General features: G+C 65.6%; 60 protein-coding genes, 1 other RNA gene and 1 pseudogene (1 of these 62 cut by a window edge). 32 read left to right on the top strand and 30 right to left on the bottom strand.

All coding sequences use genetic code 11. The features are described 5' to 3' along the window. Together ACJ8FR_RS12180 and ACJ8FR_RS12175 are read left to right on the top strand one after the other, a co-directional pair. Window positions 1–674: the 3' portion of a 3-deoxy-manno-octulosonate cytidylyltransferase gene (locus tag ACJ8FR_RS12180; protein WP_407828905.1), read on the top strand. It extends 124 nt beyond the left edge of the window; the window shows 674 of its 798 coding nt (coding positions 125–798); its start codon lies off the left edge, out of view; the stop codon is at window positions 672–674. Continuing rightward, entirely contained in the window at window positions 671–1474 is an 804-nt protein-coding gene (locus ACJ8FR_RS12175) for a TIGR01459 family HAD-type hydrolase (RefSeq protein ID WP_407828904.1), read from the top strand. The genes ACJ8FR_RS12180 and ACJ8FR_RS12175 overlap by 4 nt, the downstream gene beginning before the upstream one ends. Here ACJ8FR_RS12175 and ACJ8FR_RS12170 read toward each other — a convergent pair. Next, on the bottom strand, window positions 1471–2532 hold the full coding sequence (locus ACJ8FR_RS12170) for an ELM1/GtrOC1 family putative glycosyltransferase (RefSeq protein WP_407828903.1): 1062 nt from the start codon (window positions 2530–2532) through the stop codon (window positions 1471–1473). The genes ACJ8FR_RS12175 and ACJ8FR_RS12170 overlap by 4 nt on opposite strands. Window positions 2533–2657: 125 nt before the next feature. On the opposite strand from ACJ8FR_RS12170, the gene kdsA reads away from it, so the two are divergent. Beyond that, entirely contained in the window at window positions 2658–3509 is an 852-nt protein-coding gene (gene kdsA / locus ACJ8FR_RS12165) for a 3-deoxy-8-phosphooctulonate synthase (RefSeq protein WP_407828902.1), read from the top strand. Window position 3510: 1 nt separating this feature from the next. Here the strand turns inward: kdsA and ACJ8FR_RS12160 are convergent, their stop codons facing one another. Beyond that, complete coding sequence (locus ACJ8FR_RS12160) at window positions 3511–5538, bottom strand: elongation factor G (protein ID WP_407828901.1); 2028 nt, start codon at window positions 5536–5538, stop codon at window positions 3511–3513. Between the two features lie 173 nt (window positions 5539–5711). On the opposite strand from ACJ8FR_RS12160, the gene ACJ8FR_RS12155 reads away from it, so the two are divergent. After that, entirely contained in the window at window positions 5712–6743 is a 1032-nt protein-coding gene (locus tag ACJ8FR_RS12155; RefSeq protein WP_407828900.1) for a YihY/virulence factor BrkB family protein, read from the top strand. Here the strand turns inward: ACJ8FR_RS12155 and rpoH are convergent. Beyond that, window positions 6740–7648, bottom strand: coding sequence for an RNA polymerase sigma factor RpoH (gene rpoH / locus ACJ8FR_RS12150; protein WP_407828899.1), 909 nt, complete (start codon window positions 7646–7648; stop codon window positions 6740–6742). The genes ACJ8FR_RS12155 and rpoH overlap by 4 nt on opposite strands. Window positions 7649–7709: 61 nt before the next feature. Further along, window positions 7710–8660, bottom strand: a complete 951-nt coding sequence (locus ACJ8FR_RS12145) for an RluA family pseudouridine synthase (protein ID WP_407828898.1) — start codon at window positions 8658–8660, stop codon at window positions 7710–7712. A gap of 89 nt (window positions 8661–8749) precedes the next feature. Between ACJ8FR_RS12145 and ACJ8FR_RS12140 the strand changes: the two genes are divergently transcribed. From ACJ8FR_RS12140 to ACJ8FR_RS12110, 7 genes are all read left to right on the top strand, one after another. Continuing rightward, entirely contained in the window at window positions 8750–9385 is a 636-nt protein-coding gene (locus tag ACJ8FR_RS12140) for a histidine phosphotransferase family protein (RefSeq protein WP_407828897.1), read from the top strand. A 79-nt stretch (window positions 9386–9464) separates the two neighbouring features. After that, on the top strand, window positions 9465–11801 hold the full coding sequence (locus tag ACJ8FR_RS12135; RefSeq protein WP_407828896.1) for a chemotaxis protein CheA: 2337 nt from the start codon (window positions 9465–9467) through the stop codon (window positions 11799–11801). A gap of 28 nt (window positions 11802–11829) precedes the next feature. After that, window positions 11830–12270 (top strand): chemotaxis protein CheW, encoded by a 441-nt coding sequence (locus ACJ8FR_RS12130; RefSeq protein WP_407828895.1) that lies wholly within the window; start codon window positions 11830–11832, stop codon window positions 12268–12270. A gap of 69 nt (window positions 12271–12339) precedes the next feature. Further along, window positions 12340–12705, top strand: a complete 366-nt coding sequence (locus tag ACJ8FR_RS12125; RefSeq protein WP_407828894.1) for a response regulator — start codon at window positions 12340–12342, stop codon at window positions 12703–12705. 83 nt (window positions 12706–12788) lie between these two features. Further along, window positions 12789–13826, top strand: a complete 1038-nt coding sequence (gene cheB / locus ACJ8FR_RS12120) for a chemotaxis-specific protein-glutamate methyltransferase CheB (protein ID WP_407828893.1) — start codon at window positions 12789–12791, stop codon at window positions 13824–13826. Then, on the top strand, window positions 13817–14707 hold the full coding sequence (locus ACJ8FR_RS12115; RefSeq protein ID WP_407828892.1) for a CheR family methyltransferase: 891 nt from the start codon (window positions 13817–13819) through the stop codon (window positions 14705–14707). The genes cheB and ACJ8FR_RS12115 overlap by 10 nt, the downstream gene beginning before the upstream one ends. Before the next feature lie 18 nt (window positions 14708–14725). Next, window positions 14726–15412: an N-acetylmuramoyl-L-alanine amidase gene (locus tag ACJ8FR_RS12110; RefSeq protein WP_407828891.1), complete on the top strand. Its 687-nt coding sequence runs from the start codon at window positions 14726–14728 to the stop codon at window positions 15410–15412. Between the two features lie 122 nt (window positions 15413–15534). Here the strand turns inward: ACJ8FR_RS12110 and ACJ8FR_RS12105 are convergent, their stop codons facing one another. Further along, complete coding sequence (locus ACJ8FR_RS12105) at window positions 15535–16389, bottom strand: hypothetical protein (RefSeq protein ID WP_407828890.1); 855 nt, start codon at window positions 16387–16389, stop codon at window positions 15535–15537. A 259-nt stretch (window positions 16390–16648) separates the two neighbouring features. Between ACJ8FR_RS12105 and rnpB the strand changes: the two genes are divergently transcribed. Further along, an RNA gene (gene rnpB / locus ACJ8FR_RS12100) (RNase P RNA component class A) lies at window positions 16649–17046 on the top strand. 56 nt (window positions 17047–17102) lie between these two features. Next, the gene (locus tag ACJ8FR_RS12095; RefSeq protein WP_407828889.1) at window positions 17103–17642 is read left to right on the top strand and encodes a J domain-containing protein; all 540 of its coding nucleotides are present in this window, start codon (window positions 17103–17105) and stop codon (window positions 17640–17642) included. Here the strand turns inward: ACJ8FR_RS12095 and ACJ8FR_RS12090 are convergent. From ACJ8FR_RS12090 to pspA, 9 genes are all read right to left on the bottom strand, one after another. Next, window positions 17639–18052: a hypothetical protein gene (locus ACJ8FR_RS12090; RefSeq protein ID WP_407828888.1), complete on the bottom strand. Its 414-nt coding sequence runs from the start codon at window positions 18050–18052 to the stop codon at window positions 17639–17641. The genes ACJ8FR_RS12095 and ACJ8FR_RS12090 overlap by 4 nt on opposite strands. A 96-nt stretch (window positions 18053–18148) precedes the next feature. Then, entirely contained in the window at window positions 18149–18568 is a 420-nt protein-coding gene (locus tag ACJ8FR_RS12085) for a SufE family protein (protein ID WP_407828887.1), read from the bottom strand. A gap of 17 nt (window positions 18569–18585) precedes the next feature. Continuing rightward, a complete protein-coding gene (locus ACJ8FR_RS12080) occupies window positions 18586–18840 on the bottom strand; it encodes a hypothetical protein (RefSeq protein ID WP_407828886.1) in 255 nt (84 codons plus the stop codon). After that, window positions 18837–19118, bottom strand: coding sequence for a hypothetical protein (locus ACJ8FR_RS12075; RefSeq protein ID WP_407828885.1), 282 nt, complete (start codon window positions 19116–19118; stop codon window positions 18837–18839). Before ACJ8FR_RS12075 ends, ACJ8FR_RS12080 begins: the two co-directional genes overlap by 4 nt. Then, window positions 19115–19393, bottom strand: coding sequence for a hypothetical protein (locus ACJ8FR_RS12070; protein ID WP_407828884.1), 279 nt, complete (start codon window positions 19391–19393; stop codon window positions 19115–19117). The genes ACJ8FR_RS12075 and ACJ8FR_RS12070 overlap by 4 nt, the downstream gene beginning before the upstream one ends. A gap of 51 nt (window positions 19394–19444) precedes the next feature. Next, window positions 19445–19729: a hypothetical protein gene (locus ACJ8FR_RS12065; RefSeq protein ID WP_407828883.1), complete on the bottom strand. Its 285-nt coding sequence runs from the start codon at window positions 19727–19729 to the stop codon at window positions 19445–19447. A 17-nt stretch (window positions 19730–19746) separates the two neighbouring features. Further along, a complete protein-coding gene (gene pspC, locus ACJ8FR_RS12060) occupies window positions 19747–20202 on the bottom strand; it encodes an envelope stress response membrane protein PspC (RefSeq protein ID WP_407829115.1) in 456 nt (151 codons plus the stop codon). 49 nt (window positions 20203–20251) lie between these two features. Next, window positions 20252–20533, bottom strand: a complete 282-nt coding sequence (gene pspB / locus ACJ8FR_RS12055) for an envelope stress response membrane protein PspB (protein ID WP_407828882.1) — start codon at window positions 20531–20533, stop codon at window positions 20252–20254. Between the two features lie 6 nt (window positions 20534–20539). After that, on the bottom strand, window positions 20540–21208 hold the full coding sequence (pspA, locus tag ACJ8FR_RS12050; RefSeq protein ID WP_407828881.1) for a phage shock protein PspA: 669 nt from the start codon (window positions 21206–21208) through the stop codon (window positions 20540–20542). A 189-nt stretch (window positions 21209–21397) separates the two neighbouring features. Between pspA and pspF the strand changes: the two genes are divergently transcribed. Both pspF and ACJ8FR_RS12040 read left to right on the top strand, forming a co-directional pair. Continuing rightward, window positions 21398–22432: a phage shock protein operon transcriptional activator gene (gene pspF / locus ACJ8FR_RS12045; RefSeq protein ID WP_407829114.1), complete on the top strand. Its 1035-nt coding sequence runs from the start codon at window positions 21398–21400 to the stop codon at window positions 22430–22432. 77 nt (window positions 22433–22509) lie between these two features. Next, on the top strand, window positions 22510–23064 hold the full coding sequence (locus ACJ8FR_RS12040) for a tetratricopeptide repeat protein (protein ID WP_407828880.1): 555 nt from the start codon (window positions 22510–22512) through the stop codon (window positions 23062–23064). Between the two features lie 37 nt (window positions 23065–23101). On the opposite strand, the gene ACJ8FR_RS12035 is transcribed toward ACJ8FR_RS12040, so the two are convergent. Beyond that, complete coding sequence (locus ACJ8FR_RS12035; protein WP_407828879.1) at window positions 23102–23674, bottom strand: urate hydroxylase PuuD; 573 nt, start codon at window positions 23672–23674, stop codon at window positions 23102–23104. A gap of 169 nt (window positions 23675–23843) precedes the next feature. On the opposite strand from ACJ8FR_RS12035, the gene ACJ8FR_RS12030 reads away from it, so the two are divergent. Further along, window positions 23844–24500, top strand: coding sequence for a superoxide dismutase (locus tag ACJ8FR_RS12030; RefSeq protein ID WP_407828878.1), 657 nt, complete (start codon window positions 23844–23846; stop codon window positions 24498–24500). Window positions 24501–24503: 3 nt separating this feature from the next. On the opposite strand, the gene ACJ8FR_RS12025 is transcribed toward ACJ8FR_RS12030, so the two are convergent. Genes ACJ8FR_RS12025 through ACJ8FR_RS11990 form a run of 8 tightly spaced genes read right to left on the bottom strand, consistent with a single transcriptional unit; the run spans window position 24504 to window position 31702 of the window. Beyond that, window positions 24504–25265, bottom strand: a complete 762-nt coding sequence (locus ACJ8FR_RS12025; protein WP_407828877.1) for an ABC transporter permease — start codon at window positions 25263–25265, stop codon at window positions 24504–24506. Continuing rightward, the gene (locus tag ACJ8FR_RS12020; protein WP_407828876.1) at window positions 25262–26212 is read right to left on the bottom strand and encodes an ABC transporter ATP-binding protein; all 951 of its coding nucleotides are present in this window, start codon (window positions 26210–26212) and stop codon (window positions 25262–25264) included. Before ACJ8FR_RS12020 ends, ACJ8FR_RS12025 begins: the two co-directional genes overlap by 4 nt. Then, window positions 26209–26823, bottom strand: a complete 615-nt coding sequence (locus ACJ8FR_RS12015; RefSeq protein ID WP_407828875.1) for a septation protein A — start codon at window positions 26821–26823, stop codon at window positions 26209–26211. The genes ACJ8FR_RS12020 and ACJ8FR_RS12015 overlap by 4 nt, the downstream gene beginning before the upstream one ends. Continuing rightward, on the bottom strand, window positions 26820–27737 hold the full coding sequence (gene ftsY / locus ACJ8FR_RS12010) for a signal recognition particle-docking protein FtsY (protein WP_407828874.1): 918 nt from the start codon (window positions 27735–27737) through the stop codon (window positions 26820–26822). Before ftsY ends, ACJ8FR_RS12015 begins: the two co-directional genes overlap by 4 nt. Next, entirely contained in the window at window positions 27734–28894 is a 1161-nt protein-coding gene (locus tag ACJ8FR_RS12005; protein WP_407828873.1) for a MiaB/RimO family radical SAM methylthiotransferase, read from the bottom strand. Before ACJ8FR_RS12005 ends, ftsY begins: the two co-directional genes overlap by 4 nt. After that, the gene (dapF, locus tag ACJ8FR_RS12000; RefSeq protein WP_407828872.1) at window positions 28891–29691 is read right to left on the bottom strand and encodes a diaminopimelate epimerase; all 801 of its coding nucleotides are present in this window, start codon (window positions 29689–29691) and stop codon (window positions 28891–28893) included. Before dapF ends, ACJ8FR_RS12005 begins: the two co-directional genes overlap by 4 nt. A gap of 5 nt (window positions 29692–29696) precedes the next feature. Next, window positions 29697–30764 carry an LLM class flavin-dependent oxidoreductase gene (locus tag ACJ8FR_RS11995; RefSeq protein ID WP_407828871.1) on the bottom strand — a complete coding sequence of 356 codons (1068 nt, stop codon included), beginning with the start codon at window positions 30762–30764 and terminating at the stop codon, window positions 29697–29699. Continuing rightward, complete coding sequence (locus tag ACJ8FR_RS11990; RefSeq protein ID WP_407828870.1) at window positions 30761–31702, bottom strand: RimK family alpha-L-glutamate ligase; 942 nt, start codon at window positions 31700–31702, stop codon at window positions 30761–30763. The genes ACJ8FR_RS11995 and ACJ8FR_RS11990 overlap by 4 nt, the downstream gene beginning before the upstream one ends. 60 nt (window positions 31703–31762) lie before the next feature. Between ACJ8FR_RS11990 and ACJ8FR_RS11985 the strand changes: the two genes are divergently transcribed. From ACJ8FR_RS11985 to rimM, 4 genes and pseudogenes are all read left to right on the top strand, one after another. After that, entirely contained in the window at window positions 31763–32158 is a 396-nt protein-coding gene (locus ACJ8FR_RS11985; protein WP_407828869.1) for a hypothetical protein, read from the top strand. A gap of 145 nt (window positions 32159–32303) precedes the next feature. Continuing rightward, a complete protein-coding gene (ffh, locus tag ACJ8FR_RS11980) occupies window positions 32304–33794 on the top strand; it encodes a signal recognition particle protein (RefSeq protein WP_407828868.1) in 1491 nt (496 codons plus the stop codon). Between the two features lie 24 nt (window positions 33795–33818). Then, window positions 33819–34274: pseudogene (gene rpsP / locus ACJ8FR_RS11975) on the top strand (30S ribosomal protein S16); the annotation flags it as partial. A gap of 399 nt (window positions 34275–34673) precedes the next feature. Then, complete coding sequence (gene rimM, locus ACJ8FR_RS11970) at window positions 34674–35177, top strand: ribosome maturation factor RimM (protein ID WP_407828867.1); 504 nt, start codon at window positions 34674–34676, stop codon at window positions 35175–35177. Here the strand turns inward: rimM and ACJ8FR_RS11965 are convergent. Further along, window positions 35174–36136: an NAD(P)/FAD-dependent oxidoreductase gene (locus tag ACJ8FR_RS11965; protein WP_407828866.1), complete on the bottom strand. Its 963-nt coding sequence runs from the start codon at window positions 36134–36136 to the stop codon at window positions 35174–35176. The genes rimM and ACJ8FR_RS11965 overlap by 4 nt on opposite strands. Before the next feature lie 37 nt (window positions 36137–36173). Between ACJ8FR_RS11965 and trmD the strand changes: the two genes are divergently transcribed. The 3 genes from trmD (at window position 36174) to ACJ8FR_RS11950 (ending at window position 39632) form a co-directional block, all read left to right on the top strand. Next, the gene (trmD, locus tag ACJ8FR_RS11960) at window positions 36174–36914 is read left to right on the top strand and encodes a tRNA (guanosine(37)-N1)-methyltransferase TrmD (protein ID WP_407829113.1); all 741 of its coding nucleotides are present in this window, start codon (window positions 36174–36176) and stop codon (window positions 36912–36914) included. Continuing rightward, a complete protein-coding gene (gene rplS / locus ACJ8FR_RS11955) occupies window positions 36911–37342 on the top strand; it encodes a 50S ribosomal protein L19 (protein WP_407828865.1) in 432 nt (143 codons plus the stop codon). Before trmD ends, rplS begins: the two co-directional genes overlap by 4 nt. An 82-nt stretch (window positions 37343–37424) precedes the next feature. Continuing rightward, entirely contained in the window at window positions 37425–39632 is a 2208-nt protein-coding gene (locus ACJ8FR_RS11950) for an alpha/beta fold hydrolase (RefSeq protein ID WP_407828864.1), read from the top strand. Here the strand turns inward: ACJ8FR_RS11950 and ACJ8FR_RS11945 are convergent. Next, window positions 39629–40444, bottom strand: coding sequence for a DUF2189 domain-containing protein (locus tag ACJ8FR_RS11945; protein WP_407828863.1), 816 nt, complete (start codon window positions 40442–40444; stop codon window positions 39629–39631). The genes ACJ8FR_RS11950 and ACJ8FR_RS11945 overlap by 4 nt on opposite strands. An 81-nt stretch (window positions 40445–40525) precedes the next feature. Next, complete coding sequence (locus tag ACJ8FR_RS11940) at window positions 40526–42736, bottom strand: M20/M25/M40 family metallo-hydrolase (protein WP_407828862.1); 2211 nt, start codon at window positions 42734–42736, stop codon at window positions 40526–40528. Between the two features lie 120 nt (window positions 42737–42856). On the opposite strand from ACJ8FR_RS11940, the gene ACJ8FR_RS11935 reads away from it, so the two are divergent. Both ACJ8FR_RS11935 and ACJ8FR_RS11930 read left to right on the top strand, forming a co-directional pair. Next, on the top strand, window positions 42857–43885 hold the full coding sequence (locus ACJ8FR_RS11935; protein WP_407828861.1) for an aspartate-semialdehyde dehydrogenase: 1029 nt from the start codon (window positions 42857–42859) through the stop codon (window positions 43883–43885). Then, the gene (locus ACJ8FR_RS11930) at window positions 43882–44310 is read left to right on the top strand and encodes a GNAT family N-acetyltransferase (protein ID WP_407828860.1); all 429 of its coding nucleotides are present in this window, start codon (window positions 43882–43884) and stop codon (window positions 44308–44310) included. The genes ACJ8FR_RS11935 and ACJ8FR_RS11930 overlap by 4 nt, the downstream gene beginning before the upstream one ends. Window positions 44311–44323: 13 nt before the next feature. Here the strand turns inward: ACJ8FR_RS11930 and ACJ8FR_RS11925 are convergent, their stop codons facing one another. Together ACJ8FR_RS11925 and ACJ8FR_RS11920 are read right to left on the bottom strand one after the other, a co-directional pair. After that, complete coding sequence (locus ACJ8FR_RS11925; RefSeq protein WP_407828859.1) at window positions 44324–44986, bottom strand: Fe2+-dependent dioxygenase; 663 nt, start codon at window positions 44984–44986, stop codon at window positions 44324–44326. A gap of 7 nt (window positions 44987–44993) precedes the next feature. Further along, window positions 44994–46001 (bottom strand): hypothetical protein, encoded by a 1008-nt coding sequence (locus ACJ8FR_RS11920; RefSeq protein WP_407828858.1) that lies wholly within the window; start codon window positions 45999–46001, stop codon window positions 44994–44996. 47 nt (window positions 46002–46048) lie between these two features. Here ACJ8FR_RS11920 and ACJ8FR_RS11915 point away from each other — a divergent pair, with 47 nt between their 5' ends. Further along, the gene (locus tag ACJ8FR_RS11915) at window positions 46049–46495 is read left to right on the top strand and encodes a GFA family protein (RefSeq protein ID WP_407828857.1); all 447 of its coding nucleotides are present in this window, start codon (window positions 46049–46051) and stop codon (window positions 46493–46495) included. Continuing rightward, window positions 46492–47247, top strand: a complete 756-nt coding sequence (locus tag ACJ8FR_RS11910) for an alpha/beta fold hydrolase (RefSeq protein WP_407828856.1) — start codon at window positions 46492–46494, stop codon at window positions 47245–47247. The genes ACJ8FR_RS11915 and ACJ8FR_RS11910 overlap by 4 nt, the downstream gene beginning before the upstream one ends. A 43-nt stretch (window positions 47248–47290) precedes the next feature. Here the strand turns inward: ACJ8FR_RS11910 and ACJ8FR_RS11905 are convergent, their stop codons facing one another. Continuing rightward, window positions 47291–47710, bottom strand: a complete 420-nt coding sequence (locus ACJ8FR_RS11905) for a hypothetical protein (protein WP_407828855.1) — start codon at window positions 47708–47710, stop codon at window positions 47291–47293. A 117-nt stretch (window positions 47711–47827) separates the two neighbouring features. After that, complete coding sequence (locus ACJ8FR_RS11900) at window positions 47828–48316, bottom strand: peroxiredoxin (RefSeq protein ID WP_407828854.1); 489 nt, start codon at window positions 48314–48316, stop codon at window positions 47828–47830. A 104-nt stretch (window positions 48317–48420) separates the two neighbouring features. Here ACJ8FR_RS11900 and ACJ8FR_RS11895 point away from each other — a divergent pair, with 104 nt between their 5' ends. The 5 genes from ACJ8FR_RS11895 to ACJ8FR_RS11875 all read left to right on the top strand — a co-directional run. Further along, on the top strand, window positions 48421–48993 hold the full coding sequence (locus ACJ8FR_RS11895) for a YqgE/AlgH family protein (protein WP_407829112.1): 573 nt from the start codon (window positions 48421–48423) through the stop codon (window positions 48991–48993). A gap of 638 nt (window positions 48994–49631) precedes the next feature. Then, entirely contained in the window at window positions 49632–49967 is a 336-nt protein-coding gene (locus ACJ8FR_RS11890) for a hypothetical protein (RefSeq protein ID WP_407828853.1), read from the top strand. A gap of 99 nt (window positions 49968–50066) precedes the next feature. Next, on the top strand, window positions 50067–50384 hold the full coding sequence (locus ACJ8FR_RS11885; protein WP_407828852.1) for a hypothetical protein: 318 nt from the start codon (window positions 50067–50069) through the stop codon (window positions 50382–50384). 123 nt (window positions 50385–50507) lie between these two features. After that, entirely contained in the window at window positions 50508–52007 is a 1500-nt protein-coding gene (locus ACJ8FR_RS11880; protein WP_407828851.1) for a winged helix-turn-helix domain-containing protein, read from the top strand. 112 nt (window positions 52008–52119) lie between these two features. After that, window positions 52120–53047: adenosylhomocysteinase (locus ACJ8FR_RS11875; protein ID WP_407828850.1), on the top strand; the 928-nt coding region annotated here is incomplete at its 3' end.

Below are 53047 nucleotides of genomic sequence, written 5' to 3'. Positions count from 1 at the left end.
CGCGGAGAGTAGCCGGAGTATCCGGCGTCTTCGTGACAACCGACGACGAGCGCATTGCGGATGCGTGCAAGGCTTCCAAGGTTGGCGTGATCATGACGTCGAGCGAGTGCCGCAACGGCACCGAGCGCTGTGCGGAGGCGCTGGGGCAGCTGCACGATGTCGACCTGGTGATCAACTTCCAGGGTGATGCGCTGCTGACGCCGCCGGGCTTCGTCGAGGTTCTGATCGATCGCATGGCGCAAGATGCGGACGCGCAGGTCGCAACCCCCGCCTTGCGCCTGCGCAGCGATGAGGTGCGCGCGCTACGGGCCGAAGAAGCCGCGGGGAGGGTTGGGGGAACCACAGTCGTCACGGATTCGAATGGGCGCGCGCTCTATTTCTCCAAGCGGCTCATTCCGCATTTGCCTGCGGGCGCGTTGGAGGACGAGATGTCGCCGATGCGGCTTCATGTCGGAGTCTATGCGTACCGCCCAGCCGCGCTTGAGCTTTACGCAAAGACGCCGCCGAGCGAGCTCGAGACGCTCGAAGGGCTCGAGCAGCTCCGCTTTCTCGACGCCGGCGTTCCGGTCGCGGTTGTGGAGGTGACGCCGCCGTCCTTCGCCTTGCGCGAACTCAACAATCCGGAGGACGTCGCGCCGATCGAGCAGGCGCTTGCACAAGCGGGCCTCGAATGAGCCCATTGGACGCGCTCGACCCCAAGTACCGGCTGATCCTGTGCGACGTCTGGGGGGTCGTGCATGACGGCGTGACGCTCTATCCCGGCACGGCAGAGCGGCTGTGCCAATGGCGCGACCAGGGCCGGTGCGTGATCCTGATCACCAACGCGCCGCGCACCGCCGAGGCGGTCAGCGGGCAGCTTGAGCGAATGGGCCTGCCGCGCATCTGCTGGGACGCGATCGCGACCAGCGGCGAGGCGGGGATCGAGGCGCTCAATGCGCTCGGTCGTCCGGTGGGTTTCCTCGGCACGCGCGGCGACTGGGCGATCCTCGAAGGGCGCGGCGTCCGGCTGGCCAAAGGCGACGACTTCACCGACCTCGCCTGCACCGGCATCACCGAGGAGCGACCGAACCCCGAGGACTATCGTCCAGACCTCGAGCGCTGGGCCGACCGCGATGTTCACATGCACTGCCTCAACCCCGACCGGATGGTGGTGCGGGGTGGCCTCATCGAAGCCTGCGCTGGCGCGATCGCGGACATCTACCAAGGGCTTGGCGGCCGCGTGACCTGGTACGGCAAGCCGTACGACACGATCTATCGCCATGCGCTGCACCTCGCCGGCGATCCGCCGGCGGACGAAGTGCTGGCGGTCGGCGACGGGCTTCAGACCGACATCCTCGGCGCGGCGCGGATGGGCTTCGACGCGGTCTTCGTCAGCGGCGGGATCAACGAGGGTGCCCCGTTTCCGGCCGATTTCGCGGAACGCTATGGGCTCGGTGAGTGGCGGCCAGTGGCGGCGATCGAGGGGCTCGCCTAGCCCGCCGCCGGTTGCGGGGCGCGTCGGCCGGCGGGAACCCTGACTCGCACGACCGTTTCGGGAAGGCGGCCTTCGAGCGCGGCCTGAACCGCGGCGCAGGCGGTCTCGAGCGGATCGGCGTCGAGCTTGCCGCAGCGTGGGTCCTCGATCGTTCCCACGAGTCCGCGCGCGCCGAGGTCGTCCCAAAATTTCCTCAGGTCGCGGATTCGAAACCGCCGCCCACGAAGCTCTTCGATCACCTGTAACAACTGCCCGATCGGGTTCAGGTCGAGGGGGATCAGGCCGACCGGCTTGCCCGCTGCCACCGCTTCGGAAAGCATCGACACGCTGTCGCCGGTGACGTGAATCTCGTCCGCCGCGCTGAGCAGCGCATTGTAGCGGGGGAAGCTGCCCTCGACGACGGCCAGCGGTCCGAGCTCGGCGCGCGCGGCGGCGGCGAGCCTCGAAGACGTGCGCGGGCTAGTGACCGCGATCACCGAGCCGCCATCGCGTTCCGCCATGGTCCGCAAGGTGCGGGCTGCCTCGGCGATGGCCGAAGGCTTGAGCTGCCAAAGCGACGTCGCGCCGCCAACGGCGATCAGCCGCCGGGGACGCGGGAACGCCGCCAGCCAATGCTCTTCGGCAGCATCGGGCGCGGTCGGCGGATTGGTGATCGTGACCGGAAGCCGGATCACGTTTTCGGCCTCGCGTACCGCATATTGCGTGGTGGTGATGACGAGATCGAATAGCCGCGGCGACACCATCGGATCGCCGAGCCGCACGATCGTCGTGCGGCCGCCGGACGCCTGCTTGATGAAGCGCGCGACCGGTGCGCTGCGCTGGCCGATGCCGAGGAGGAGCGACGGCCACGGCGGGGCGATCTCGGCGCGCGCTTCGGGCAGGAGCTGCGAAATTGCGACGCTGCGGAGCGCCGCCGGCACGTGAGCGAACCAGCGGTAGCGCATCTGGATCGGACGGAACGGGACGCCGAGGCCCTCGGCAAGCGCCAGCACCTGGTGGTTGTCCCCACGGTGCGGACCCAGGAGCACCCATACGTCCGCACGCTTGGTCGCCGGCATATAACTTTCGATTACAGCCAATGTCCGCGCGCGTCCATGCCGTCGATCACCTTGCGGCCCGGCTCAACTCGCCCAGCTTTCTGCTCACGGTGGCGGCGGCGGGCGTCGTCGGCTAACGCGGCGCGATGAAGCTGCTTGGACAAGACATCGGGCTCGATCAGCCCCTGTTCCTGATCGCCGGGCCATGCGTGGTCGAAAGCGAGGATTTGCAGCTGCGCACCGCCGAGCGGCTGAAGGGCATCACCGACCGGATCGGGGTCCAGTTCATCTTCAAATCGAGCTTCGACAAGGCCAACCGCAGTAGTGACAAGAGCTATCGCGGACCCGGCATGGAGGAGGGATTGCGGATCCTCGAAAAGGTTCGCGATGCGGTCGGCGTGCCGGTGCTGACCGACGTCCACGACATCGCCCAGATCGGGCCCGTGACCGAGGTCGTGGACGTCCTCCAGACGCCGGCTTTCCTCGCCCGGCAGACCGATTTCATCCATGCCGTCGCCGCCTCGGGCAAGCCGGTCAACATCAAGAAGGCGCAGTTCATGGCGCCAAACGACATGAAGAATGTCGTCGACAAGGCGCGCGGCGCCGCTCGGGCCGCCGGGGTCGACGACGACACGATCATGGTGTGCGAGCGCGGGGCTTCGTTCGGCTACAACAATCTGGTCAGCGACATGCGCAGCCTGGCGATCATGCGCGACACCGGCTGCCCGGTGGTGTTCGACGCGACCCACAGTGTGCAGCTTCCAGGCGGGCAGGGGACCAGCTCGGGCGGCCAGCGCGAGTTCGTGCCGGTGCTGGCGCGCGCCGCGGTCGCGGTCGGCATCGCCGGACTGTTCATGGAGACGCATCCCGACCCGGCGAACGCCAGGTCCGACGGGCCCAATGCGTGGCCGCTCAACCGCATGGAAAGCCTGCTCGCGACCCTGGTCGAGCTCGACCGCCTCGTAAAGCTGCGCGGCTTCGAGGAAGTGACTCTCTAGCTTAGGCCGGTTCCGGCACCCGTTGCTGGATCACCTTCTCGGCGAGCGGCCCGTTGAGCTCGGCCAGATGGTCGAACTGGGCCTCATAGGTGGCGAGCCCCTGGCTTTGCGACCTCAGCTCAGCTTCCAGGCCGGATAGCTCGGCTTCGGGGATCAGCGCGTCGATGCGGTCCCAGCCGGTCCACCCATCGCGGGGCCCCATGCCGAGCATCTGGCCGCGGCGGCCAGCGACCGCCGAGGTGATCCGGCTGGTTGCGCTCGACGGGCAGACGACCGTCAGCTTGTGCATCGGCTCGAGGAGATGCGGCTGCGCGGCGGCGAGCGCCTCGTGCATCGCGATCCGCCCCGCAAGCCTGAACGCCAGCTCGGAACTATCGACGCTGTGGTAGCTGCCGTCGACTAGGGAGACCGCGCAATCGACCACTTCGAAGCCCAAGGGTCCCTTGCGCATCGCTTCGCGAACGCCGTCCTCGACAGCCGGGATCCATTGCTTGGGTACCGAGCCGCCGTGGATCTTCTCCTCGAACACGAAGCCGGAGCCGCGGGGCAGGGGTTTCACTTCGATGATCACGTCACCGAACTGGCCGTGGCCGCCCGACTGCTTCTTGTGGCGACCCTTCTGGGTCACTGGCTTGCGGATCGATTCGCGGTAGCCGACGGTCGGCGTGTGGCTCTTCACCTCGACGCCGTAGCGGCGCTTGAGGCGCGCGATGACCGCGTTGAGATGCTCGTCGTTAACCCCGCGCAGGCGGATCTCGTGATTGGCGTCGTCATGCTCGACGACCAGCGCGGCGTCCTCTTCGCTGAGGCGCTGGAGAGCGCCCGACAGCTTGACGTCGTCCTTGCGGTCAGCAGGCTCGATCGCGATCGCGCAGTTGCGCGCGGGATAATCGATTTCGATCGGCGGCGGCAGCTTGCCCGCGCCCAGCCAGTGACCGGCCTTGGCCGTGTCGACCTTGGCCACGGCGACCACGTCGCCGTCGCGCGCTTCGCCAACCTTGACGGTCTTTTCGCCCTGGACCCTGAACAGCGATCCGACGCGCGCGTGACCGCCGTCTTCGAGCTTGAGGTCCGAGCCTTCGGCGATCCGCCCGCCGAGCGCGCGCGACAAGGCGAGCCGGCCGATCGAGCCGTGAATGACCTTGAAGACGTACAGCGCCGGGTCCGTGATGCCGAGGCGGCTGACGGTCGACGGTGCAGCGGGCGCCTCGTGGCGAATGGCCTTGAGCAGCCGGCGGACGCCCCATGAGCTGATCGCCGATCCGAACAGCACCGACACGCCAAGATTGTCGCTGGTTTCGCGGGCGAGGTCCTGAAGGACTTTCTCGCGCGCCGGCGCCTCATCCATCAGCAATTGTTCGAGCAACTCGTCGTCATGGTCGGCAAGTTGTTCGAGCATTTGCGTGCGGGCTTCGATCTCGCGATCGTGGAGCTCGGCCGGAATCTCGATGCGCTCGGATTCCTTCCCGGCTCGATATTTGAACGCATATTCGAGCGCCAGGTCGATGAAGCCGCCGATCTTCTCGCCGTCCCAGATCGGAATCTGCCGGGCAATCAAGGGCGACACGCTCATTGGCTGGAGCGCGGTCAGGAGGTCGCGGATGCGTCCGTGCGCCTGGTCGATGCGGTTGACGAACACGAGGTGCGGGATGCCGAGTTCGTCCAGCGCGCGCAGCGCGGGGGCAGCGAGAGGCGCCCGCGCCGGGTCGGGATCGACGACCACGATCGCCACGTCTGCAATCGCCAGCGCCTTGGCGCCGTCAGCGGAGAAGCCAACCGAGCCCGGCACATCGAGGATGGCGAACTCGTCGCCGAGATACTGGAAATTGTAGAGGTTCAGCTCGGTCGAGCCGCCGCGTTGACGGCTTTCAGGGCTGGAGTCGCCGATGCTGGAGCCGTTGGCCGTCGACCCCAATCGGTCGCTGGCGCCGGCTGCGAACAGCATCGCTTCGGCAAGGCTGGTCTTTCCTGCGCCGGCGGGTCCCACCAGCGCGATCACTCGAGTGCCTTTTGTAGATTCTCCGGCCATGCGACTCTCCCTTCGTGCCGTTACCGACGCCGCGAGCCGCTCTCGAGAGAGGCGCTTCGGCGCCTGCCTGGAAAGCGCTACCGTCCGCCTGTTTTTGGCGCTTGGCAAGAGGGGTCGTAAGAGCCGACGGCGCGCGGCCGGAAGAGGCTTCGCCTGGCCGAGGTATTTGAAGCATGGTCGATCAAAAGGGTCATCGCGCGAAATCGCCGGCCGAGATGCCGGCGCCCGCATGGAAGGACATCGTCGCCCGTACCTACAAGAGGATCTGGGACGACAATGTCGGCCTGGTCGCCGCGGGCGTGGCCTTTTACGGTTTCTTCGCGCTGCTCTCGCTGCTCGGCCTGATCGTCCTCGCCTACGGTTTCGCCGCCGACCCGTTCACCGTCGTCGAGCATATGCGCGCGCTCACCGCGGTACTGCCGACCGACGTCGCCTTCGTAATCGGCGACCAGCTGATGACGGCGGTCCGGGCATCGCAAAAAACCAAGGGTCTCGGCATTCTGCTCGCGTTCCTGGTCGCCACTTATGGCGGGACCAACGGCGCGGCGTCGGTGATCACAGCGCTCAACATCGCCTATGAGGAGAAGGAGAAGCGCAGCCTCGTGCGCTTCTACCTCCTCGCCGTCGGCATGACGCTGATTGCGCTGGTGGTTGCGCTCGCCGCGCTCGCGGCGACGGCCGCGCTCGCCTTCCTCCAGCATCTGCTTCCAAATACGCCAAAGCCGCTGATCCTGGCGGGCAAGGTGCTTGGCTATGTGGTGCTGACGTTCGCTGCAGCAGGGATCGCCTCCACGCTGTATCGGTTCGGCCCGGCGCGCGAGGACGCGCGATGGAAGTGGATTACGCCAGGATCGACATTTGCAGCGATCACCTGGCTGCTGCTCACCTGGGCGTTCGGCATCTACGTCAGCCGCTTCACAAACTATCGCGCGACCTATGGTTCGTTGGGCGCTGTCGTCGCGCTGCTGAGCTGGATGTACCTGTCGGCCTATGCCTTCGTCGTCGGGGCGGAGCTCAACAGCGAGATCGAGCACCAGACGGCGATGGACAGTACCACCGGCTCATCGCGGCCATTGGGCGAGCGCGGCGCCTGGGCAGCCGACAATGTCGCGACCGACGACCAGGTCCAGGACCGGCCTGAGGAGCAAAGGGAAGGGGAGCGGCTGACTCAGGCCGCGCCGAAGGTCGCCGAGGAGAAGGGCTAGGCCGCCGGAAGCAGCCGCTGCTCGCCCGCAAGCCGCAACAGCGCGGCCTGGAGCTTCTCGAACGCGCGCACCTCGATCTGACGGATGCGCTCGCGGCTGACGCCATAGACCTGGCTTAGCTCCTCGAGCGTCTTCGGCTCGTCCGCGAGGCGACGTTCCATCAGAATATGCTTTTCGCGGTCGTTCAAGCTCTCGAGCGCGGTCACCAGCAGGTCATGGCGGACGCGGCTTTCCTGATCCTCGGCGATTTGCTCGTCCTGGAGCGGGCCCGAATCGACCAGAAAGTCCTGCCACTGGCTTTCGCCGCCTTCGTCGCCCTTGAGCGAAACGTTGAGGCTGGTGTCGCCGCCCATGGCCATGCGGCGGTTCATCGACACGACTTCGTCCTCGGTGACGCCAAGATCGGTCGCGATCTTGGTCACGTCGGCCGGCTTGAGGTCGCCTTCCTCGAACGCGTCGATCTGGTTCTTCATCCGCCGCAGGTTGAAGAACAATTTCTTTTGCGCCGCGGTGGTGCCGATTTTGACCAGGCTCCACGAGCGCAGGATGAATTCCTGGATCGAGGCGCGGATCCACCACATCGCATAAGTGGCGAGACGGAAGCCGCGGTCGGGCTCGAATTTCTTCACGCCCTGCATCAGCCCGATATTGCCCTCGCTGATCAGCTCGCTGACCGGAAGGCCGTAGCCGCGGTAGCCCATCGCGATCTTGGACACGAGCCGCAGATGCGAGTTGACCAGCTTGGCCGCGGCCTCGGTGTCGCCATGCTCGCGCCAGCGCTTGGCGAGCATATATTCTTCCTCCGGGCTGAGGATCGGGAATTTCTTGATCTCCGAGAGATAACGGTTGAGTCCGGCCTCCCCGCCGGACGCGGGGAGCGAGACGATCCGTTTTTGCGTAGCCATGTTGTTCGTCTTCTCCGTTATTGCGCGGGCCCGCTTCCGTGGCGCCCTAGCCAGTTACAACCTATACACCAAGTGCGTTGAACAGTTCCTGCATGTCCGGCGGCATGGGACTTGAGAACGACAGCCCGTTCTTTGTTACCGGATGGGTGAACCCGAGTTCCGCCGCATGCAGGGCCTGGCGATGAAAACCAAGCTCCTTCAGTAGCTTGCCATGTGTCTTTCCCGAACGACCGTAGACGGGGTCTCCGACCAGAGGGTGGCCGATCGAGGCCATGTGGACGCGGACCTGGTGGGTGCGGCCGGTTTCGAGCCGGCATTCGACCAACGCCGCTTCCCTGAGGCTTTTCAGCCGTTTCCAATGCGTCACCGCCCGCCTGCCGCGGCCGGCCCCGACCACCGCGATCTTCTTGCGGTTGGCCGACGAGCGGGCAAGTGGCGCATCCACCGTGCCCTGCGCCGCTTTCGGCACGCCGGAGACGATCGCGAGATAGCGGCGGTCGATCGAATGGGCGGCGAACTGCTTTGCCAGCCCCTCATGCGCGACATCGGTCTTAGCTACGACGAGCAGGCCGGAGGTGTCCTTGTCGATGCGGTGGACGATTCCTGGACGCGCGACGCCGCCGATCCCCGACAGCGACCCTTGGCAATGGTGGAGCAGGGCGTTGACCAAGGTGCCGTCGAGGTTGCCCGCGGCGGGATGGACGACGAGGCCGGCGGGCTTGTCGACGACCAGCAGATGCTCGTCCTCAAACACGACCTTGACCGGAATGTCCTGCGGCGCGTTATGAGCCTGCTTTGGCTCGGGGACCGCCACTCGAAACGATTCCTCGCCGCGGACCTTCGTTGCCGGGTCGCGCACGGCCCTTCCTTGGGCCTCGACAGCGCCGCCGCGGATCAATGCTTTCAGCCGCTCGCGCGACAATGTCGGCACCGCATCAGCGAGCGCGCGGTCAAGGCGCCATCCGGCGTGGGCGGGCGCCAGGCGCACGTCGATCGTCTGAATTCCCCCCATCTTCGCAAGGGAATATGGGTTTTCGGCGAATAGGCTTCAATAGCGCGGAACTTGCGCCCGATTAAACTCTGCCCCATCAAGCCGGAGCGATGAAATCCGTCGATCTCGCCAGTTTGCTTTGCTCCCGGCTCTGCCATGACCTCATGTCGCCGGTTGGCGCGCTCAACAACGGCATCGAGCTGCTTGCCGACGAGACAGACCCCGAAATGCGCGAGAAATGCCTCGAGCTGCTGGCCGAAAGCGCCCGGGCCTCGGCCAACAAGCTCAAGTTCTTCCGGCTTGCGTTCGGCGCCGCCGGTGGGTTCGGCGAGGAGGTCGACACCCATGAGGCACAGGCGGCGGTCGAAGGCCTGTTCGGGCCCGAGCGGCGGATCGAGCTCGGCTGGGCTGTGAGCGACGACAAATTGCCCAAAGGCGCAGTGAAGGTTCTGCTCAACCTCGCATTGCTGGCCGGCGATGCCCTGGTCCGCGGCGGCAGGCTTGACGTTGGCGCGGAGCGCAACGGCGGTGACGTCGAGCTGGCGGTGCGGGCCGAGGGCCCGCGCATCCTGCTCGATCCGGTCCTGCGCGAGACGCTCGCCGACGGCGCCGTGGACATGGTCGAACCCCGCGCCGCCGCGGCGTGGCTGGCACATAATCTCATCACCGACGCCGGGGGCTCGATCCAGTTGTCGGATGCATCCAGCGGCGCGCTGACCATCGGCGCGCGCCTTCCCCGGAGCTGAGCCGATTTCACGGATAACGCGGCATTAACTCCTGCCCGGCATAAGGACCCGAAGCCAGCGCTAAGGGGCGATTTCGCCGATGGACGACCTGATTGCCGATTTCGTAGCCGAATGCCGCGAAATGCTCGAAGCGCTGGGCGGGGAAATCGTCGCCTGGGAGGCGCAGCCCGACGACCGCGCGCGGCTCGACAGCATTTTCCGCTTTGTCCACACGGTGAAGGGCAATTGCGGCTTCTTCGAATTCCCGCGGCTCGAATCCCTGAGCCACGCCGCCGAGGACGCACTGGCCGACGTCCGCGCCGGCCGCCGCCATCCGGACGGCGCGCTGGTCAGCGCGGTGCTCGCGGTGATCGACCGCATCGCCGAGATGGTCGCCTGCATCGAAGCCGGCGATGACATGCCCACCGGCGACGATAATCATTTGATTGATGCGCTTGCGCCGGGCGCGGAAGGCGCAGCGACGCCGGTATTTGCCGCCGCTGACGCAGGCACCAGGGCGTCGGCAGCGCCACGCACAATCCGCTTGTCGGTTGAGCTGCTCGACCGTGTGATGAGCACCGTGTCCGACATGGTCCTCGCGCGAAACGAGCTCGCCCGTCGGCTGCGCGAATCGGCCAACGACGTGCCGGTCGACGGCGCGTTCGAACGCCTGTCCTCGATCATCGCCGAGATGCGCGACGCGATCACCCGCACGCGCATGCAGCGGATCGAGAATCTCTTCGTCGGCCTGCCGCGGATGGTCCGCGACCTCTCGGCCGAGCTTGGCAAGCAGGTTCTGGTCGATGTCGAGGGCGGCGACGTCGAACTCGATCGCGAAATGATCGAGATGATCCGCGATCCCTTGACGCATATTATCCGCAACGCGGTCGATCATGGCATCGAGAAGCCGGCCGAACGGCTGAAGACCGGGAAGCGCGAGATCGGCGTCCTCGCCGTATGCGCGCGCCAGTCGGGCAACCAGATCCTGATCGACATCCACGACGACGGGCGCGGCATCGACGGCAAGAAGCTCGTCGAGAAGGCCGTCAGCAACGGGGCCCTCAGCAAGGAGGACGCGGCGCAGCTCAGCCCGCGCGACCAGCTTGCGCTGATCTTCGAGGCCGGACTGTCGACGGCGAAGGAGGTCACCGCGATCTCCGGCCGCGGGGTCGGCATGGACGTTGTCCGCTCGAACGTCGAGCGGATCGGCGGCATCGTCGAGGTCGACAGCAGGCCTGGCGAAGGCACGCGCATGACCCTGCGCGTGCCGCTCACCCTGACCATCATCCCAGCGCTCACGGTGTCCATCGCCGGCCAGCATTTCGCCATCCCCCGCTCGGCCATCGAGGAGATTGTGCGCTCGAATGGCGAGAGTGTCGTGCTCGAGCATCTCGGCGGCGCCGGCGTGGCCACCATTCGCGGCCGCCGCGTGCCCGAAATCAGCCTGGCAGCGGTGCTGGGCATCGATAGCCAGGTCGACGAGCGGGATCGCACCCTCGTCGTCCTCCGGCCCGCCGGCGGCGATGTCTATGCGCTTTCGGTCGACCGCATTCACGACCATGAGGAGCTGGTGGTGAAGCCGGCTGCGCCGGCGGTCATGGCGACCGGCCTTTATGCCGGAACGACGCTTGCCGACGACGGCAGCCCGATCCTGTTGTTCGACCCGGCCGGTATTGCCGCCGTGGGTGGTGTGAAGCTGGAGGTGCAGGAGCGGACCGCGCGGATCGCGGAAGGACCGGCTGCGATGGTTTCGAAAGCCACCCCGGTGCTCTTGTTCCGTGGCCTGGACGGCGGCCGCCGCGCGCTTCGGCTGGCCGTGGTCGACCGTATCGAGGAAGTGCCCGCCTCCGCCGTCGGAGAGGCCGCGGGCCAGCTTCGCGTGCAGCTGGGCGAGACGATCCTGCCGCTCGCCGGCGCCACTGCGAGCGAATTGGGCGACCAGCGTGTGCGCCTGTTCCGACTCAATGACGGGGCGCACGAAATCGGTTACGCGTTCGCCGAGGTCATCGACTTCGCGTCGATCGAACATGACGTCATCCACGCAGACCGGCCGGGCGAAATCAGCGGCGTGTCGCTGATCAACAATGAGCCTGCCGAGCTGGTCGACGCCCATTGGCTGTTCGCCAACCATGCGGCCGCTGCCGCTCCGACGAAGGAGGAGCTGGTCTGCCTCATTCCGGATTGGGACCCGTGGATGCAGAACATGCTCCGCCCGCTGGTCGAGGCCGCCGGTTATCGCGTCGTCGACGACGCCGAAAACGAGAAGGCCGACGTTGTGATCGCGTGCCTTGGCGAGGAATTGCCCGAAGACGCCAGTCACAAGACGATCTGGCTTCGCAGCGAGCCCGAGGCCGCGAGCAAGAAGGATTTCAGCATCTATCGCTACGACCGCGCGGGCCTGCTGATGGCCCTGAAGAGTGCCGGAGCGGGACGCTGAAAATGAGGAACACCGCGGGGAGGGGCAAGTGAACGAGCTGTTGCTGGTCGTCACCATCGCCGGCGAGCGCGTCGCGCTCCCCGCCGCAGCCGTCGAGTCGGTGGTCGAGCTGGACACGTTGATCCCGGTGCCGCGCGCCGCCCCGCACGTCGCCGGGCTGTCGGCGCTGCGCAGCCGCGTGCTGACGGTCATCGATTGCATGCGTTCGCTCGAACTTGGCGACACCGACTGCTCCGACGGCATCCGCGAGGCCGCCGTAGTGGAGCTGGACGGGCACCATTATGCACTGATCGTCGACCTCGTAGAAGATGTGCTTGAGGCGGGCTCCGATCCGCTGCCGGTCCGCGCGGCGATGGGGCCGGGATGGGAGCGCGTATCCGACGGAATGGTCGAGACCGAACAAGGGCCGTTGCTGCTCGTCAATGTCGCGGCGCTGATCGCGGGCGCCGAGGCGAAGGCGGCGGCGTAGCGGAGCTTAAGCTCTTCGTTACCCTTAACGTTTAGTGGTTTGAGGATTGGGAACCGGGAAGCCGAGCACATGAAGAGCTGTTTGATCGTCGATGACTCCAAGGTGATCCGCAAGGTCGCGCGGCACATTCTCGAGACGCTCGAGTTCGAGGTTGAGGAAGCCGGCGACGGTCAGGAAGCGCTGACTCGCTGCGAAGCCAAGATGCCGGACGTCGTCCTGCTCGACTGGAACATGCCGGTGATGAGCGGCATGGATTTTCTGCGTTTGCTCCGGCAGCGCGGCCACGGCGACCAGCCCAAGGTCGTTTTCTGCACCACCGAGAACGACATGGCGCATATCCGTGCGGCCCTCGAAGCGGGCGCGGACGAATATGTTATGAAGCCCTTCGACCGCGAAACGCTCCACATCAAGCTTCAGCTCGTCGGCGTCGCCTGAGCGCCCGGCCGATGGAGCGGGCGCTCGCCAGATCGCGGGACCGCCTTCCGGAGCACCGCAGCACACGCCGCAGAATCCGGCTGATGATCGTCGACGATTCGACCGTCGCCCGCGCGGTGCTGTCGCGGATGGTCGAATCCGACCCCGTATTTGAAATCACCGCCGTCGCCGGCAGCGCCGAGGACGCGATCGAGGCGCTTGGCCAATGCCGCGTCGACATCGTGGTGCTCGACCTCGAGATGCCGGGCGCGGGCGGCTTGAAGTCGATCCCGCGGATCATCGCCGCGGCCGCCGGTGCCAAGGTGATGATCGTCTCGTCGGTCGCCGAGGACGGTGCCGAGCAGACCGTCGCCGCACTGGCGCTAGGTGCCGCGGACACGCTGCCCAAGCCGGGCACGGGGCGGTTCAACGGCAAGTTCTCCGAAATCCTGCTGGGGAAGCTCAGAGCACTTGGCTACGCTTCGGTCGAGGCCCGTCCGGGGCCACCCGCGAGGAGCGGCTCGGCGGGACCGTTGCGCGCGATGCCGACCGACCCGATCGACGTTTTGGCGATCGGCGCGTCGACCGGCGGCATCCATGCGCTCGGCGCGCTGTTCCACGCGCTGCCCGCCCAGATCGGCGTTCCGATCCTCGTCACCCAGCATCTCCCGGCCCTGTTCATGGGCGTGTTCGCGCGCCAGCTGGGCGCCGTTGCCCGGCGTCCGGCAGTCATCGCCGAGGACGGTATGAAGCTGGAGCCCGATGTCATCCTGGTTGCGCCGGGCGATGCGCATCTGACGGTCGAGCCCGGACCCAATGGCCCGTCCGTTCGGCTCACCCACGGGCGCAGCACGAGCGGCTGCATGCCCTCGCTCGACCCGATGTTGGGGTCGGTCGGCGCGATCTTCGGCGCGGGCGCGCTTGGCGTCGTCCTCACCGGGATGGGCCGTGATGGGGTCGAAGGCGCTTCGCGGCTGGTTGGATGCGGCGGCTCGATCCTCGCGCAGGACGAAGCAAGCTGCGCGGTCTGGGGAATGCCGCGCGCGGTATTGGAGGCCGGGCTCGCCTGCGCCATCTTGCCGCCCGACAAGATTGCCCGGCGGATCGCTTCTCGCATCGAGGAGCCGCCGGCGTGCAATTGAGCGACAGTTCCAGCCGCATCCTCGCCGGCCTGCTCGAGGCCCGCACCGGCCAGCAACTGACGATGAGCCGCCGCTGGCGAATCGAAACCGCGCTCGCCTCGCTGCTGCGCGAGCGGGGCATCGCAACGCTCGACGAACTGATTACGATCCTGGTTATGGGTAAGGAGCCAAGCTTGTCGCAACAGGTGGTTGAGGCGTTGCTCAACAACGAAACCTATTTCTTCCGCGACCGCGGCCCGTTCGACGTGCTCGAGCGGCACGCGCTGCCGGAGCTTGCACAGCGGCGTGAGAAGTCCAAGCGGCTGCGCATCTGGTCGGCCGGCTGCTCGACCGGCCAAGAGGTTTATTCGCTGGCGATGCTGTTCGCCGAGGCGCCCGAGCAATGGCGCGGCTGGACCATCGACATCCTCGGCAGCGACGTGTCGACATCGTGCGTCGAGCGAGCGCGCAGCGGGGTCTTCACCCAGTTCGAGATCCAGCGCGGCCTCGGCATCAACCAGATGATCAAATGGTTCGAGGAAGTCGCCGACGGGTGGCGTGCGGTCGAGGCGCTGCGCAAGCCGGTCCGCTTCCAAGTCCACAACCTGCTCGAGCCGGCGCCTCACCCGGGCGATTTCGACATCGTCCTGTGCCGCAACGTGCTGCTCTATCTCAGCCCCGAGAAAAAGGCCTTCGCCTTCGAGCGGATCGCCGGGGCGATGGCGCAGGACGGGTGGCTGATGCTCGGTGCCGGCGAGACGGTGATCGGCCAGACCCGAAAGCTCGGCGCCGACGTCAATGCACGCGGTCTGTACCGGCTGATCGGCGAAGGCGGCGGGGTCGATAAGCGCGCGGGCATCGACCGCCGCGCCGTCACGGGGGGCTTGACCCAACTCCCGTAGCTGTGCGCCATTGCGCACGTGGATCTGGATCTGATCGAGCGGCCTTCACCCAATTTCGACGAGCGGCAGCTGCCTGTCTCGATGATCGTCCTTCATTATACCGGAATGCCTGATGCCGCCGGCGCGCTCGACCGGCTGACGTCGCCCGAAGCGAAGGTCTCCTGCCATTATCTGATCGACGAGGACGGGACGATCTACCGTCTGGTCGACGAATCGAAGCGCGCGTGGCACGCGGGCAAATCGCGCTGGCGCGGAATGACCGACGTCAATTCGGCGAGCGTCGGCATCGAGATCGTCAATCCCGGCCACGAATTCGGCTACCGGCCGTTCCCGGACGAGCAGATCGCCTCGCTCATCCCGCTGGTCGCGGACATCAAGGAGCGGCACGGCATCGGGCGCGGTAATGTCGTCGGCCATTCGGATGTCGCGCCGGCGCGCAAGGACGATCCCGGCGAGCTGTTCCCGTGGCATGCGCTGGCCAAGCGCCGGCTTGCGCTTCCAAGCCCGACACGCGACCTGATCGACCCCTATTGGACGGACGCCGGGTTCCTGCTCGCGCTGGAGCGGTTCGGCTATGACGTGACCGACCCCCAGAAGGCCGTGATCGCCTTCCAGCGCCGCTTCCGCCCCGACCTGATCGACGGCATCATCGACGGCGAATGCCGGGCCAAGCTGCTCGCGTTGTTGCTGCCGCGGCCGCAGTAATGTCCGTCTGCCGAATGCAAGCTCACTCCTGCTCAGCGACTGCAGCTGTTCCCAAAGGTCACAAAGTTCGCGTCAGAAAGGTTGAATTTGGGGCGAGGCGCACGCGCCTCGCCCTTCCCCAATTATGACCGGTTAGCGGTCCAGGTCGTTTTTGAACCGTTACGCGGATCCACCGACACGAGGATCAGCTTGCCGTCCGAGCTAAGCGTGAACGTTGTCACGTTGACGACCTTTCCACCCGCACTGTCAGTCTCCTGATAACTGTTGTCGGAAAGCTTTTTCACCGAAGCAGTTGCGCCCGCAGGATCGCCCTTGATCGGCGTTGGACTTCCGTCGAGTTTGGCATCGTAGCTGACGCCCGTCGGAGAGCTCATGTGCAACATGTCGGCATCGGTCTTCAGATTCAGCGTGATCGCTTCCTGATTAACCGCAGCGATTTTGGCCGGCGTCCATGACCCTGACAGCGCGTGCGATCTCGCCGGGCCGCTGGCGACACGATTCTCCACGAAAGAACCCGTGTTGGCCTTCGCGTTGGCGACCGACGTGTCGGTCCAGTTGATCGTCAACGTCTTGCCATCGGGAGAAACCGCCATTGTGGCGTGGCCCGTCTCACGACCCTTCAGTTTGGTCGACTGCTGAACCGTTTTGTCGTCAACGACCTTGATCGACTCCTCGTCGTAGTAAGCGTGATTCGTCACTGGCTGATAAGCGCCATCGGCCGCGATCGACACCGGAGGGATGCATGACTTGCAGTCGAACCTGCCATTCTGAAGCAGGTATTCGTCAGGCTTCTGTTCGAACTTCACACTGCTGACGTCACCTTTCCAGGTGCCGTCGATGGTGCCGTCAGTTGAGCTTGCTCTCGTCGTCGTCGTCGTTGCATTCGTTGTCTCGTTGGTCGTGCTGCCGCTCTGCTGGCAGGCCGCCAGAGTTAGCATCGACACGCCTGACAAAACCGCCATGACTGACTTGATCATTCCAAGATCCCCTCTTTTTCCCATCGCCTGGCCGCCCTGGCGGCAATGGCCCCGAGCCACTCGGCTAACCGAGACCGGCGGACGCAAGGCTAGTCTCATCTGGCGTCGAAGCAACTCATGCCGTTGCAACATCTGGCTTCGGAGCCGAACGGTTTGAGTGGAGTGTGCTGCGCCAATCCCGAGCGTCAGCTTTCCACCCAAAGCAGACATTACAAGCCCGACTCGCAACGGCACGGCTGATCCCCTATATCCCCCGTCGCCAGAGGGCCGGGCGGCCGCGGCGGAGACCTGTCTCCGGCGAGGAAAGTCCGGGCTCCACGGAACTTACGGTGCCGGGTAACGCCCGGCGGCCTCCACGCAAGTGAGGGTCAGGGAAAGTGCCACAGAAAGCATACCGCCCGCCTTCGGACGGGTAAGGACGAAAGGGTGCGGCAAGAGCGCACCGCGGCCCTGGCGACAGGGCCGGCACGGCAAACCCCACCGGGTGCAAGACCGAATAGGGGCGGCAAAGGGCTTCGGCTCTGGGGCATGGTTCCGGCTCGCCGCCCGGGTTGGTTGCTGGAGGGGCGGGGCAACCCGTCCCCTAGAGGAATGGCCGCACAGTCACGCTTGAAGAAGCGCGATGGACAGAACCCGGCTTACAGGCCCTCTGGCATTTTTCATGTTTGGGCTGCTCGCAATCCGGGCATTCACGCCGTAAACCGCAGGAAGCTATGGCTCGACACAAGAGATCGGACGACTGGGGATTCCCGCGCTGGCGCTCCTACGGCGACAAGGGACGCTCGGCGGCCAAGGTGCGGCTGTGCGATCGCGTCGGCTGCAGCAATGTCGGCGACCGGCCGGCGCCGAAGGCCCCCCACAGCAGCGAGCGCTGGTATTTCTGCGAGGCGCATGCTGCCGAGTACAACAGGAACTGGAATTATTTCGCTGGATTGAGTCCCGAAGAAGCCGCGCGCCGCGAGGCTGAAGAGGAAATGAGCGCGAAGGGCTTCCGCAAGGCCGCGCAGTGGAAATGGGCAGGGCCGGGCGATGGCAGTCGCAGCCGCGACGAGATGCGTGCGCTCGACGCACTCGAGCTCGATAGCGACGCTGACTTCAAGGCGGTCAAGGCGGCGCACCGGCGGCTGGTCAAGCAAACCCACCCCGATGCCAATTCCGGCGACCAGGAGGCCGCCAAGCGCTTCAAGCAGGTCCAGGCGGCTTATGACGTCCTGAAGAAAGCGGAAGAACGAAAGAACGGCACGGCAGCTTAGGCGCTCGGAGGCCGCCGTCGTTCTCGTTTGCGCCGGTCGCCGCGGCGGCGTTCGCCGAGAGGAAGTTTCTCCTTCGGCCGATTGACCTTCCGGCGATCGGTCGTTCGGCGGTCTGCCTTTCGCCGATCGCCTTTCGAGCTGCCCGAATCGCCGAGTTGCCCGGCATCGACGACAATTGAATCGGGGTCACCGTCGGCTTTCCCGAGCCGCGATTTCACGGCGGTTACGACAAGCGGCAGGTGCGTCCTGACGAACTCGCATCGGTCGTCTTCGGACATTCGCGCCGCCGCGTCGAACCCGACAACGGACGCGATCGCTTCCTTCTCGACGCAGATTGCCCGAAGCTTGCCGTTGACCCAGATATCGACGAGCGTGCTGGCTCCGCTCGCGCGTATCGAATCATTCTCCATCTACTAACCCCTCACGCCGGAGACTGCCGATCTCCCCGTTGTATTGCAGTTGGAGCGCGGGGCTAGCGGAAAAAGCGCCGGGCTAGAGCAAATCGCCTAGGCGGCCGACGCGAAGCGCTCGGCGGTCTGCTTCACGAGCGCGATCATGTTGGGAACGCCCTGCGTGCGATTGGCGCTAAGATATTTGGAGAGCTCGAACGGCGCGAGTGAGGCTGCAACGTCTGTCTGGGCGACTTCCGAAGCAGGCTTGTCCTGCACCGCGCTCAAAACCAGCGCGACGACGCCTTTGGTAATCGCCGCGTTGCTGTCGGCGAGGAAGTGGAGGCGGCCGTCGCTGACGGTCGGGTAGACCCACACCGAAGCGGAGCAGCCGCGAACTTTGGTCGCATCGGTCTTGAGCGCGTCGGGCATCGGCTCCAGCTGGCGGCCGAGGTCGATCAGCAGCCGGTAGCGGTCCTCGGCATCGACCAGCTGATATTCCTCGAGGACGTCGGCGAGAGTGGGGAGCCCGGCCATCCGACGCGCCTACATCGCTAGCGGTCGCGGAGCGACTCGATTTCCTTCGCCAGGCTATTCTCTTTCTCGACGGTGATCCGCTCGAGCACCTTGAGGCGCTCCTTGAGCTCTTTCACTTCGTCTCGCAGGCGCAGAGTCTCCCCCTGGTCCGACGGCGGAATTTCACCGCCGTCGCGGCGACGGTGTCGGCCATAACCATATTTGGCCCGGATGATCGATGCGAACATGACGATCGCGACGATCATGACCGCCGTAAATTCCCCGTGGTTCATCGTACCTTGTCTCCGTCTTCCAATGCGTCCCGGTCACGCAGTGCCTCGATTTGAGCCGCCGTTTCGACACCCCGGTCGGTGACGATGCGCTCAAGCACCCGGATTCGATCCTGAAGCTGCTGCACCTGGTGCCGGAGGCGGTCGTTCTCCGCGTCGTTCATCGGTGCGTCGCCGCGCATTTCGCGCATCGATCGCGCGGGAATGCCCAACTTGTGCCTGATAATCGTGAAAGCGAACACCAGGATGAGGACCGCGAGGACGAACTCGAAGGGGTTCATTGAGCTTTGTCTCCAACCGGAATCCGCGCCTGCTCGCGCAGCGCTTCGATCTGCTGCGCCGTCTGCGCGCCGCTATCGGTGACGATCTGTTCGACCACCCGCAGCCGCGCCTCGAACCGCTCCATGTGCTGAGCGTATTGAGCGCTCTTCTCCGCGGCTAGGCTGGTCTGCGCCTCGATCTGCTTTTCCTTGATCCGCATCCACATCTTGAACGGGGCGATTGCGATCGCGGCGAGTGGAATCAGCACCCAGATCCAGCTTGCGATATTGTTCATGTTCGGATTTGCCCTTGTCGCGAATAGGTTTCGTGTTCCAGCCGCTTCAGATCAAGCGATGGCGTCGCGTGCAGGCACGCGCTTCCGGCTCAGTCGCTTCGGCGCTTCGCGCAAGGCCTCGATCTGGGCGGCAGTCTGCGCGCCGCCATCGGTGACTATCTGTTCGAGCACGCGGACGCGATCCTCGAGTTCGTGGGTGCGTGACGCATATTGCGCTGCCTTCTCGGCCGCCATGCCCGCCTCGACCTCCAGCCTCTTTTCACGAAGCCGGAAGTAGCGATTGGCGATCAACATCAGCATCAGCACCGGCAAGCCGATAATGATCAGCGCAATCATCACTTCGCCGGGACCAATCATGCCTTACCTCCCTTGTCGAGGGCCAGCGCGTCGATCTCGCGGGCGAGCGAGCGGTTCTCGGTCGTGACGTAGCTTTCGATGTCCGCCAGTCGCCGGTCGATGTCCTTGAAGCGCGAACGGATATCGCGCGCCGCGCGTGTCGGCGACGCGCGCACACCCTGCCAGAACTGCTTCTCTTCCCTGTCCCCACGCTCAAGCGACACCGGCTTGGTCGGCGTGACCATGGCGGCGATGAAATAGAAGGGCAGAACGCCGCCGCCGCTCATGAACATGGCGGCGAGGAAGCAGATGCGGACCAGGCTGACATCGAAGCCAGTGTAATCCGCGATCCCGGCGCAGACGCCGAAGATCTTGCCGTTGCGCTTGTCGCGATAGAAGCGGGTGCGGCTCGCGGGTTGCCCCGAATAATAGTCGGGTTCGCTGACGTAGTGCGGCTGGTTTGAGCGCTCGATCGGCCGGTTCGAGCGTTCCTCCGGCCGAGAATAGCGGTCGGAAGCCATCTTACTCGCCCTCCGCCAGGAGGCGCTGGCGATCGTCGCGGCCGGGCAGGCACTGCTGGCGCCAGTCGGGATTTTCCGCGGTCATGATCCGCTCGATGGTGCACAGGCGGTCGTCGAGGCGGCGCGCTGCGTCGTGCAGTTCGTCGAGAAGCTTCTCGTCGCCGGACGTGAGCGTCGCCGCGGTCTTCCACTTGGTGATGTAGTGGAAGATCAACCAGGGGAGGCCGAAGCAACAAACGATGATGGCGATCGCGCCAACCAGGTACCCCAATACGTCATCCATATTCTCTTACTTCCCCCTGGCTTTGAGCGACGCCTTCATGGCTTCGAGCTCCGCATCGACCGACTCCGCGGCCTTCAGTTCGGCAATTTCTTCCTCGAGGCTCTTCGGCCCGGTCATTCCGAGCGCGTCGGCGCGGCCCTCGGCGAAGTCGGCGCGCCGTTCAAGCACTTCGAAGCGGCTGAAGGCATCCTCGGTGCGGCTGCCGTTCATGATTTCGCGGGCGCGTCCGCGGGTAACCGCGCTCTCGAACCGGGCGGCGATCGCGTTCTGGCGGGCGCGCGCTTCGCGCAGCTTGCCCTGGAGCTTGGCGATGTCGACCTCGTACGCCTTGAGCGTGTCGTCGATGACCTTGATCTCCTCGCGCAGGCCCTCGCCCATGTCGGCGGCCTTCTGGCGCTCGATGAGCGCCGCCTTGGCGAGGTCCTCACGCTCTTTCGACAACGCCAGCTCGGCCTTCTCGGTCCAGTTCCGCTGAAGCTCGTCGAGGCGGGAGAGGGCTCGGCGCATTTCCTTGCCGTCGGCGATGCAGCGCGCCGCCGAAGCGCGCACGTCGACCAAAGTCTCCTCCATCTCGAGAATGACCATCCGGATCATCTTGGCCGGGTCTTCCGAGCGGTCGAGCATCTCGGTGATGTTGGCGGCAAAGATATCCCGTGTTCGGGAAAAGATACTCATTCAGCTACCTCGTATTCGATCAATCAGGGCCCTGTACCTGTCCAATCTCATACAAGCACCGTGCCAATTTCGAGGAAATCAGAGAGTTACGGGAAATCCTTGCTTTCTGACCGGAAAAAGCCCTGAAAATCCTTGCTAATTGGTGGGATTTGCCACCAACAGTCGGTCAGATTCTTGATCGAAGGAAAGATGGAGCGGGCGGACCAGTTCATCGGCCAAAGCCTTGCGTTCCTCGACGCGGTCGAGCGGGCGAGCCGCGCCGCGCCGCTCAACCGGCCGGTGCTGGTCATCGGCGAGCGGGGCACGGGCAAGGAGCTGATCGCCGAACGTCTCCACCATTTGTCTTCGCGCTGGGCCGGGCCCTTGATTATCATGAACTGCGCGGCGCTGCCCGAAAATCTGATCGAGGCGGAGCTATTCGGTCACGAGGCGGGAAGCTTCACCGGCGCGGCCAAGACGCGCCACGGACGCTTCGAGGAGGCCGACGGGGGAACGCTCTTCCTCGACGAGCTCGGCACCTTGTCGATGCCCGCGCAGGACCGGTTGCTGCGGGCGACGGAATATGGCGAGATCACGCGCATCGGCGCGTCCAGGCCGATCAACGTGGATGTCCGCATCGTCGCGGCGACGAACGAGAATTTGCCCGATCAGGTCGACAAGGGGAAGTTCCGCGCCGACTTGCTCGACCGCCTGTCGTTCGAAGTCATCACTTTGCCGCCGCTGCGCGCCCGCCAAGACGACGTGCCCCTGCTCGCCGAGCATTTCGGACGACGGATGGCGGTTGAGCTGGACTGGTCCAATTGGCCGGGTTTTACCGCGCGCGCGATCGGCGCCCTCGAGGCCTACCACTGGCCCGGGAACGTGCGCGAGCTGCGCAACGTGGTTGAGCGCGCGGTATACCGCCATGAGAACCCTGAGCGGCCGATCGACGAGATCCAGTTCGATCCGTTCCATTCGCCGTGGGCACCGGCGGCGAGGGGCGAGGCGACGCCGGCGATCTTCTCACCTGCATCCGCGAACGAGGGGACGGAGGTCCCGCCCGCGACGGCGCCGGCTTCCACCGCAGACTTCCGCGCCGCCGTCGCCGAATATGAGCGCCAGCTCCTCGAGGACGCGCTGCACCGCAACCGCTTCAACCAGCGCGCGACCGCCGCCGCGCTCAACCTCAGCTACGACCAGCTTCGGCACGCGCTCAAGCGGCACAAGCTGCAGGATGCGTCCTAGCCATCCGTTAGTCGAAACGGGGGTGAAAGAATTGGTCGAAGAGGGTATAAGCCGCGCCGCTTGCCAAGGAGGTTCGAATGAGAACTTTGACTGTGGCCGCGGGCATTGCTTTGATCATGGTCCCGCTCACTGCGGCTGGCGGCGCCGTCTTTTCCGTCGGCGGACCGCTCTCCCACAATTGTTATGAGGCCGCGCTTGCCGCGGATACCAGCGACGTAGGTCTCGACAGCTGCACGAGGGCGTTGCGGGAAGAGCCGCTCGCGACCCGCGACCTCGCCGCGACATTCGTCAATCGCGGCATCCTGCAGATGGTCCGCGGGCGGGATGTTTTCGCCGACGCGGACTTCGATGCCGCGCTCCGCCTCGACCAGAGTCTTCCCGACGCCTGGCTGAACAAGGGCTTCCTGCGTCTGCGCAGGGGCGAGGGCCGCTCCGCTTTGCCACTGCTTCAAAGCGGGATCGACCGCGGTGCGCGCCGCCAGGCGCTGGCGATCTTTGCCCGCGGCGTCGCTTACGAGCAGATGGGCGAGTTCAGCTCGGCCTATGCCGACCTTAAGCGCGCGCACGAGCTCGAGCCGCGCTGGTCGATGCCGAGCGAGTATTTGGCCAACTATCGCGTCCAGCAGCGCTAGGCTGACGGCAGACCCAGGCGCGCGCTAGCCTGCGCGGCTAGTGGGCGTTGGTCATCGCCAGCAGCATCGGGATCGACAGCAAGGTGTTGGTCCGCGAGAAGATCATCGCAGTCCGCGCAGCCTTTGCCTTGGCCGCGTCGTCGGCCGCGACGATCCCCAACGCCTTCTTCTGGTTGGGCCAGATCACGAACCACACGTTGAAGGCCATGATCAGCGCCAGCCACATGCCGATGCCGATCAGCCGAGCCGATGGCTGAAGCTCCATCGCCTCGCGCAGTTCGCCGTAGGACCATGCGAGAAGCAGCCCGGTGAGCACGGTGAAAGCGGCGCCCCAGCGGAAGTAGAAGAGCGCGCTCGGCGCGATATATTTGCTGACCCCCGGCTTCAGCTCGGCCGGGACCTTGGGCATGGTCGGAATCTGCACGAAGTTGAAATAATAGAGCAGGCCGATCCAGGTGATCCCGAAGAAGACGTGGACCCATTGCAGGATGCCGTTGAGAAGGTCGCCGGTGGGCGGGCGGTAGCCCGAGTCCGGGAAGACGGCGATCAGCACGGCGAGCACCACACCGACCACCAGCACCAGCCCAAGATTCTCAAAGAACTTGCCCATTGGCTCCCCCCTTCGACTTCCGGCGGCGTCCCGGCCGCGCTTCACCGCAAAAGATCGTTGCGTGGTCGTTTCATGGGTTGAAAATCGGCCGCGCGCAAGCATCTCGCCTTGAGCGGGCGGGGGCTCACGCGCCGGGGTATCGTCCCCCGGCATCGAAGGAGTTGCCCCGATGCCCTTCCAGCTTCCCGAACTGCCTTATGCCAAGGACGCGCTCGCGCCGGTCATGTCGGCCGAAACGCTCGAGTTCCACCACGGCAAGCACCACAAGGCCTATGTCACCAAGACGAACGAGCTGATCGACGGCGAGCAAGGCCTGAGTGGCGCGTCGTTGCTGCAGGTGGTGCGGAAGGCCAAGGAATCGGGCAATGCGAAGCTGTTCAACAACAGCGCGCAGCTGTGGAACCACAGCTTCTTCTGGCAATGCCTTGCACCGGCCCAGGGCCAGCAGCCCGAGGGCAAGCTCGCGAAGCTGATCGAGGACGCGTTCGGCAATCCCCAGGCGCTGCTCGACAAGCTGCAGGAGGAAGCGGTCAATCATTTCTCCAACGGGTGGGCATGGCTGGTGCTGGACCGCGGCAGCTTGCGGGTCACTTCGCTGCACGATGCCGACACGCCGTTCGTCCACGACGGGATGGTCCCATTGTTCACGCTCGATGTGTGGGAACACGCCTATTACATCGACTACCGCAACGAGCGGCCGCGTTTCGCCTCGAGTGTGTTGTCGAACATCGTCAATTGGGATTTCGTTGCCGGGAACCTCGACGGCCAAGGCTTCGAGCGCGCAAACCAGGGCGAACGGGCCCGGTCGCCCGAACTGACGTCCTAGCTATTACTGTTTCAACCGATACCCCGTCCTGAACATCCAGGCGATCACCGTCATGCAGAGGGCGATGATCGCCAGGGTGACGGCGGCGCTGGACCAGACGGGCACGTCGGCGACCGAGTAAAAGCTCCAGCGGAATCCGCTGATCACGTGGACGATCGGGTTGAACAAAGTGGCCGTGCGGAACGGCTCGTGAAGGGTTTTGACCGAGTAAAAGGCCCCGCCGAGAAAGGTCAGCGGGGTGATCACCAGCATCGGGATGATCTGCAGCTGCTCGAAATTCTGCGCCCAGACGCCGATAGCGAAACCGAACAGACAGAATCCGGTGGCAATGCCGACCAGGAACAGGATCATCGCCAGCGGATGGTCGACATGGACCGGCACGAACAGGGTCGCGGTGGCAAGCGTCACCAGCGCAAGGATCACCGACTTGGTGACGGCCGCGCCGACATAGGCGAGGACAGCCTCGAAGCTCGAGATCGGCGCTGAGAGCAGTTCGTAGATCGTGCCCGTAAACTTCGGAAAATAAATGCCGAAGCTGGCGTTGAAGATCGATTGCATGAACACGCTGAGAAGCGTCAGGCCCGGCACGATGAAAGCGCCGAAGCTGACTCCATCCATCGAGGTCATCCGGCTGCCGAGCGCCGACCCGAACACGACGAAATAGAGCGCGGTGGTGATCACCGGCGTGATGAGGCTCTGCCACAGCGTGCGTTTCCAGCGCGCCATCTCGAAGCGGTAAATGGAGGCGATGCCGTGGCCGTTCATGCCGCGCCGCCTCCCTCTGCCCTCGGTTGGTGGACCAGCTCGACGAAAATATCCTCGAGGCTCGATTGGTGGGTCGATAAGTCCTTGTAGGCAATGCCGAGCTCACCGAGCCGCCGCATCAGCGAGGCGATTCCGGTCCGCTCGGCATGGCTGTCGAACTCGTAGCAGAGGACGTGGCCGTCATCTTCGAGCCGGACGGTCCATTCGGAAAGCTTCGGCGGGATCGCGGCGATCGGCTCGGTCAGGACGATGTCGAGCGTTTTCTTGCCCATCCTGGCCATCAGCGCCTGCTTGTCGTCGACGGCGATCAGCTCGCCGCGGCTGATCACCCCGACCCGATCGGCCATCTCCTCGGCTTCCTCGATATAGTGGGTGGTGAGGATGATCGTGGTCCCGTCGGCGCGAAGTTTCCTGACCAGTTCCCACATATCTCGCCGGAGCTCGACGTCGACGCCAGCGGTGGGCTCGTCGAGGAACAGGATCTCGGGCTCGTGGGAGAGTGCCTTGGCGATCATCACCCGGCGCTTCATGCCGCCCGACAGATGCATCATGATGGTCTTGCGCTTGTCCCACAGCGACAGGCGTTTCAGCAGGTCCTCGGTGAAGGCGTCGTTACGCGGCTTGCCGTAGAGGCCGCGCGAGAAGCTGACCGTGTTCCACACCGGCTCGAACGCCTCGGTGGTGAGCTCCTGCGGGACGAGGCCGATGCGGCTGCGCGCGTGGCGGTAATCCGACTGCCAGTTCCGGCCGTTGACCAGCACCTCGCCGGAGGTGGCCGTGACGATGCCGCAGACGATATTGATCAACGTCGTCTTGCCGGCGCCATTCGGGCCCAGCAGCGCGAAAATCTCCCCGCGGCGGATGTCGAGGTCGACGCTTTTCAGCGCCTGGACGCCGGTCCCATATTCCTTGCGCAGGCCGCGGATCGAGAGGACGGAATCGCTCATTCCACCGGCCCCGGCTCAGCCGGCATCGCATCGTCCTTCATCAGCCCGTGGCGCAGCAGCATCGGGATGTTGGCGGCGGCGAAAAGGAAGGTAAGCGGGATCGCGCCCCATAGCTTGAAGCCGATCCAGAAATTGGTCGAGCTGTTGCGCCAGACCAGCTCATTGAGGACCGCCATGAAAGCAAAAAAGGCGGCCCAGTTGCGCGTAAGCTTGGTCCAGCCAGTCTCGTCGAGGCCCGGATAAGTACTGCCGAGGACACGCTGGAGCAGCGGCCGGTCGGTCGCCAGTCCGAAAAACAGTAGGCCCGACACCAGCGCGTAATAGACCGTCGGCTTCATCTTGATGAAGCTCTCGTTGTGGAGCCAAATGGTGAGGCCGCCGAGGACGACGACCATCACCCCCGAGAACCACAGGAGGGGCGAGATGCGGTGATAGCGGATCGCCGAGAACAGCATCGCGGCGACCATCGCGATCATGAACGCGCCCGTCGCTACGAAGATCTTGAGGATCGAGGGGACCGGCGCGAAGAAATTCGCCAGGAAGAAGATCAGCAGCGGCCCAAGGTCGATCAGGAGCCTGGCACCGCCCTGGGGCTCGGCTTTCCCGCTCATTCGGGTGGGAGCCCGGCAATTGCGCGTGCGACAGCCCGCGGGTCGAACGGACGCAGGTCGTCGGCGGTCTCGCCGACTCCGATGGCATGGATCGGCAGCCCGAACTTCTCCGCCGCGGCGACGAGGATGCCGCCGCGGGCCGTGCCGTCGAGCTTGGTCATGATGAGGCCGGTCACGCCGGCGGTCTCGCGGAACACTTCGACTTGAGCAAGGGCGTTCTGCCCGGTGGTGGCGTCGAGCACGAGCAGGATGTCGTGCGGCGCCTCGGGGTTGAGGCGGCCGAGCACGCGGCGGATCTTCGATAGCTCGTCCATCAGATGTTGCTTGTTCTGCAGCCGCCCGGCGGTGTCGACGATCAGCACGTCCTCGCCGGTCGCTGTCGCCTGGCGGACGCCGTCGAACACGATCCCCGCCGCGTCGCCGCCTTCCTTGCCGGCGATCACCGGGGCGCCGACGCGCTCGCCCCAGATCTGCAGCTGCTCGATCGCCGCCGCACGGAAGGTGTCGCCGGCGGCGAGCAGGACGCCATAATCCTGTTCCTTCAGCCAATGACCGAGCTTGCCGATGGTGGTCGTCTTGCCCGAGCCGTTGACGCCGATCACCAGGATCACGTGCGGACGCGGAAAGCCCCAGACTTGCAGCGGCTTGGCGACGGGAGTGAGGATCTTCTCGATCTCCTCGGCGAGGATCGTTCGGAGGCCGCGTTCGTCCAGCCGCTCGAACTTCTGGGCGGCGATCGCGTCGCGGATGCGATGCGACGCTTCCGGACCGAGGTCGGAGGCGATGAGCGCTTCTTCGATGTCGTCGAGGGTCGCGGTGTCGAGCGCGGCGCGGCTGGTCAGGCCAGTGAGGTTGTCGGCAACACGCTCGGCGGTTTTCTGGAACCCGCCACGCAGGCGGTCGAGCCAACTCATGCCCAGACCGCGGTCAAATAGTCGCCGTCGCAGCCGGTGATGAGCGCCCTGCCGGTTTGGCCGCGGCGAGCTCCGGCGATTGCTACCGGCGCGAAATTGTCGGTGTGGCCCTTGTCGGGTCCTTCGACCAGCAACGGCTGCACGGTGCCGATCATGCTTTCGAGCCAGCGGCCGCGTCGGTCAGCGGCGGCGATTCGCAAACGAGCCGCGCGCGCCTTCACGATCTCACCGGAAAGCTGGGGCATGCGGCTCGCGGGAGTGTTCGGGCGCGGCGAGAAGGGGAAGATGTGAGCTGCGATGACATCGCAATCTTCGAGCAGTCTCAGGCTGTTGAGCGCCATCGCGTCCGTTTCGGTCGGAAACCCGGCGATGAGGTCGGCGCCGATCGTCGCATCGCCACGCGCACCCTTGATCCGCTCAACCGTGCGCACCGCGTCGGCGCGACTGTGGCGGCGCCTCATGCGCTTGAGGATCATGTCGTCGCCGGCTTGGAGCGACAAATGGAAGTGCGGCATCAGCCGCGGCTCGCCCGCGATCAGCTCGAACAGGAGGTCGTCGATCTCGATGCTGTCGAGCGACGACAGGCGCAGCCGTTTCAGGCGCGGCTCGGCCGCGAGCAGGTGCTGGCAAAGGTTTCCCAGGCCTCCGGAATAATCGGTGATGTCGACGCCGGTCAGCACGATTTCCTTCGCGCCGCGGTCGAGCTCGCGCGCGACGGCATCGCGGATGGCCTCGAACGGCAGCGACAGGCTCGGCCCTCGCGCCTGCCAGATCGAGCAGAAGGTGCAGCGGTGATCGCAGCCGGTCTGCACAGCGACAAAGCTCTTGACGTTAGCGAGCAGCCCCGCTGGCGCCATGACGTCATTTGCCGCCATGCTACTCAGCTTGCGCGCATTCCCGACGACCCGCGACACGCCCGGCATGGTTACGAAAGACGCCGGCTCGAGCTCGGCGGCGCAGCCGGTGACGAGGATCTTCGCACTGGGCCGCTGCCGGTGCGCGCGGCGGATCGCCTGCCGCGTCTGGCGCACGGCCTCGTTGGTGACCGCGCAGCTGTTGACGACGATCCAGTCCTCGCCGTTGGGTGCCGTGCGCGCGATCGTCGCGCTTTCGGCGAAGTTGAGCCGGCAGCCGAGCGTGACCGTCTCGACGCTCATTGCAGCGCGTCCAAATCGAGCTCGCCGCTGAACACATGTGTCGCCGATCCGCGCATCCGGATCGGCTCGCCAGGCGCCCAGCTGACCGTCAGGCTGCCGCCGGCCATCTCGACGCGCACCGGCGATTCTGCGCGCTTGGTCACGATCGCTGCGACGGCGCTAGCGCAAGCCCCCGTGCCGCAGGCCAAAGTCTCGCCGGCGCCGCGCTCGAAAGTGCGCAGTTTCAGGCGATCGTGAACATAGGTCGTGACATTGACATTGATGCGGTCGGGGAACGCGGGGTCGTTTTCGATGCGCGGGCCCAAGACGTCCAGGGGCACCGCTCGCGCATCCGGCACGAAGAAAACCAGGTGAGGATTGCCGACGTTGAGCGCCATCGGATGTTCGAGCCCGTCCCAGGCCATCGGCAGCGCGGCCGTGTCCATCGGGTAAGCGAGGGGTATTTCGTCCCAGCCGAAGCGCGGCTCGCGGATGCTGACCTCGATTTCGGTGCCGAAGTCCTCGCCCTCGAGCAGGCCGCCGTCGCTATCGATCCGCCGTGCGCCTGTCAGTTGCACCACGCAGCGCGTCGCATTGCCGCAGCTTTCGACCTCGCCGCCGTCGCTGTTCCAGATACGCATCCGGAGGTCGGCGGCGTCGCTTGGCTCGAGCACGATCAGCTGGTCGCAGCCGACGCCGGTGCGGCGGTCGGCGATCGCCCGCGCGAGCGATGACGTGACGTCGAACGGCTCGTCACGCGCGTCGATGATCACGAAATCGTTGCCGAGACCGTGCATCTTGTCGAAGCGGCGCTTCATGGGGGTCAGGCGAGCTCCGGCGCCGATGTTCTGGCTGAGTTTCGCGCGCGCATCGGCTCGATCACCTGGGCAGCGAAGCGGTCCATCTCCTCGGCCTGCGGGCTCATCTGCAGCAGCAGGAGGTCGAGGCCGGCCGCTTCATATTCCTCGATCCGATCGCGGACTTGCTCAGGCGTGCCAACAAAATTGGGCCGCAAGCCCCTGTTCGAGACCGAATATTCCTGAAGCTTGAGCTCGCGTTCCAATTCCGTGCCGGAAAGCCACTGGTCGAAATTGTCGAATCCCTTTGGGGGGCTGGGCGGCATCTGCGTGACCCTTTCAAGCTCGCGCCTGGCCTCGGCTTCGCTGTCGCGGACGATCGCGAAGGCGGCCATGCCATACTGCATGCGGTCCTTGCCGGCGCCGGCACGGCGCTCCTCCATGTCGGCGATCTTGGGCCTGATCGCGTCGACCGGGTCGCCGTGCATCACATAAGCGTCGCACAAAGTGGCGATCAGCGTCTTCGCCGCTTCGCTCTCGCCGCCGGCATAGATGGTCGGGCGCGGCTTCCGGACCGGCTTGGGCTCGCAGATCGCGTCCTTGAGCTTGTAGCGTTCGCCGTCGAAGCTGAAGCGGTCGTGAGTCCACAGCCCGTCGACCACCTGCAGCCATTCGGTCGTGCGGGCATAGCGGTCGTCATGCTGGTCGAACTGGAGGCCGTACTGGGTCGCTTCGTCCGCCCACCACGAGGACACGACGTTGAGCGCCAGCCTGCCGCCCGAGATATTGTCGATGTTGGCCGCTTCCTTGGCGAACAGGGCCGGCTGGTGGAAGTTCGGCCGTACCGCGACCATCAATTCGATGCTCGAAGTCACTGCGGCGAGGGCCGCCGCGGTCGACCAGGCGTCGAGCGCTGGCTGGTCGATGCCCTTGATGTCGTTGAGGTTGAGCTCGGCGATCAGCGTCAGGTCCCAGCCGGTCTCCTCGCTGCGCTGGGTCAGACGGCGGACATAATCCCAGCTCGCTTGCATGCCCTCGTCGGGGATGTTGCGCAGCCAGCCGCCGAAAACCGGCATCCAATATCCGAACCTCATGCCGCCACCTTCTCCGTGATGAGCGTCTCAAGATAGTCGATGAGCCGGTCGTGCGGATCCCAGCCGAGAACGTTCAATGGGTCCGCGACGAAATTGGACATGGCGTTGATGTCATAGAAACGCGGCGTGCCGTCGCGGTCGTCGATCACGACTTCGACGCTGCCGAGGTCGAGACCTGCGGCGCGGGCGATCCGTTCGGCCGCGTCGATGAGTTCGGACGAGGGTGTGATCGCCGTCATTCGGATCGCCTTTCGTCCGGGCTGCGCGATGCACGCGTCGGCCGGGCAGAGATCGAAATTATCGCCGCCGCTCTCGGCTTCGATTGCGTAGAGGAAGCGGCCGCCGAGAGTCTCGATGCGCAGGATCGTGCCGCCGCGCGGGGGGACATAGTCCTGGACGAGCAGCACCTGGTCGACCGACTGCGGCACCGTGAGATCGGCGATCGAGGCGCGGAGCTCCTCGGCCGAGGAATAGCGCGCGATGCCGGCGCCCGAGCCTCCGATATTCGCCTTGACCAGCAGAGGATAGCGCATGCCCTCGGCCGCGGCGGCGAGGTCCCGACCGCGGTGCACGACGCGCGTCTCAGGCACCGCATAGCCAAGCGAGGTGATCAGCGAGAGCTGCCGAGCCTTCGAAGAATCGATCGCCAGGACGTCGGCGCCGTTGAGCACCCGGGCGCCGCAGCGCTCCCAATGGTCGAGCAGCGCTTCGGCATAGAAGATCGGGTGCTCGGGCTCACGCAGGAAGCTCGATTGCGCGACGCGGCTGAGGACCAGCGGCGCCGGGGCATCGCGGGTCGCCGGGTCGAAACGGTGGCCGGAGAGCGCGATCGGCAGATAGGACATGCCGCGCCGCTCGAGCGCGGCGAACAGGGGTTGAAACCACTGCGGGTGCTCGTAGAGGACGGCAAGCCGGGCGGCGGGGCTGGAAACACTCATCTGCGGCCGGGCACTTAGGGAGCGGCTGGGCCCAAGTCCACCAGCGAGGGACAGGATCGAATGCAGAAAGCGGCCAACGACGTCATGCAATCGATCCTCTTTTCGGCGATCCTGGAAGGGCTCGCGGCCCTGAAGCGCGCGTCGGGCGGGCTGCCCAACCAGCTGCTGCGCGACGTCCAGGCGATCCATCCCAACGTGACCTTCGCCGATTTGCCCAAGGAGCTGCAGGATTCGATCGCGGAGAGCACGCGGTCGGCCTTCACCCAGCTGCTCAAGGAAGGCTATGCCGTCGGCCCGCGCCAGTTGATGCAGCAATCGCGGCCGATGGACCGGGTGCCGGAGCGCGACCGGCGCGGTCCTCCCCGCGGCCCCGGCGGACCGCCCGTGCGGCGCGGCGGACGTCCGCCCAACGGCGGCGGGGGCGGAAAGCCGGGTGGCGGCAAGCCGCGCGGTTGAACTTGAGCGCGTAAGCGGCTAAGCGCCGCGGCGTCTTAACGGACATATATCGATGTTGAGCGCCCTCGGGCGCAGGCCGGCCAACGAGGTTTCGTTCGCCGGCGCAATTGCGTTTGGGGCGCTCGGCATCGTTGAGGAGACTTGAATGTTCGACACGTTGAGCGATCGGCTCGGCAGCGTATTCGACCGACTTCGCGGGCGCGGCGCGCTCAGCGAGGCGGACGTGCGCGCGGCGATGCGCGAAGTGCGCGTCGCGCTGCTCGAGGCGGACGTCGCTCTCCCGGTCGCCCGCGATTTCGTCGACCAGGTCACCGAAAAGGCTGTCGGCCAGGAAGTGCTTCGCTCGGTCACGCCGGGGCAGATGGTGGTCAAGATCGTCCACGACGCCCTGGTCGAGACGCTCGGATCCGAGACTGCCGAGCTCAACCTCAACGTCAGCCCGCCTGCCGTCATCATGATGGTCGGGCTGCAGGGCTCGGGCAAGACGACCACCACCGCCAAGCTCGCCAAGCGTCTGTCCGAGCGCGAGCGCAAGAAGGTGCTGATGGCGTCGCTCGACGTCGCCCGTCCCGCCGCGCAGGAGCAGCTGGCGGTGCTCGGCCGGCAGGCGGTGGTCGATACGCTCCCGGTCGTCGCCGGCCAGCAGCCGGTCGATATCGCGAGGCGCGCGCTCCAGTCGGCCAAGCTCCAGGGTTATGACGTCGTCCTGCTCGACACGGCGGGGCGCCTGCACGTCGACGATCAGCTGATGGCCGAGATGAAGGCGGTCGCAGCGGCATCGAGCCCGGCCGAGATCCTTCTCGTGGTCGATAGCCTGACCGGCCAGGACGCGGTCAACGTCGCCAAGGGCTTCGCCGGTGAGGTCGACCTCACCGGCGTGATCCTGACGCGAATGGACGGCGACGCACGCGGCGGCGCGGCGCTTAGCATGCGCGCGGTCACCGGCAAGCCGATCAAGTTCGCCGGCGTCGGCGAGGCGATCGACAAGCTCGAGGCGTTCCATCCCGAGCGCGTCGCCGGGCGCATCCTTGGCATGGGCGACGTCGTCAGCCTGGTCGAGCGGGCGGCCGAGACGATCCAGGTCGAGGACGCGGAGAAGCTCGCGGCCAAGATGGCCAAGGGCAAGTTCGACCTCGACGATTTGTGGATGCAGCTCAGGCAGATGCAACGCATGGGCGGCCTCGGCGCGCTTGCCGGCATGATGCCGGGCCTCAAGGGCATGAAAGGCGCGATGGACAAGGCGCAGGACGACAAGGCGCTGGTCCACATGGAGGCGATGCTGTCGTCGATGACGGCCAGGGAAAGATCGAAGCCCGAGATCATCAACGCCAAGCGCAAGATCCGGGTGGCGAAGGGCTCGGGAACGACCGTTCAGGAGATCAACAAGCTGCTGAAGATGCACCAGGAAATGGCGACCGCGATGAAACGGCTCAAGAAAATGGGCGGATTGGGCAAGCTCGCGGCGATGTTCAGCAAAGGCGGCTTGGAAGGCGCGCTCGGCGGACTTGCCCCCCCGGGCGCCCTTCCTCCCGGCGGCTTGCCTGGCCTGGGCGGGGGCGGGGCGGGATTACCAGGCATTGGCGGTGCGTCGTCGTTCAACCTTCCACCTGGCTTCGACAAATTCTCAAAGAAATAGAACGATTTACGAAAGGAACTTATGATGGCAGTTGCAATTCGTCTGTCTCGCGCAGGCTCCAAGAAAAGACCTTATTACCGGATCGTGGTCGCGGACAGCCGCAACGCGCGTGACGGCCGCTTCATCGAGAAGGTCGGCACCTACAACCCGCTGCTGGCGAAGGATTCGCCCGAGCGCGTGAAGCTCGACACTGACCGCATCAGCCATTGGCTCGGCGTTGGCGCCCAGCCGTCCGACCGCGTGCTGCGCTTCCTCGATGCCGCCGGGATCCGCGAGCGGGCGGCGAGGAACAATCCGCAGAAGGCGGAGCCGGGCGAGAAGGCCAAGGAGCGCGTTGAGGAGCGTGCGAAGAAGGCCGCCGACGCCGAAGCCGCCGCCAATGCGCCCGCCGAAGAGGTTGTCGCCGAGCAGCAGGAAGAAGCGGAGGCGGTGATTGCGGCTGAGGTCGAAGCCGCCACTGCCGAGCCGACCGCCGAGGCCGAGCAGGTCGTCGAGGAAATCGCCGAGCAGACTCCGCCGGTCGAGGTGACGACCGAGGCCGAGGAAGTCGCCGCCGAACAGGCACCGGCTGACACGGCTGATCAGCCCACCGAAGAGCCGGTCGCCGAGGAAGCGGTTGCCGAAGCCGAGGCGGGTGAAGCTGTTCCGGTCGCGCAAGCCGCTGCCGAGGAAGCACCTTCCGTTGCCGAAGAAGCGGCCAGTGAAGCCGAAGCCGGCGAGGAAGAGGTCATCGCCGAGCCCGACACTGGCGAAGCTCCGGCCGAGGAAGCGGTCGAAGAGTCCGCGCCGAGTGCCGAGGCTCCCGCCGAAGGCGCTGACGATGTCTCCCCGCCGACCGAGGATTCGCCCCAGGCAGAAACCGAAGCGAAGGCCGAGTAATTGGCTCAGTCCGGTGACCGTAGCGAGCGCAGAATCGCTCTCGCTGCGGTCGCCGGGGCCCAGGGCGTCAAAGGCGAGGTTCGATTGAAGCTGTTCAGCGACAGCATCGACAGCCTTTCCGCGCATAAGAAGCTCTACGTCGGAGGCGCCGAGCGGCGCCTCGTTTCGGTCCGCGACGGCGGCAAGACGGCTGTCGCACGGTTCGAGGGCATCGCCGACCGTTCGGCGGCCGAGGCGCTGCGCGGCTCACTGGTCGAGGTCGATCGCTCCACGCTGCCGCCGCTGGAAGAAGGCGAATATTATCATGTCGACCTGATCGGCCTCGAAGCCGTCGATGCGAACGGCAATCGGATCGGCACAGTGACCGCGGTCGAGAATTACGGCGCCGGCGACCTGCTCGAGATCGAGATGGAGGGCGGCAAGACATCGTTGATCCCGTTCAAGCCGGGAACCGCCGACCTGGACCGTGACCGGATCAGAATCGACCCCGAATTCCTCGCCTAGCTGCCGCTTTCCGCTTCCTCCATGTCCTCGACCGGCTCGCGCCAGCGCGGCCGCTCGGCGTACAAATCATTGCGGATCGTGGTGGCGGCGACGCCGCCCTCGCCCATCGCATGGCTGATCTGGTCGAGCCCGTGGACCACGTCACCCGCGGCGTAGAGGCCGGGGACGGTCGAGCGTTGGTGAGCGTCGGTGACGATGCACCCGTCGGATGCAAGCTTCGCGCCGACCATCTCGGCGAGTTGGGTGTGGGTATCCGACCCGAGCGCCGGATAGATGCTTTCGAATGTAAAATGGCCCTCGACCGTGTCGACCGTGATGCAGTTCCTGGCGATTGCCACGGCCTGCGCCGGCCCGTCGACGCACTCGATTCCGGCATCCTTGAGCTTCTGACCGTCCTCGGGCTTGAGGTGCAGGGCCTTGTCAGGCGCTATCAGGGTGACGTCGGCGGTATAGCTCCGCAGGAACAAAGCCTCGGCGACGCCGTGGCTGTCGCTGCCGATCACGCCGACGCGCTTGTCGGTGACTTCGTAGCCGTCGCAGATGGGGCAGTAACGCACCAGCCCGCGCTCCAGCGCGTCGTCGTGCAGCTCCTCGTCCATCGGCGGACGGCGGTTGGTCACCCCTGTCGCCAGGAGGACGGTGCGCGCGGTCGCGCACCCCGACCCCCATGTCGCGGTGAACAGGCCGGTCGCCTCGTCGCGCTCGAGCTTGGAGACGAACTCGTTTTCGATCTTTGCGCCATATTTGCACGCCTGGTCGCGCATCCGCTGGAGCAGCTCCTGGCCGCTGATTCCGTCCGGGAATCCGGCGTGGTTGCGCGTGCAGGGGATCCACGACGCGCGGCTCTTGCCGCCGTCGACGACCAGGATGTCGAGGTGGAAGCGTGCGAGATAGATCGCGGCGGTCAGCCCCGCGGGGCCGCCGCCGACGATCAGGCAATCGAGGATTGGCTCGTCCATGCGCAGCCCAATGGATTGTGATAGCGGCGGTTCCGAGATGACCTTCCGCGCTTCCGTCCTGACCCTCTATCCGGACATGTTCCCGGGGCCGCTGGGCATCAGCCTCGCCGGGAAAGCGCTTCAGGAAGGGATCTGGAGCCTTGAGGCCACGAACATCCGTGATTTCGCCACCGACAAGCACCGAAGCGTCGACGACACGCCGGCGGGCGGCGGGGCGGGGATGGTGCTTCGGCCGGACGTGCTCGCTGCCGCGATCGACAGTGTCGCCGACGGGCGGCCAATGCTCGCGCTGACGCCGCGCGGCGCGCCGCTAACCCAGCACCGTGTGCGCGAGCTTGCCGGTGGCGATGGGGTGATCCTGTTGTGCGGACGTTTCGAGGGATTCGACGAGCGCATCTTTGAGGCGCGCGCCGTCCAACCCGTCTCGGTCGGCGACTATGTCCTGTCGGGCGGCGAGCTCGGGGCGATGGTGATCCTCGATGCTTGCGTAAGGCTGCTCCCCGGGGTAATGGGCGCGGCCTCCAGCGGAGAGGAAGAGAGCTTCGAGCAAGGTCTCCTGGAATATCCGCACTATACCCGACCTGGTGAGTGGGAAGGGCGCACGATCCCCGAAGTGCTGCGGTCGGGGGATCATGCGAGGATCGCGGCGTGGCGACACGAACGCGCGGTCGAAGATACACGGCTATGGCGGCCGGACCTGATCGAGCGCCATGGGGGCGCATCGCAGGCACCGCCCTCTGGCGCGCGGCGACGAAATACGAAGGCAAAAGACCAATGAACCTGATCGAGACCCTGGAGCGCGAGGCGATCGACGCGCTGACCAAGGACAAGCCCGTTCCCGAATTCCGCCCCGGCGACACGCTGCGCGTCGGCGTCAAGGTAATCGAGGGCGAGCGCACCCGCGTCCAGAACTTCGAGGGCGTGTGCATCGCCCGCGCCAACAAGGGCGTCGGTTCCAGCTTCACGGTGCGCAAGATCAGCTTCGGCGAGGGCGTCGAGCGCGTCTTCCCGCTGTATTCGCCGATCATCGACCATATCGAGGTCGTGCGCCGCGGCGACGTCCGCCGCGCCAAGCTTTATTACCTGCGCGGCCGCACCGGTAAGGCCGCGCGCATTGCCGAGCGCCGGACGATCCAGCGCGACGTGCCGGGCGGCAAGGGCGCCGAAACCGAGGCCGCGCCGGCGGAGACGCCGACCGAGGCTTAAGAGCTTTCGCAGACAAGCGATTGAAAGGCGGGGCGTTCCGGCTCCGCCTTTCCTTTTGCGCAAACGACCGTACCGTCGCGCCATGCGTAACGAACTCGCCCTTCTCGTTCTCGCCGCCTTCGCCACCCCCGCGTTCGCCAAGGACATCCCGCTCGACCGCGTCTTCTCCAGCCCGGCGCTGAGCGGACCGACGCCGCGCGAACCCAAGCTGTCTCCCGACGGGCGGTTCGTGACCCTGCTCAAGAACCGTCCCGACGACAGGGATCGATACGATTTGTGGGCGATCGACACCGCGACGGGCGCGGCTCGCATGCTGGTCGATTCCAAGAAGATCGGCAGCGGCGGCCCGATCTCGGAAGAGGAGAAGATGCGCCGGGAGCGGGCGCGCATCGCCGGCACCAAGGGCATCACCGCTTATGAGTGGGCGCCGGATTCAAAGTCGATCCTCGTACCGATCGACGGCGACCTGTATCTCGCGACCCTCGACGGAAATGTGCGCCGACTGACCGAAACGGCCGCGACCGAAATCGATCCTAAGGTATCGGAAACCGGTCGGTACCTGTCGTTCCTGCGCGACCAGAACCTGATCGTGATGGATGCCGCGACCGGTCAGGAGCGTGCGCTGACGAGCGACGGAGGCAAGACTCTGAGCTGGGGCGCGGCGGAGTTCATTGCGCAGGAAGAGCTGAGCCGCGACACCGGTTACTGGTGGGCGCCGGGCGATCGCTACATCGCCGTCGCGCGCGTCGACGAAAGCCCGGTCGCGATCGTGAAGCGCGCGGCGATCGGCGCTTCGGGCACCGAACTGATCGAGCAGCGCTATCCCGCCGCCGGCACCAGGAACGCGATCGTCGACCTTTACCTGATGACTCCAGACGGCCAGTCGCGGGTCAAGGCGGACCTCGGGTCCGATCCCGATTATTACCTAGCGCGGGTCGACTGGGCCAAGGATGGCAGAAGCCTCTACGTCCAGCGCCTGAGCCGCGACCAGAAGCGGCTCGACATGCTGCGCATCGAACCGGCGACCGGCCGCTCGACCCTGTTGTTTTCGGAAACCTCACCGACCTGGGTGAACCTCACCGAGAACTTCAAGCCGCTGCGGGACGGCAGCCTCATCTGGTCGTCGGAGCGCAGCGGCTTCTCGCACCTCTACCGGTGGCGCGCGGGCAGGTGGACGCAGCTGACTCAGGGCGCTTGGGCGGTCGAAAAGGTCGCCGGAGTCGATGAGAAAGCGAAGCGCGTCTATTTCACCGGCACGGCCGAAACGCCGCTCGAGCAGCAACTCTACTGGGTGAGCTATGAGCGGCCCGCCGCGCCGGTCCGGGTGACCGAGCGCGGCTGGTACAACAATGCGGTGATGGACAAGGGCGCGACGCATGCGCTGATCACTCGGTCGAACACGGCGCAGCCGTCGCAAACCTACCTCGCCGACGCGGCCGGCAGGCGGCTCGGCTGGGTCGAGGAAAATGCGCTGGACGCGTCGCACCCCTATGCGCCCTATCTCGACAGCCATGTGAAGCCGACCTTCGGGACCATTGCAGGTCCGGACGGGTCGACGCTTTACTACCGGATGCTCTCGCCGCCGCGCGTGCCGGGCAAGCGCTATCCGGTCTATCTTTTTGTCTACGGCGGTCCCCACGGGCAGCAGGTGACCGATGCCTGGTACGGCCAGCTGCCGCTGCACGAAGCGCTGGTCGACCAAGGCTGGATCGTCTTCACGATCGACAATCGCGGGACCAATCGACGCGGCACCAAGTTCGAGAGCGCGGTTTATCTCACGATGGGCGATGCCGAGGTCCAGGACCAGCTCGCGGGGGTCGAGTGGCTGAAGCGTCAGCCGTACGTCGACCCGTCCAAGATCGCTGTCCAGGGCTGGTCCTACGGCGGCTACATGACCTTGAAGCTGCTCGAGAAGGCGCCGGGCGTGTTCGCCGCGGGTGTCGCCGTCGCGCCCGTCACCAAATGGGAGCTCTATGATACGGCCTATACCGAGCGCTACCTCGGAAGCCCGTCACTCGACGCGAAGTCCTACCGGACGTCCGATGCGCTCGACGATGCCGCGAAGATCCGCGACCCGCTGCTCCTTATCCACGGCATGTCGGACGACAATGTCGTGTTCCAGAACAGCACTGAACTCTACGCCCGGCTGCAGCAGACGAAGAGGCCGTTCGAGATGATGGCGTATCCGGGCGCGACCCACGCGATTGCCGGCGAAGGCCCGCAAACGCACGTCTGGACCACCATCGTGCGCTTCCTCGACGACAAAGTGCTCGGCAAGCGCGCCGACTAGCGCCTCGCCTGAAGAGCGTCGCGGTCGACCAGGCGCGTGTAGAGGTGCCACGTCGAATAGCCGAGCCACGGCAAGACGAACGCCAGGCCCACGAACAATGGGATCGAGCCGACCGCCAGCAGGGCGGTTACGATGACTCCCCACCGGACCATTTCCAGTTTGTTGGCGTGCGCAGCGCGCCATGAGGTCGAGACCGCCTGCGCCGCGCTGAGGTGACGATCGACCAGTATCGGCAGCGAGACGACGCTCAATGCGAGGACCGACCAGCCGAAAATGACGCCGACCGCGGCCCCGATGCCAATCAGCGCCCAGCCGCGCGGCGTCGTGAACACCATCGCCAGGAATTGGGAAAGTGATTGCGGCGCGGTCCAGCCGAACAGGAGCACGTAGAGGATTCCGGCGGCGAGCAGCCAGGCGAAGAAAATGACGAGCAGCAGGCCCGCGACCAACCCCATCTCCTCGACCGACGGGCGCTTCCGCACGTCGAGGAAGTTGAACCAGTGCACTTCCTGCCCCGCCTCGCGGCGCCGGGCGAGCTCATAGAAGCCGACAGCGGCGACTGGGCCAAGGAGCCCGACTCCGGCAACGACCGGGAAGAAAAAAGGCACCAGCGGCATGTTGGCGGTCATCACCACCGCGGCGAGGCCGATCAAAGTGTAGATGAGCCCCGCGAAGAACAGGTCGCCGCGCAGATCGAGGAAATCGTCGAGGCCCTGCCGCAGCGCGATCCTGAGATCGTCGCCGGTGATCTGTCGGACGGGAATTTTGCGTGCCCTGCGGGTCGCGCGCCGAGCGATCGTATGGGTCGCCATGACACCTCCTTCGAATGGTGCCGTCCAGCGCAGGGCGCCGGGCGCCGGGGGCACTCGCATAGCACAACCGCACCGAGTCGGTCAGAGCTTCACTTGGCTGCGCGTGATGGTCGAGTCGGGCGCATATTGGGGAATGGCATCTCGTGGGCGCGCGGCGGCCAGCGCCGCACCTTGCGACGGAAGGCCGAAGCGCGTCGAGAACAGTTCGGCCGTCACTGGCCGCCTATCGCCAAAGACGGCTTCGATCACCAGCCCGTCGCACGAGCGGCCGGTGCAGCGCAGTGCCGTTTTCGTCGATTTGCCGTTCTTGGGAATAGGCACGGCCTCGCCCGGCAGCCCGAGGGCGAGGACCTTTGCGCCCTCCGGGAAGCGGATTGCGACGGTGTCGCCGCCACCCGGCGATATGGCGATCCGGAGGCGTCGTCCGCTGCCTGCGGGCGTGCTTGCGAGCAGGCGGGCGGTGGCCACCGGCGTGGCGATCAGGGGCGCCTGCGAGACCCAGCGCTGGCGCCCGTTGTAAGGGAGCACGGCCTTGCGCCAGGTCCCCGGCATTGCGGCCGGAAGCGGTGCTTGCTTGGTGGCGATCGCCCAGCTCGCCGAGCCGCGGGCCGCGTCGTGGAAATAATCGATGGTGAAGCCGAGCGGCCGCTCGGCGCTGGCGCGCGGCATTGCCAGCGCGGCGGCGGACAGGCCGGCTGCGGCAATCGTCAACATGACGAGCGACGGGCGCAGCCGCGTGGGCTCCAGCTCGATCAGCACCGGAAGCACGGCCAGGGCGGCGAGCGGCGCGACCGCCCACAGCGGCCCGTCGACCAGCAGCATCTCGATCAGCGCGAGGAGCTCGGCGAACATCAGGAGCTGGATCAGCGCCGCGCACCACGCGAGCAGCGTCGCGCCTTGCGGCGACCGCTCGCTGAGCGCGATGCCCAAAAGTCCCAACGCCGGTGCGATCAGGAAAAAGATGATTGCTCCGGGCATGGCAAGGCTGAGCGCTGAACCGAGCAGGAGCACCACCAGCCATGTCGCGGCCCGCAAGGGCTCGCGTGCGAGGCGGCCAAATCGAGCGAGGACTGCCGTCATGACCAGGACGACCAGCGCATAGACCGCGAGGTAAGCGACCAGCGGATAGGCGCGCCAGAAGTCGCCTGCGCGCAGCAGGCTCAAGACGAAGCCCGCAATGGCTCCGCCCGCGGTCCCCCCGACCACCATCATCGCCGCGACAAGGAGGGGCCTGCCCGCTGCCTTGCGCAGCCAAGCGAGGGCCAGCGCAAGACCCAGAAGCACCGCGAGCATCAGCGCAGCGACGGTCAGCGGCAGATGAATGAACATACGGCCGACGATGTCGGTGAAGACGGTCCGGCCGGTCCCAGCCGCTGCAGGATCGGGCAGCGACGCAAATGTTCGAGTGGCGGCGAGCACTTCGCTGCCGAGGTGCGCGACCATTGCCGGATTGAGCGCCGCAAGACTGTCGCCGGGCGAATGGTAGCGCGTTTCATTGCCGATGAAGCCATAGTTGAGCAGGGTCCAGCCGCGCGGCTTGAAGAAGACGACGTCGGTGGTGTTCGGGATCAGCCTCGCGAAATCGGTGCTGAGCGAATTGGCGAAGGGCCGCCGCGCAGCGCTTTGGTAGGCTGCGAGGGCGGCACCGTTCGGATCGCTGGTTTCGTACATCAGCGCCGGGCCGGTGACGCCCCGCCCGTCGATGTTGATCAGCGAATTGACCTGGCGCGCTTCCGGGTCTCGGCGGACGAATGCCGCGGCGCCATTGAGCCCGAACTCCTCACCCTCGTTGAACAGCAGGGTCACCGGGCGGGGCGGCGGCGCGGCTTTCAGGATGGACGCGACTTCGAGCAGCGTTGCGACGCCGATCCCGTCGTCTCCCGCGCCCGGGCCCGTCGGCGTGCTGTCGTAATGCGCGTTGAGCAGCAGGTGCGGGCCGGGCGCGCGTCCGGGGACCGACGCAATGACGTTACGGACCCGCGAGCAGCTGACCACGGGCGACTTGGGAAAACCACTGCAATCCTCGACTTCCTGAACGCGGGGCTGCAGGCCGATGGCGCTGAGCTCCGCGATCAGCCGCGCGCGGACGGCGTCGTCGGCAGGCGTGTCGACGGGATGTGCGCGCTGATCGCCGAGAATGCGCTGCAGGCGCGTGAAAGCACGACTGGTGTCGAACTGCCCGGCAGCGGCAATCGCCGGCGCGCGGGGCGGCGCGATCAACACGCCCTTCAACGCGAACGCTGCAAGCAGCAATGTCACGAACAGCAGGGCCCGCCACAAATTGCGATCCAAGGTCATCGGTTTTTCCCCCTCACCAGCGCGGCAAGTGTGACACGTCCGTGCGCGTTGACAATCGGTGGCCCGACGCCCACCTCGCCAGCCACTTCAGACGTGCACAGAAAGCGAACAGGAATGGGTTACCGGGTCGCGGTTGTCGGGGCGACAGGCAATGTCGGGCGCGAGATCCTGAATATCCTCGCCGAGCGCCAATTCCCGCTCGATGAGGTTGCGGCGGTCGCGTCCGCGCGCTCCACCGGCGACGTGATTGATTTTGGCGACAGCGGCGAGGAGCTCAAGGTCAGAAACCTCGAGCATTTCGACTTCGCGGGCTGGGATATCGCGTTGTTCGCTGCCGGCTCGGAGGTGTCGAGAAATTACGCATCAAAGGCCGCCGCCGCAGGCTGCACGGTGATCGATAATTCATCGCTCTTCCGGATGGACCCCGACGTTCCCCTGATCGTGCCGGAAGTGAATTCCGATGCGATCGGCGGGTATCGGAAGAAGAACATCATCGCCAATCCCAATTGTTCGACCGCGCAGCTGGTCGTGGCGCTGAAGCCCCTTCACGACGCGGCGAAGATCAAGCGGGTGGTCGTCGCGACCTATCAATCCGTCTCTGGGACCGGAAAGGCGGCGATGGACGAACTGTTTACGCAGTCGCGCAACATCTTCGTCGGCGATTCCAACGAGCCCGAAGTCTATCCCAAGCAGATCGCCTTCAATGTCATCCCGCAGGCCGGCGATTTCCTCGACGACGGCTCGACCACCGAGGAATGGAAGCTGGTCGTCGAGACCAAGAAGATTCTCGATCCGGCGATCAAGGTCAGCGCGACGTGCGTCCGGGTGCCGGTGTTCGTCGGCCATTCGGAGGCCGTGAACATCGAGTTCGAGAACGAGATTTCGGCCGACGAGGCGCGCACGATCCTCCGGGAGGCGCCGGGCGTGATGGTGGTCGATAAGCGCGAAGACGGCGGTTACGTGACGCCGGTCGAGGCGGTCGGCGAATATGCCACTTACGTCAGCCGCATCCGCGAGGACCCGACGGTGGACAATGGCCTGTCGCTATGGGTGGTCAGCGATAATCTGCGCAAGGGCGCCGCGCTCAACGCCGTCCAGATCGCCGAGCTGCTCGGCCGCAAGCATCTGCAAAAGGCGGCATGACGATCAGACTCGCGCGCGCAGAAAGCGAGCGCGAACTCCTTGACCCCGAGATGGTTGGTGAGTGGGCCGATGAGCTGGCCGACCTTTGCAGGGTCCGAGCCGAAGGGCCCTGGGGGGTTCATGTCGCGAGGGACCGGGGCGAGCCGGTCGGTATTGGCTTGTTCAAGGGCCCGCCGGACGAACAGGGCTGGGTTGAGCTCGCCTATTTGACCTTCGTTCCGTGCCGCGGTCGCGGCATTGCGACCGGAATTGCCAGAGAGCTGGTTCGAATTGCCGCCGACGAGAAAATGGCTGGCATTCGGGCGCACACTCTTCCCGAAGAGAATGCGTCGACCGCCGTGCTGCAGCGCAATGGATTCGTTTGCAGGGGAATCGTCACCGACCCCGCCGATGGCGATGTGTGGCGGTGGGAGCGCCTTTGCTAGGGCACTGACCGGCTTAAGGTTTTTCACCCCAATAGCGGAGCAGCTGGGCCTGGATAAACTGCATGCGCGTGTAATTCTCCGCGCTCATGTTGAGTCCTTCGAGCGCGGCGACCTCATTCAGATCGTACAAGAGGTTACGGCGGAACGGGTCTTGGATACGGCTCTGGATGAAGGTGATTGCCACCAGCCGTTCGCCCTTTGTGACCGGCTCCACTTCGTGCATCGTGTCCGACGGGTAGATGATCGCCTCGCCAGCACGCAGTTTGAAGTGCAGATTCGCATCGCCGTACCGCACGTGAAGCGAACCCCCTTCATAGCTTTCGGGATCGTTGAGGAAGACCGTGCAGCTGAGGTCGCTGCGCAGCTCGCCTTGGGGCGATCGGAGGAAAGCGGCGTCGGTATGAAAGCCGTACTTCATCCCCGGGCGGTAACGCGTCAGAAAGGGAGGGGCGATGAACACCGGGAAGGCAAAATCGCGGAACTCTTCGCTTCGCGTGAACGCCTGCAGGAGTAGCTGAGAGCTCTTCTGAAAGGCCTGGGGCTCGTGCAGTTGCTCGTTCACCTTGGCGGTGTTGTGCGGATTGGTGATCCGTCCATCGACGAACGGCGCGGTAGCCGCAATCCGCTTGCACTCGGCGATCTCTGTGTCGGTCAGCAGCTGCAAGATCCGGTACATAAACCTCTTATTCCTCGGCGCGGCTCAGTGCGCGGGCCAGCAGCGGCGACTTTTCGGCGCTGGCGCGGAGCATGGCAAGCGCGGCATCGATCTCGCCGCCCTGAAGGCGGATCTCCTGGGCGATGAGCTCGTCGCGCAATGCCGGGCTGTACTCATATTCCAATGCCTTCGAATAGCGCTGCATCAGCGGACCGGCCGCGATCGCTTCGATCCGGGCCCGATCGGCGCTGAAGCCGAACAGGTCGGCGGCGCGCGCCAACTCCTTGCCCATGCCGACCAGCATCGAATCGAAATCGGCCCACGCGATATGGCGGTCGGTCATCGCGTCCGCCGCCGCCTCGAGTGTCGTCATCTCACATGCCCAGGCCGCGGCAGCGCGCTCGGCGTCGTTGCGGGCGGGCGGCAGTGCAATCCCGCGCGCCGCCAGCCGCTGGTTGCGGTAGTCGCCCAGCCCATGCAGTTCCTTCAGGCTGTTCTCGCCGGCAAGAATGCTCGCGACGTAGTTCCGAGGGCGCGCATACATGAGCAGCGCGCGTTCCCCCGACGGGATCAGCTGCGCGGCGATCTCACTGGCGAAGCTCGTCGCCTTGACGCAGGCGATCTCGCCGGCGGCGAAGGTCCGCGACATGAGCTTGGGTACCGGGCCGACGTAGCGTGCGCGCACGTCCGGCGGGGCGAGAGCGAGGTCGCGCAGCAGGCGCGGCTCGCGCACGCCGAGCACTCCGTCGATCTCGCCCAACAGCCGCGAGATCAGCGTCGAGCCGACGTGGCCGATGTGAAAGATCCACCGAGCGTCGCTCCGCATCTCGCCGCCGACTGCCGCCTCGATCTCGGGCCACGGGACGATGTGGGCGTCGACCGGCTGCTGGATCAGGCGGTCGTCGAGGAAGCTTGCGGCGCGGTAGCTGTCGCGGTCCATCGCCACCAGTCGCACCGTACCGGACGACGGGTCGAGCGCCTGCGCGAGCCAGGTCGCATCGCTGGCGATCTGCTCGGCCGTGGGAGCGCTGGACATGCCGCCCCTTAGCCGCGCAAGGGGCCGGTCACCAAGGGAGGTGAGTCATGGCTGCGCCAATGACCGGCGGCTGCGCGTGCGGACGGATCCGCTACACCGTCACCGTCGATCCAGAGGAATCCTATCTCTGCCATTGCCGGATGTGTCAGCGGGCGACAGGCTCGGTGTCCATTGCCTTCGCCACCTTTTCGCTCGACGGTCTGCGTTGGGACGCGGAGCCGGACTGGTACGACAGCTCGCCGATCGCGCGCAGGCCGTTCTGTCGCCAATGCGGCACGTCGCTCGGCTTCATCTTCAAGCAGGACGCACGCAGGATGGATTTGACGGTCGCCAGCTTCGACGATCCCAGTCACTTCGCGCCGAGGCATCACTTCGGCGCCGAAAGCATGCATCGAGCATGGGCCAATACCGAAGGCCTACCGGAATATCGCACGGACCAGTATCAAAAACTGGTCGACAAATGGGTCGAGGCCACGGGCCAGTTCCCGGGATGAGCGAGGCGCGGGTCCACTTCTGGGCGGCCTCCGACGGCATCGAGCTCGCCTATCACGAGCTCGGTGAGGGCAGGCCGGTGATCCTGCTCCATGGACTGTTTTCGGACGCCAACATGAACTGGATCAAGTTCGGCCATGCCGAGCGGATCGCGGGCGACGGCTTTCGCGTGATCATGCCCGACCTTCGCGGCCACGGGCTGAGTGGCAAGCCTCATGAGCTCGAACATTATCCGCGAGGGATCCTGGCCCGGGACCTGCGCGAGCTGGTCGCGCATCTCGGCCTCGGCGAATTCGACCTCGGCGGCTTCTCGCTCGGCGCGCGGACGACGGTCGAAGGGGTCGGCGAAGGCCTCAAGCCGCGCCGCGCCATTCTCGGCGGGGCAGGGCTCGAGGGCCTCAGGCACTGGGAGCGGCGCAAGACCTTTTTCCTCGAGGCGATCGAGCTGTTCGACCGCGTTCCGCGCGACGACCCGCACTGGCTCTCGGTTCAGTTCATGAAGAGCCAGAAGATCGACCGCGTCTCGGCCGCGCTGCTGCTCGAAAGCTTCGCCGACGCGTTCGTCGACTGGCTCGACGCCTTCACCATGCCGACTTTGGTCGTGTGCGGGTCGGAGGACGACGACAACGGCTCGGCCGAGGAGCTCGCCGCGGCGCTGCCCGACGCGGTCTTCCGGGAAGTGCCAGGAACCCACATGAGCTCGGTTACCAAGCCCGAGTTCGGCCAAGCGATCGCCGAATTTCTGATGGACTGATGAGTAAGGGGGCGCCCGCCCGGCGCCCCCCGCGTCAATTGCGTCAGGTCGTCGACGGGATGCCCTGACCGCGGCCGCGGCTGCTCGAATTGCCGCGGGTTCCGCCGCCGCCGCTGCGCCGGCCGAGGCTGGCATTGCCCGCGCCGGTTTCGCTCATCCCGCGCTGGCTGCCGGTTGTGGTGCCGGTTCGGCCCGACGTTGTCAGGCCGGCGGTGTCGTCCGACCCGCCGAACTGATCGCCGGAGCCGGAATTCCAGTCGCCGATCTGGTCGCTGAGGCTGCTCAGCTGGTTGCTGATCTGCGCGCGCTTCGACCACAGGAACAGCCCGGCCGCCGCCGCACCGGCCGCCGCCGCGGCAGCCGCGAACGGACGCTCGCGCGCCAATTCCATGACTCCCCAATCGCTATACTGATTGCGGCCCGAGGGATTGTTGTTGCGGCCGCTCCGATTGTTGCTCGGCATATTGCTTTCTCCTTTGCGAATGATTTCGCTTTCGAACCGGTTAAACGATTGAAAGCGTTGGCCGTTTCGTCGCAGCCGAAACAACCGGGCGAGGAGAGCCGAGTGGGCGGTGAACAGTCAGGCGGTCGCCAGCTGGTCGAGCATGGTTTCAGCGCTCGACGCGCGATATTCGCCCGGGGCTTCGACGTTGAGCTGCTCGACGACGCCGTCGTTGACGATCATCGAGTAACGCTGCGAGCGCTTGCCCATGCCGAACTTGCTGCCGTCGAACGACAGGCCGACCGCATCCGAAAACGCGCCGTTGCCGTCGGCGAGCATGACGATGTCCTCCGAGCCGTCAGCCTTGTTCCAGGCGGCCATCACGAACGGATCGTTGACCGAGATGCAGGCGATCTCGTCGATGCCCTTGGCTTTGAGGTCCTTCGCCTTGTCGACGTAGGAGGGCAAATGCCGCGCCGAGCAGGTCGGCGTGAATGCGCCCGGGACCGCGAACAGCGCGACGCGCTTGCCGGCGAAATATTCGCTGCTGCTGGTCGGCTTCGGGCCATCGGCGGCGGCAATCGACAGCGGCACGTCGGGAAGGCGGTCGCCCACTTGGATGGTCATCTTGAAAGCTCCTTTGCGTAACGGATGAAGCGCGACTTAGGCCCGGCGTATGGCGGCTTCAACACTTGCCCGCCCCGCTGCCGCGTCGCATGGTCGAAAGCATGGTGGACCAGCCGACCTTCCTGTCGGGTAAGCTGCTGCTGGCGATGCCGGGAATGGCCGACCCGCGCTTCGAGCGCGCCGTCATCGCTTTGTGCGCGCACGACGAGAACGGGGCGGTTGGCGTCGGCATCGGCCACAAGCGCGCGGGCATCAGCTTCCGCGGCCTGCTGCGCCAGCTCGACATCGAACCGGGCGAGGCGCCCGACTGCGCCGTGCACCACGGCGGCCCGGTCGAGCCGGGCAGGGGCTTCGTGCTCCACTCGAGCGACTGGGGCGGCCAGGACACGCTCCATGTGAACGGCGACAGCGGAGAGCTGTTCGCCATGACCGGCACGATCGACGTGCTGCGCGCGATCGCCGAGGGACGCGGGCCTGAGCGGTGGATCGCAGCGCTCGGCTATGCCGGCTGGGGCGAAGGCCAGCTCGACGAGGAAATGACCCGTCACGGCTGGTTCGCCGCCGGCGCGGACACGGCGATCCTGTTCGACAAGCCGACCGACGAGCGCTGGGCGGCGGCGTTCAAGGCCGAGGGGATAGATCCGCGGCTGCTGGCGAGCGAGACCGGGGTGGCTTGAGCACACGTTAGCCTCCCCCCTCATGGGGGAGGTTGGTGGGGGCCGGCCGCGTCTGCGGCCGAAGAGAGTCTTTGCTCGCCGCCACCCAACCCTCCCCACGAGGGGGAAGGCTCATCGGCTGCTCCAGCTGAATGTTCATCAATGTTCACGGTGACGGCGGCGAAACGCAGCAAACGCAGCGATCCTACGCGTGCGCACGCGCGAGCCGGGGGGTGCTTCGTCACGCGGAATAAACCCGACGTGACGTCGATCGACACCGCTGCGCGGGTCGTCGGCCGAGGCGGGAAGCTGAGGCGGTCGCTCATCGGGCATGATGAACCATGAAGTGCCGGCTGTAGGACAGCATTTTCTTTGGCGGGCGGCAGTAACACCTTCATCACAACAGGTTCCACTGTCGTTCGGCCGGCGGGTTCCTCGACGAACGGCATGCGACACGGATGTGAAGTGGCCCGGCATCGAAGTCGGAGCGGCCGGCCAGATCGGCGAGCTTCAACATCCGGTGGTCCTGCTGCGCACGCATTATCACGATGATCAGAACATCATCGGCTGTTCATCATGGGCACGTTGGCAGACCGAACCCCACGCAGGCGCCATCGCGGGTGAGTCGCGAAGTTCACACATCTCACAAGGAAAACGCCATGAGAAAGCTTCTTCGTGCAACTGCATTAGTCGTCGGCGCCGGTCTGATGGCCTCACCGGTAGTCGCCGGCGAAATCACCGGACCGCCGCCGACGGGGAACGTTCCCTCTCCGCCGAATACCAGCATTAGCAATGGCAATTCGCTTTGTTCGTTTTCGGGCCTGAATGATACGCCTCTTGGACTTCCCGGAATCGATCCGGGCGGGCAGGTGCAGTCATTTGGCTATTTCATGTCTCAGTTTGGCTTGTACGATCCGAGCGATCCCGCGCAGCGGGACAGCTTTGCCTTCCCATCTCAGGGCTGCAATCCGCAGCATACGTTTGGCAGGCACTAAATGACCGCAAGGGGTGGGGTCGCGGTAACGCGTCCCCCTCCTTGAGCCCACGACCAAGATCCGCTTTCCACGCGTTTAAGACACAGTCGAGCCACGGTGATGAATCGAGGTACGATGCCGGCCCTTATTCAACTTGCAGCAGCGGCTCTGATTGCCGCGCAGCAGTTCGACGCGTCCGCCCCGGCACGACAGAGCAGCGCGGACCAGGCGATCGCACGCGATCAGATCTGCTACAGGCTCGCGACCGCCGAGGCATATCCACTCGACCTTCGAAACTGCCTGGCCTTTGCCCATTCGCCAAATGCTGCGTTCAAAACGCAGGTCTGTAATTTTCTGAAGGAGACGGACCAGCTCGCCGATTTCGAGTTCATGTCTTATGCTGCCTGCATGTCGTCGTCGCCATCTGCATCAGAATGAGTAGGTGGCATTTCACCAACTTCTGTGTTTGCCTCCGCTCGCGGTTGCGATGAAAGCTTGGCGGTGGGCGCCGATTAGACCATGATCACCAGCCGATGACCTGCCGATCGGACGGAGGAACTGGTGAACGCAGCAGCGACGTTTCCTCTCCGTGTCGCCGAACTGACCATCGACCCGATCCGACGCCGCATTGCTGGCCCCGGCGGCGAAGCCCCGATGGAACCGCTGGTCATGCAGCTGCTCCTGCAACTCGTCGACCGTCAGGGACAGGTGCTGCCACGGCGTGATCTGTTCGATCACTTGTGGGGGAACGCTCAGGTCGGTGACGACAGTCTCAACCGGCTGGTCGGAAGCCTCCGGAAAGCGCTCGAACGGACGAGTTCCGGCGCGGTGCAGATCGAAACGGTGCCCCGGGTCGGATATCGATTGATCACCGAGCCGCGGGGCGGCGGCGTGACGCGGCCGATCACCCGCCGATCGCTTATCGCCGCCGGTGCGTCCTCGTTGGTGGCGCTCGGTGGAGCCGGGCTGTGGCGCGCGCGAAAGCAGAGTCGCGTTGCTGAGGCACGGCGCTGGATCGACCGCGGCGATATCCTGCTGCGCGACGCAGTTCCGCTCCAGGCCGGCGACGCGTTGCCGCCGTTGCGCTCAGCGCTCGGGATCGATCCTACGAACGCGAAGGCGCTTGGGCTGCTGGCGCTGGCTGAAGAGACCCGCGCGAACAACGGCGGGAGCGCCAATGCCGGCGAGACACTACGGGCTGCAGAGGAGGCTGCGCGAGCAGCGCTGCAGCGCGATCCAGGCGAGCCGCATGCGCGCCTCGCGATGATCGATATCACGGCCGGCAATCTTGACTGGTCTCAAATGGAAGACCGGCTGGAGGCCCTGCGTGCATCTGCGCCGGCCAACCTGCATGTACTCGGCAGCATGACATCGTTTCTTCAGGCCGCAGGGCGAACATCCAGGTCCTGGTTGTACAATGAACAAGCAGTGGCAGCCGCTCCGACCTCACCTACGCCCCAATGGCGGCGGGCCCTCCGGCTTTGGACGGGGGGCCGCGACGAGGAGGCGGTAAATCTAAGCGAACGGTTGCTGCCGCTGTGGCCCAGGCACGCACTGGTGTGGAACGCGCGTTTCATGATCCTCGCGTTCACGGGTCGGACAGGCGCAGCCTCGGCGATGCTTCGTAGCGGGGCGGGCGCGCCGGGTAACGCGCATCCCGTTACGCTTGCTCAATGGCTGCCTACCCTCGACGCCTTCGCCGAACCGAGCCCCACGTCCATCGCAAGTGCAAGAGAGGCCAATCTTGCGGCGGCGCAGCTCAATCCCGGCCAGGCGACGTATGCTGCCATGGCGCTCAGCCACCTAGGTGAAATTGATGCAGCATTCGCCGTTATCGACGGCCTGTTGCTGAGCAAGGGGCCGCTGGTGGCAAATCGGCCGATCGTCCCGCGCAGCTTCGTGGCAAATTCGCCGAGCTGGTGCCGAACCCAGTGGCTGTTCCTGCCCCCGCTCGCGGCTGTCCGTAACGACGTCCGCTTCAAAGGTTTGTGCGAGGAGATCGGATTGGCGCGCTATTGGCGGCAGCGGGGTGTCCGTCCGGATACACGGCTCCCCGGCTAATCTCTACGCGCTGCTCCGTCATATAAAGCTTTCCTTATATGTTGCCCTGCGCTAGGGGCGGCGCATTCGCGCTCCGCCGAGCGCACCATCACAAGCTTTGGAGAATCTCGACGTGGCGACGCAGGCTGAAACCCGTTTCAATGACTATGTCGTGAAGGACCTCGGCCTGGCCGACTTCGGCCGCAAGGAGATCGAGATCGCCGAGACCGAGATGCCGGGGCTGATGGCGCTGCGCCAGGAGTTCGGCGGCACCAAGCCGCTCAAGGGCGCGCGGATCACCGGGTCGCTGCACATGACCATCCAGACCGCGGTGCTGATCGAGACTTTGATCGAGCTCGGCGCCGAAGTGCGCTGGGCGTCGTGCAACATCTTCTCGACGCAAGACCATGCCGCGGCGGCGATCGCGGCGCGGAACATTCCCGTGTTCGCGATCAAGGGCGAGACGCTCGAGGATTATTGGAACTATGTCGTCCGCATCTTCGACTGGGGCCATGATACGACCTGCAACATGATCCTCGACGACGGCGGCGACGCGACCATGTTCGCGCTGTGGGGCCATCGGGTCGAGCAGGGCGAGGCGCTGTTCGCGCCGTCCAACGAGGAAGAGGAGATCTTCGCCGCGACCTTGAAGCGCTTCCTCGCCGAGCGGCCGGGCTATCTCACCAAGACCGTCGAGGCGATCAAGGGCGTGTCGGAGGAAACCACCACCGGCGTTCACCGGCTCTACGAGCTCGCCAAGCAGGGCAAGCTCCCGTTCCCGGCGATCAACGTCAACGACAGCGTGACCAAGTCGAAGTTCGACAATCTGTACGGCTGCCGCGAGTCGCTGGCCGACGGCATCAAGCGCGCGACCGATGTAATGGTGGCGGGCAAGGTGGCGGTGATCTGCGGGTACGGCGATGTGGGCAAGGGCTGCTCGCATTCTCTGCGCGGCATGGGCGCGCGCGTGATCGTGACCGAGATCGATCCGATCTGTGCGCTTCAGGCGGCGATGGAAGGCTATCAGGTGCTGACCCTGGAAGACACGCTCAGCTACGCCG

This window comes from Sphingomonas sp. (assembly GCF_045810705.1).
In the GTDB taxonomy this organism is placed as follows: Bacteria; Pseudomonadota; Alphaproteobacteria; order Sphingomonadales; family Sphingomonadaceae; genus Sphingomicrobium.
Note: the sequence above shows the minus strand (reverse complement) of the source record. Positions and strands in the feature narration are given on the sequence as shown.

Bases quoted from the DNA above. Each gene is read 5' to 3' on its own strand.
- ACJ8FR_RS11950 (WP_407828864.1), top strand. From the start codon at position 37,425: ATGCGTAACGAACTCGCCCTTCTCGTTCTCGCCGCCTTCGCCACCCCC.
- ACJ8FR_RS12025 (WP_407828877.1), bottom strand. From the start codon at position 25,265: ATGAACGGCCACGGCATCGCCTCCATTTACCGCTTCGAGATGGCGCGC.
- ACJ8FR_RS12140 (WP_407828897.1), top strand. From the start codon at position 8,750: ATGAAATCCGTCGATCTCGCCAGTTTGCTTTGCTCCCGGCTCTGCCAT.
- ACJ8FR_RS12070 (WP_407828884.1), bottom strand. From the start codon at position 19,393: ATGAACAATATCGCAAGCTGGATCTGGGTGCTGATTCCACTCGCCGCG.
- ACJ8FR_RS11930 (WP_407828860.1), top strand. From the start codon at position 43,882: ATGACGATCAGACTCGCGCGCGCAGAAAGCGAGCGCGAACTCCTTGAC.
- ACJ8FR_RS12020 (WP_407828876.1), bottom strand. From the start codon at position 26,212: ATGAGCGATTCCGTCCTCTCGATCCGCGGCCTGCGCAAGGAATATGGG.
- ACJ8FR_RS11965 (WP_407828866.1), bottom strand. From the start codon at position 36,136: ATGGACGAGCCAATCCTCGATTGCCTGATCGTCGGCGGCGGCCCCGCG.
- ACJ8FR_RS12125 (WP_407828894.1), top strand. From the start codon at position 12,340: ATGAAGAGCTGTTTGATCGTCGATGACTCCAAGGTGATCCGCAAGGTC.
- ACJ8FR_RS11935 (WP_407828861.1), top strand. From the start codon at position 42,857: ATGGGTTACCGGGTCGCGGTTGTCGGGGCGACAGGCAATGTCGGGCGC.
- ACJ8FR_RS11900 (WP_407828854.1), bottom strand. From the start codon at position 48,316: ATGACCATCCAAGTGGGCGACCGCCTTCCCGACGTGCCGCTGTCGATT.
- ACJ8FR_RS11910 (WP_407828856.1), top strand. From the start codon at position 46,492: ATGAGCGAGGCGCGGGTCCACTTCTGGGCGGCCTCCGACGGCATCGAG.
- ACJ8FR_RS12080 (WP_407828886.1), bottom strand. From the start codon at position 18,840: ATGAACCACGGGGAATTTACGGCGGTCATGATCGTCGCGATCGTCATG.
- ACJ8FR_RS12030 (WP_407828878.1), top strand. From the start codon at position 23,844: ATGCCCTTCCAGCTTCCCGAACTGCCTTATGCCAAGGACGCGCTCGCG.
- ACJ8FR_RS12065 (WP_407828883.1), bottom strand. From the start codon at position 19,729: ATGATTGCGCTGATCATTATCGGCTTGCCGGTGCTGATGCTGATGTTG.
- ACJ8FR_RS12145 (WP_407828898.1), bottom strand. From the start codon at position 8,660: ATGGGGGGAATTCAGACGATCGACGTGCGCCTGGCGCCCGCCCACGCC.
- pspB (WP_407828882.1), bottom strand. From the start codon at position 20,533: ATGGATGACGTATTGGGGTACCTGGTTGGCGCGATCGCCATCATCGTT.
- trmD (WP_407829113.1), top strand. From the start codon at position 36,174: ATGACCTTCCGCGCTTCCGTCCTGACCCTCTATCCGGACATGTTCCCG.
- ACJ8FR_RS11915 (WP_407828857.1), top strand. From the start codon at position 46,049: ATGGCTGCGCCAATGACCGGCGGCTGCGCGTGCGGACGGATCCGCTAC.
- ACJ8FR_RS11905 (WP_407828855.1), bottom strand. From the start codon at position 47,710: ATGCCGAGCAACAATCGGAGCGGCCGCAACAACAATCCCTCGGGCCGC.
- ffh (WP_407828868.1), top strand. From the start codon at position 32,304: ATGTTCGACACGTTGAGCGATCGGCTCGGCAGCGTATTCGACCGACTT.
- pspA (WP_407828881.1), bottom strand. From the start codon at position 21,208: ATGAGTATCTTTTCCCGAACACGGGATATCTTTGCCGCCAACATCACC.
- ACJ8FR_RS12005 (WP_407828873.1), bottom strand. From the start codon at position 28,894: ATGAGCGTCGAGACGGTCACGCTCGGCTGCCGGCTCAACTTCGCCGAA.
- ftsY (WP_407828874.1), bottom strand. From the start codon at position 27,737: ATGAGTTGGCTCGACCGCCTGCGTGGCGGGTTCCAGAAAACCGCCGAG.
- ACJ8FR_RS12035 (WP_407828879.1), bottom strand. From the start codon at position 23,674: ATGGGCAAGTTCTTTGAGAATCTTGGGCTGGTGCTGGTGGTCGGTGTG.
- ACJ8FR_RS12170 (WP_407828903.1), bottom strand. From the start codon at position 2,532: ATGCCGGCGACCAAGCGTGCGGACGTATGGGTGCTCCTGGGTCCGCAC.
- ACJ8FR_RS12160 (WP_407828901.1), bottom strand. From the start codon at position 5,538: ATGGCCGGAGAATCTACAAAAGGCACTCGAGTGATCGCGCTGGTGGGA.
- cheB (WP_407828893.1), top strand. From the start codon at position 12,789: ATGATCGTCGACGATTCGACCGTCGCCCGCGCGGTGCTGTCGCGGATG.
- ACJ8FR_RS12175 (WP_407828904.1), top strand. From the start codon at position 671: ATGAGCCCATTGGACGCGCTCGACCCCAAGTACCGGCTGATCCTGTGC.
- ACJ8FR_RS12085 (WP_407828887.1), bottom strand. From the start codon at position 18,568: ATGGCCGGGCTCCCCACTCTCGCCGACGTCCTCGAGGAATATCAGCTG.
- ACJ8FR_RS12015 (WP_407828875.1), bottom strand. From the start codon at position 26,823: ATGAGCGGGAAAGCCGAGCCCCAGGGCGGTGCCAGGCTCCTGATCGAC.
- dapF (WP_407828872.1), bottom strand. From the start codon at position 29,691: ATGAAGCGCCGCTTCGACAAGATGCACGGTCTCGGCAACGATTTCGTG.
- rplS (WP_407828865.1), top strand. From the start codon at position 36,911: ATGAACCTGATCGAGACCCTGGAGCGCGAGGCGATCGACGCGCTGACC.
- ACJ8FR_RS11925 (WP_407828859.1), bottom strand. From the start codon at position 44,986: ATGTACCGGATCTTGCAGCTGCTGACCGACACAGAGATCGCCGAGTGC.
- ACJ8FR_RS12095 (WP_407828889.1), top strand. From the start codon at position 17,103: ATGGCTCGACACAAGAGATCGGACGACTGGGGATTCCCGCGCTGGCGC.
- ACJ8FR_RS12075 (WP_407828885.1), bottom strand. From the start codon at position 19,118: ATGAACCCCTTCGAGTTCGTCCTCGCGGTCCTCATCCTGGTGTTCGCT.
- ACJ8FR_RS11885 (WP_407828852.1), top strand. From the start codon at position 50,067: ATGAATCGAGGTACGATGCCGGCCCTTATTCAACTTGCAGCAGCGGCT.
- ACJ8FR_RS11890 (WP_407828853.1), top strand. From the start codon at position 49,632: ATGAGAAAGCTTCTTCGTGCAACTGCATTAGTCGTCGGCGCCGGTCTG.
- ACJ8FR_RS12090 (WP_407828888.1), bottom strand. From the start codon at position 18,052: ATGGAGAATGATTCGATACGCGCGAGCGGAGCCAGCACGCTCGTCGAT.
- kdsA (WP_407828902.1), top strand. From the start codon at position 2,658: ATGAAGCTGCTTGGACAAGACATCGGGCTCGATCAGCCCCTGTTCCTG.
- pspF (WP_407829114.1), top strand. From the start codon at position 21,398: ATGGAGCGGGCGGACCAGTTCATCGGCCAAAGCCTTGCGTTCCTCGAC.
- ACJ8FR_RS11920 (WP_407828858.1), bottom strand. From the start codon at position 46,001: ATGTCCAGCGCTCCCACGGCCGAGCAGATCGCCAGCGATGCGACCTGG.
- ACJ8FR_RS11985 (WP_407828869.1), top strand. From the start codon at position 31,763: ATGCAGAAAGCGGCCAACGACGTCATGCAATCGATCCTCTTTTCGGCG.
- ACJ8FR_RS12040 (WP_407828880.1), top strand. From the start codon at position 22,510: ATGAGAACTTTGACTGTGGCCGCGGGCATTGCTTTGATCATGGTCCCG.
- ACJ8FR_RS11995 (WP_407828871.1), bottom strand. From the start codon at position 30,764: ATGAGGTTCGGATATTGGATGCCGGTTTTCGGCGGCTGGCTGCGCAAC.
- ACJ8FR_RS12105 (WP_407828890.1), bottom strand. From the start codon at position 16,389: ATGATCAAGTCAGTCATGGCGGTTTTGTCAGGCGTGTCGATGCTAACT.
- ACJ8FR_RS11990 (WP_407828870.1), bottom strand. From the start codon at position 31,702: ATGAGTGTTTCCAGCCCCGCCGCCCGGCTTGCCGTCCTCTACGAGCAC.
- ACJ8FR_RS12135 (WP_407828896.1), top strand. From the start codon at position 9,465: ATGGACGACCTGATTGCCGATTTCGTAGCCGAATGCCGCGAAATGCTC.
- ACJ8FR_RS11945 (WP_407828863.1), bottom strand. From the start codon at position 40,444: ATGGCGACCCATACGATCGCTCGGCGCGCGACCCGCAGGGCACGCAAA.
- ACJ8FR_RS12155 (WP_407828900.1), top strand. From the start codon at position 5,712: ATGGTCGATCAAAAGGGTCATCGCGCGAAATCGCCGGCCGAGATGCCG.
- rpoH (WP_407828899.1), bottom strand. From the start codon at position 7,648: ATGGCTACGCAAAAACGGATCGTCTCGCTCCCCGCGTCCGGCGGGGAG.